Raw genomic sequence first — 56438 nt, 5'->3', positions numbered from 1 at the left:
CAGGGTTTGGACCAGACCAGAAAGCGTCCCAGGAGGCGATAATTTCAGACCAGCTGGAGCCCCCGGTGCCTGGCTTACCCCTCAATGAGCGAGCAGCAAGCGCACCGGGCCCTTTCTGTGGGGCGTAAAGGTTGATCGACCTGGACCCGTCAGGATGGCTCGTGCAGCAGTACCGTGTCAGTGCTGTAGTTTGGCTGAGTAGGCTCGGCCGGAGCGCTGCTCAGTGGCGATGGGCTAGCCGTGCTCTCTTTAACGACGCTTTTGTGGTGTAGGCGGGTCATAGGCTCACGATGTCCCAAGTCCAGCACCAGGCGAGTGGCTTCGGGTTTGGAATAGTGCCCCACAGGGTCATTGATGGCCTTGGCGTAGGCAATTTCTTCCATGTCCAGATCAGCGATGATCAGGCCTTCGGCATCATGGGGCAGGTAAGGTGCCAAGGTACGGCCATCAGGGGCAAAGATCATGGAGCTGCCTCCGCCTACGGTCAGTAGATGGGCGTTGTGCTCACCGACTTCCAGCATGTCTAGCGTCTCTTGGGTGACGACACTGCTGGCAGCAATCGTAAAGCACTGACCCTCCACCGAGTAAATCTGTGAAGCGGCCATATTCACCTTGGCGCTCAACGCATGTGCCTGTTCGCTGTACAGTGAAAAAGAGGGCCAGGCAGCAATGTGGATTGCCTCATGCTGGGAGTAGAGTGCGTATTTGCTCAAGGGGGAGAGGTGCTCCCAGCAGCACAAGGCTCCGACCCGCCCCAGCTCGGTATCGGAGACGATCAGGTCGCGGGCATACCCTTCACCAAAGACCGTGCGCTCTACATGCGTGGGTTTGAGTTTGCGGCGCGACCACAACATCTCGCCCTTGTCATCAATCAGGCACTGCCCCAGATACAGGCTGCCGCCACTACGCTCGCTGTAGCCCAGGGCAATAAAAATACCCAAGGTACGCGCGGCCTGGGCAATGTGATGAAATTCTGCACTGTCCAGACAGAGCGAGTTGGCCTGATAACGGGCACTGTATTTGAGTGACCAGGCCGGTGCGCCCAGCCAGACATGAAAAGGGTAGCCCGGTAGCCAGGTCTCGCCAAACACGATCAGGTCGCATCCCTCATCGCGCGCCTGACGGGCAAGTTCAATGGTCTTGTCCACGCCGGCTGCCAGATCGTAATTGGGAGAGGCGGCCTGTACGGCGGCGGCCCGAACGATTTTCCTTGTCTGCATACATCCTCCATGTCGCGGTATTCGCGATCTTGATCCCCATGCCGTGCACAATACCGCACCCGGCCATTATGATTTGACTCAGTGTAGGGCCGGGAGCGGGTGAGGAATTGACTGACCGACGCAGCAAACTTGACTGGTAGGCGCAGGCTCAGGGAGGTTCGGATGAGCGCTTGAAACGGATAGCGACGGGTGCAAGGAGGCGGTCGCCGCGTCTCTGTTACTTATGGTGCGAAGCTGTATTGCACCGTCAAGCCCAGACCCAGGACCCAGAGGATCAAGGGGATTGGACGCATCAGCAGGCTGGGAATGGTGCGCAGGATAAAGCCGAGCAGACGGGTAAACAGCCAGAGCAGGGAAGGCGATCTATCTGTTTCTTTCATATAAATCATGCCTTGCGCCAGCAAAAAGGACTGCGACAGGTAGGCGGCGTAAAACACCATGCCCAAGCAAAAGGCCAGCCAGTAATACAACATGCTCATAGGATGCAAAAAGAAAGAGGACGGCGCATTATATCGAGCTGTAGAGGCTATGATCTTCTTTTTGGCCGGACCCCGTGCTGGCCAGGTGCAGGCTTTGTACGAGGCAGGTATGCAAAATATTTATTCTATTGATGGTCTGGTGCCCGTCGTTCATCCTACGGCCTTTGTTCATCCTACCGCCGTGTTGATTGGGGACGTGATTATCGGCGAAGGGGTTTATATCGGCCCCCTGGCGAGTTTGCGTGGCGACTTCGGGCGCATCATCATGAAGGCGGGGTCCAACATTCAGGATACCTGTGTGATCCACGGCACGCCCTACCAGGACACCATCGTGCATGAGGACGGTCACGTCGGACATGGTGCGGTGCTGCACGGATGCGTGATTGGACGCAACGTACTGGTGGGCATGAATGCGGTGGTCATGGACGCGGCAGATATTGGCGCGGACAGTATTATTGGCGCCATGGCCTTTGTTAAAAAAGGCATGCAGGTGCCGCCGCGCAGTCTGGTGGCCGGCTCTCCCGCAGTAATCGTCAAAGAGCTGGATCAGAAGGCCATTGATGGGAAATTTTTCGGAACACGCATGTACCAGCGTCTGGCTCAGCGCTCGTTGGCGACCATGCAGCGTGTTGAACCTTTGACCGAAGTAGAGGCCGATCGCCCACGCCTGCGTGAAGACCAGATTTACCCGGTGGATTGCTCCAAGTAGAAGCTTGAGTGGCACTTTGCTTCTCTCAGCCCCAGACGGTATTGCCGATTTATACGCGGGTTTGAATACGCATAGGGCTGTGTATTGGCATCCTGCGAGTCTTGCTTGCTGCCGTGTGTCGGCAGTAATAATGAAAAAACCCTTGGCATGGAGTGATATCCAGAGGCCAAGGGTTTTTTGTGCGTTCAGTCTTCAGGCTGCAAGGTCTGAGCTGCCAAGCAGGACGAGGCAGCCCCGTGCTTGCCGGACTTATTTGCCTGCCGCCGCCAAAGCCTGTTTCCAGGCGTCGAGCACGGTGTTGTATTCAGCCGCCGCTTTCAAGGGATCGATAGTGGCCACTTTGATCTGATCCAGGTTTGGCAACTGGGTCAGTTCGGCCACATTGATGTCGCTACGGGTGGGGCGACGGAAGTTTTCTACCAGTTCGGCTTCCTGTACTTCCTTGGACAGCAAAACGTCTACCAGTTTGCGAGCTGCTTCCTGACCGTTCTTAGGATTCTTGATCACGGCCACGCCTTCCGGGGCAACAAAAGTGCCGTCTTCAGGGTAGATCAGCTCAATCCCTTTCTGGCCACCGGCGACGTAGGCGTAAGCGGCGTATTCCATGGTCACGCCCAGAGGGTATTCACCGTTAGCCACACTTTTGTAGACCTGGCCAGAACTCTTGGACACGATGACGTTGGCAGCCAGTTTGTTCAGGCCTTCCGCGCCGTACAGTTGGTAAATACCGTAAACCTGATCGTAGGCACTACCCGAGGAGGCGGGATCACCGATGATGATCTTGCCTTTCCACTGAGGCTCGAACAAATCAGACCAGGTCTTGGGAGCGGCCAGGCCTTTCAGCTGGCGCTCGTTGGCCATGATGACCATGACGTGGGCATTGGAGCTGGTCCACAGGCTGTCCTTGCCGTGGAAGGCCTGCGCAATAGCCTTGTTCTCGGGTGATTCGTAGGGCTCAAAGTTTTGCTGGAAAGCAGCCATGGTGCCGTAACCAGCGCCCCAGACCACATCGCCCAACGGGTTTTGTGCTTCGGCTTCGATACGCTTCATCAAGGCGCCCGCGCCTGAGGTTACTTGTTGAATGGACAGGTCCGGCGCGGTTTTGCGGGCGATTTCCAGGGCCGTATCAATGGTTTGCACATTGTTGGGCGTATACATCACGGCATTGGCGGCCAGAGCGGTACTGGACAGGGACAGGGCGCCGACACTGAGCGAGAGTGCCAGACCTGTTTTCAGGAAACGTGTAGTCAGCATAATGAGCCTTTTTAGATTAGCGGCTGGAAAACAGATCCAGCTTGAGGAAACGGATAGCCAGATAAATAGGCACCAGAATCACGACCATCAAGATCACGCCATAGGCCGAGGCGCGGGCCAGAAAACCGGCGTCAATCTGGCGGAACATCTGGATGGGCATGGTTTCCATCCCACCGTAATACAGCACGATCGTGGCGGAAATTTCGGCCAGGGAAGTCACCCACATCAGGATGGCCGCCCCCAAAATGGCTGGCTTCATCAAGGGCAACACCACCTTGAAGAAACTCTGAAAAGGACTGACACCCAGGTTGATGGAGGCTTCTTCGATCGAGTCGGGAATGTTGTAGAGCGAGGCCGACGCGGAGCGAATGGAAAAGGGCACCTTGCGCACAAAGTAGGCGCCGGCCATGATGACCCAGGTGCCGGTGAGCACCAGCATGCCGCTGTTGTAGGTCTGGATCAGGGCGATACCGAGCACAGTGCCTGAAATGGCCAGGGGCAGCATCACCATATAGTCCAGCGCCGTCACCACGAACAGTCGCTTTTTCACGATCAAGTAACTGCAGACCGTGGCAAAGCAGGTGCCTGCAACGGTGGCGACACTGGCCAGCATCAGCGAGTTCAGGATGGGCTCCGGTGCGTAGCGCAGGGCGCGCTCCATATTGTCCAGGGTGAAGGTCCCGTATTGCATGACCGGGCCGCTGGCTTTGGTGAACGCGCCAATCAGCACGATAAAGGCCGGAATCAGCGAGAAGGTCACAAAGAGCACGGCGCCGATGGTCAGCAAGATGCCGGCCAGGCCTTGGGCGCGTACAGGACGCGGCGCACGGCCTTGCTGCATCTGGAAGGTCTTGCGCTCCAGAACCCGTTTCTGGATGAACAGCACGGCACCGACCAGAATTACCGAGACGACGGCCAGCACGCCTTGCATGGTGGGGTTGCCACTCATTTCGGACAGAAAGGTGGTGTAGGTCAGCGAGGACAGTACATCGACCTGACCGCCCAGAATCATGGGGATGGAGAAGTTGTCCACGGCCAGTGTGAACACAATCATGGCATTGACCAGCAAGGCAGGCATCAGCACCGGAAAGGTGACGCTAAGCGCGCGCTTGAAGTTGCTGGCCCCCAGGTTCACAGCCGCTTCTTCCAGCGTACCGTCAATAGCCTTGAGCGCCGCCAGCATGCCGATATACACATAGGTGTAATCGTTCAGGATCAGCACGTAAGACATGCCAAACCAGCCGTAGAAGCTGGGCAGGTCGATGCCGATGTTCTCCAGCGCCAGACGCACCACGCCGTTATTGCCCAGCAGCATCAGCCAGGCCTGCGAGACAATGATGTCCGGCAGCACAATGGTGGTCAGCGGCAAAATGGCGACAATGGCTTTGCCGGGAAAGTCGTAGCGCGCCACCACATAGGCCAGTGGAGCGCCCAGCAGCAAGGTGCCGATGGTGGAAATCAGCCCCAGCTTGATGGTGTTGAAAAAGGCCTCGACGTAGCGGGGGTCACTGAAAAAGGTTTCAAAGCCGTGCAGGCTGGGCAGGCCCGTTGCCGGATCAACGACACTTTGATAGAACAAGGAAGCCAGTGGCCAGACGACCCAGAAAACCAGTACCACCAGACAAACCAGGGCAGGCAGGAACCAGGGAGAACGAAGGGCCAGGGGTCTTGCAGCAATAGCCATGAGTATTACGCCTCGACCAGACGACATTCAGGGCTAAAGCTCAGGTTCACCGAGCGGCCTGCCAAAAGATGGGGGTCCAGGGCGGCCGCAACGTCAGCAATGATCTGTTTGCCGTCATTGAGCTTCAGGCTGTAGGCCGTTTTGGTCCCCAGATACTGGCGAGCCACCACCTGGGCGGGGATGCTGCCAGCCAGCGCTTGCGTATGCAGCGTGATGTGTTCGGGACGTACCGCCAGCAAGACCTGGCCTGCTGGGGGCGGATTGTTCACCATGATATGGCCGCCTGCGATGCTGACGGTGGTGTGGTCGGGCTCCTGATGAACGCCCAGGGTGTCGATCAGGTTGGCCGCCCCAATAAAGTCGGCAGCATACGCTGTACGTGGGCTGGAGTACATCAGTTCAGGTGTATCGAGCTGGTCGATCCGACCTTGGCGCAACAAAGCGATGCGGTCCGACATGGACAGGGCTTCTTCCTGGTCATGTGTCACGAAAATAGCCGTGATGTTCGATTCCTGTTGCAGTTCACGAATGACCTGCCGCATCTGAATGCGCAGCTTGGCATCCAGGTTGGACAGGGGCTCGTCCATCAGCAACACCCGGGGTTCGATCACCAGGGCACGGGCCAGGGCCACACGCTGACGTTGACCGCCTGACAGTTCAGCAGGGTAACGCTGGGCCATGCCGCCCAGCTCGACGCGGTCCAGAATGTAGCCGACTTTTTTCTTTATGTCGCTGCTGCTGACTTTACGTACCCGCAAGCCGTAGGCCACGTTGTCAAAGACGCTCTTGTCCGGAAACAGGGCGTAGTCCTGAAATACCATGCCGGTCTCGCGCTTGTGGGCGGGCAGGTAGGTAATATCTTCTTTGTCCAGATACAGACGGCCTTCATCGGGGATGATGAAACCGGCAATCATGCGTAGCAAGGTGGTTTTGCCACAGCCGCTCGGGCCTAATAATGTGAAGAATTCACCGTGCCGGATTTCCAGGCTCAGTTCATTGATGATGGTGTTGCTGCCGTAGCGTTTAACGACGCGATCGATGTGGATGTCTGCCATGGGGATAGATCAGCCTGGGACTGAATAATGCAGGTAAGCCGCGCTGCAAGAAGGCGGTTGCCTAGGCTTTTAAAGGAAGTGGCTCAGGCGCCGCCGGCGATATAAACCGCCCTGGGGCCTTGGCACAAACAATAATTACAAGTTGATGACATGTTTTATACGAAGTTGCTATCTTAGCAGCAGGTCAATGCTTGTAGTTTTAATTATCAGGCAACTAAGTCTTTGGAAATGGCTGGCCTGGCAGGATGTGCGCGATGCGCAGAGAAAAAAATCTGCCGCTCACGCCCTCTGTTGCGATAATCAGGTGGTAGTAATGTGTCTTGCGTTTTTGTCTAAAGCGGTCTAGTGCGGGTGCAGATTTCTTGTGTCAAATAAAGGCCCTTATAGTGAGTTCCAAAAAGAATGACTGTTTTTGACAGCGCGCAGGAGAGGGAGAGGGAAACAAAAGGATAGCGTTCTATCCTGTTTAAGCAGGCGTGTCAGACGCCTGTACTTGCGCATCCGAATTTATAGAGAGTGTTCCGGTGTGGTGTGGAAGCACACATCGGGCCGGTGTGGTTGCTGAGTCGCTTCTGAAAAGAGGCAGACTCACCCAGCCGGGTACTGCACGTCGTCAGAGATCGTAGAAGTTAGTTAATTAACTGGAGATTGAAGATGCGACTGGGTGTACTAAGCCCCCGGGGGACCGGGGAAAAGAGGGTAGCGGCCACGCCCGATACCGTCAGGGCCTACCGCAAGGCGGGCCATGATGTGATTGTCGAGGCGGGTGCTGGACAGGGTATTGCCAGCTCGGATGCAGACTACGAGGCGGCAGGGGCTACGATAGGCGATCCCTATCAGGCCACCGTACTGCTGCTTGTAGGGCCAGCCGATGTGGATCTGGCCCGTCTACGTGCCGAACATGTGCTCGTCGGTATGCTGGACCCCTATGAGAGCCAGGGTCTGGATGGACTGGCTGCTTCTGGTTGCCAGGCATTTGCCCTGGAGCTGATCCCGCGTACGACGCGGGCGCAAAGCATGGACGTTCTGTCCTCGCAGGCCAATATCGCAGGGTATGCCGCAGTGCTTAAAGCGGCCACTTTGTATCCCCGATTCTTTCCCATGATGATGACCGCGGCGGGTACCGTCAAAGCGGCCCGTGTCGTGGTGCTGGGCGCGGGGGTGGCCGGTTTGCAGGCGATTGCGACGGCCCGTCGTCTGGGGGCGGTGGTCGAGGCCTCTGACGTGCGTCCGGCTGCCCGTGAGCAGATTGAGTCGCTAGGTGGCAAGTTCATTGACGTACCTTACGAGACTGACGAAGAGCGGGAAGCGGCGCAAGGCGTAGGCGGCTACGCGCGTCCCATGCCTGCTTCCTGGTTGCAACGACAGGCGGCGGTGGTGGCGGCACGTTGCGCTCAGGCCGACGTCATCATCACCACGGCCTTGATTCCGGGGCGTCCCGCCCCGCGCCTGATTGCCGAGGAGGTGGTGCAGTCCATGCGGGCGGGTTCGGTCATTGTTGACCTGGCTGCGGCACGCGGTGGCAACTGCGCCTTGACCGAAGCCGATCGGATTGTGGAAAAGCATGGCGTGACCCTGGTGGGCGAGACCAACTTTCCGGCTCGCGTTGCCGCGGATGCGTCTGCCTTGTATGCCCGCAATATTCAACAGTTTCTGGGCTTGATGCTCAAGGATCAGTCTGACGAGCTGCATATCCCTGCGGACGACGACATTGTGAATGCCAGCCGGGTGGTTCAGGGTGGTAAACGACTCTTTCCACAGCAGGGAGCCTGAGATCATGGATATTATTTCTCCCCTGGTCATTAATCTGATCATCTTTGTACTGGCCATTTACGTGGGTTACCACGTGGTCTGGACAGTGACGCCCGCTTTGCACACCCCCTTGATGGCGGTGACCAACGCCATCTCGGCCATCATCATTGTGGGCGGTATGCTGGCGGCAGCCCTAACCGAAAGCTCCTGGGCACAGGTGATGGGCATCATCGCCACCGCGCTGGCCTCGGTTAACGTGTTCGGTGGTTTTCTGGTAACCCGCCGCATGTTGGAAATGTTTAAAAAGAAGGGCGCTAAAAATACGCCCAAGGAAGGGCAATCATGATTTCCATGAATACCGTTACCTTGTGCTATTTACTGGCTTCAGTGTGTTTCATTCAGGCCCTGAAAGGCTTGTCGCATCCAGCCAGTTCGCGTCGTGGCAATCTGTTCGGCATGGTGGGGATGGCCTTGGCCATTGCCACCACCGCCGTGCTGATCTACAGCCTGGCTCCTGAAGGCAAAGAGCTTTCTGGCCTGCTGCGGGTTCTGATCGGTCTGGTCATTGGCGGCGTGCTGGGCACCATCATGGCACGCCGTGTCGAGATGACCAAAATGCCGGAGCTGGTGGCCTTCATGCACAGCATGATTGGTCTGGCTGCGGTCGCCATTGCGATTGCCGTGGTGCTGGAGCCGGTGGCCTTCGGGATTGGTTCGGCCGAGGTGGCGCTGCCCATGGGTAACCGTGTGGAGCTGGCCTTGGGCGCGCTGGTCGGTGCCATTACCTTCTCCGGTTCGGTGATTGCATTTGGCAAGCTGTCGGGCAAATACAAATTCCGACTGTTCCAAGGGGCACCCGTCACTTTTAAAGGTCAGCACATGCTGAACCTGCTGCTCGGGCTCCTGGCCCTGCTCTGCGGTGCGATCTTTGTGATGACCCAGGCTTGGTGGGCCTTTGGCGTGCTGCTGGCCTTGTCCTTCCTGCTGGGCGTGATGTTGATCATCCCGATTGGCGGGGCGGACATGCCGGTGGTGGTCTCCATGCTGAACAGCTATTCGGGCTGGGCCGCAGCAGGGATTGGTTTCTCCCTGAACAACTCCATGCTGATCATTGCCGGTTCGCTGGTGGGTTCTTCCGGTGCAATTCTGTCCTACATCATGTGCAAGGCCATGAACCGTGCCTTCTTCAACGTGATACTGGGCGGTTTTGGTGCCAATCCGGAAGCGGCTGCCGGTGGCGCGGATCAGGGCAATCGTTCGGTGAAATCCGGCAGTGCAGAAGATGCCGCTTTCATGATGAGCAATGCCGAGTCCGTGGTGATTGTGCCCGGTTACGGTTTGGCCGTGGCCCGTGCTCAACACGCCTTGAAAGAGTTGTCGGACAAGCTGACCAGCCAGGGTGTGAATGTGCGCTACGCGATTCATCCGGTGGCCGGTCGTATGCCTGGCCATATGAACGTCTTGCTGGCTGAGGCCGAAATGCCTTATGAGCAAGTCTTTGAAATGGACGACATCAATAGCGAGTTTGCGCAGACCGATGTGGTGCTGGTGCTGGGGGCCAATGACGTGGTTAACCCGGCCGCCAAGAACGATCCGGCTTCGCCAATTGCGGGCATGCCGATTCTGGAAGCGTACAAGGCCCGAACCGTGATCGTGAACAAGCGGTCCATGGCCGCCGGTTATGCCGGTCTGGATAACGAGCTGTTCTATATGGACAAGACCATGATGGTGTTTGGCGATGCCAAAAAGACCATCGAAGATATGGTCAAAGCGTTGTAAACCTTTTGGGGTTCTGGCGCTGGCAGTAAAAAAGCGCTCTGGTTCCTTGGGGGGCCAGAGCGCTTTCTGGTTGGGAAGAGCGAATTTAAAACTTGGGGCCGGAGCGCAATTGCTCGCACATTTGTTGGCGCTGCGCTTCGCTGATCGTGGCCATGTCCTTGCTGCCGCGTTCCAGACCTGCATTGAACGCTGCTTCAAAGTCGGCTTCGTTCAGGCCCATCTCTTTCATGGACTGCTGTTGCTTTTCCTTCATTTCTTTCAATTGCGCCTCGGAGTAGTCGCCGCAGACTTTTGCGGCGGCGTGCATGGCACCACCCATTTGGGCAAGCTGGGTCGAGGGAGGCGTGTTTTGCGCGAAGGCCAGGCCGCAGGCCAGAAGCAGGCCGGCGGGCAGTAAACGGAAAGTGCGTGAAGTCATGATGAGTCTCGTTGCCTTGCTGTAAAAAAGCCTGGGCTGACCCGCCCAGGCTTTTGAGTATAGCCAGTCTTAAACCAAGCGGTTTTTAGATCTGCGATAAGCTGTAGTCGGAAACCTTATTGTTTTGAAAATGAATGAACAGCGTGTAGGAATCCGCCGGTGCTGCACCCGTAAGGCTGCTGGCGGCCCCCAGTCCGAAGGCACCCATGGCAGAGGACAGCAAGTCAGCGTTTGCGGTGTTACGGGGAGAGTAGGTCCACATCGATGGTCCGTTTGGGCCTTCTTGAGTGGTATCGGGTTTGCCGTAGAGCTGGCGCACTTGCTCAGAGGTGGTGACGCCTGGTTTCAGGTGTGTTTTTAGGTAGGCGGCAGTGAACTTGTCTTCGCCTCCCGTTCCACCACCCTGTAGGGTCTGGCAGGCAGCAAGTGGAATGGACAGTAAAAGCGCAGCGAGCATGCGACGAGTCATGGGTTTCCTCTTTAGATTAATGAACAGATCTGCTTTGTTTGTTTTTCGGGTCTATTCAAAGATGGGAATAGCCCAAGATGTGCCAACGACAGGCTGCACCGGGATATCGGTTTCAGCAGGTACAAGCCGGACGGCTCAATTTTCTCTGTCGTATGTGACTGCGTGTTGTACGCAGCCCGTGGCATAAGCTCTTGGAATGGTATGTCCCCTCTTTTAATTCGTGTTGGCAATAATAGAGAGGTTTTACCCTAATTTTTTGAAATTAAAAGAATGTTTCAATTGTTACATCTGGTTCGTGGCATTTGTGAAGTTCAGTTTATAAACGCCTGGGCAGGGACTTGAGGATGAGTGTTGTGCTTTTCTGCCTGACAAGGCTGATGGGTGGAAACAATTAACTTTGCCCGCTGCATGCAAATCACAGGAAAAAAGCAGAGAAACCGGGAGAGTCAGGTTGGGTAAAAAAGCGGAAAGACAAACGAAAAAAGCCACTTCCGAAGAAGTGGCTTTTTTCTTTATATGGCGCGGCTGGCAAGATTCGAACTCACGACCCCTTGGTTCGTAGCCAAGTACTCTATCCAACTGAGCTACAGCCGCCAAAGAAATGAAACTATAGCAGACTATTTATCTGCATGGCAAGCCTGTAATACTCTTTTTTTAAAATAAATACGAAAATGGTTCGGCTTGACTGAGCAGCGGGCCAGAGGAAGAGGGGGAGTCCATTACGATTGGTGCCTGAGTTGGCCGCTTGTACTGGTTTTCCTGGAGTCGGATGCGTCCAAAACGTCCCGATGTCATGAAGGGAGCTTGCTTCGGACAGGCGGAAAAGGGCATTGGAGTGTGAAGAATGGCAGGCAGGGCGTGAGTCCGCTTTTCAGTCGAGCAGCTCGCAGCGGCAGAATGCATACGAGGCAAGCGCCAGGACCTGAGAGTAAGGGGCGTGCGCAGTGTGTCATTGATGACAGAAACAAAAAAGCCACAATGAAAATTCATTGTGGCTTTACTTGCCAAGACTGAAGTCTTGAAGACTGTTCTATATAGAACACTCTTGAATATGGCGCGGCTGGCAGGATTCGAACCCACGACCCCTTGGTTCGTAGCCAAGTACTCTATCCAACTGAGCTACAGCCGCTAAAGAAGTAAAACTATAGCACGGCTATTTTTACTTGTCACCACAATATCGAATTTTTTTCGATAAAGTTTCGATGAATAGTCGTTTTTCGGTTGGGCATGTGCTTGGCAAGGGCTGGTTTCAAGGCGATGAGATGGCTGGAGAGGCCAAACGGCTCGCAGTGGCTTCTCGTCGGATCGGCCTGGAGAGGCAACGCAGCTCAACAAAGAGCCAGTCAGCCCTGGGGGAGCTGCGTTAAGAAAGGTTTTGTTCGTGTATCGCGAGTAGTTCGCGCGTCAGGGGGCATTGAGCAGCCTCTTGGGGGAGCGTGCTTTAGCAGGAACAGTGAGCCGTCTATCAGGACTGGTGTGCTCGACTGGGGGCCCTAAGCCATCTCTGGGGGGTGACCCCGTCTACGCGGAACAAGAGCCAGCCAGTCGGGGATGACTTGCCCCCAGGGAAACAAAGTCGCATTATTACGCCATTGTTTTGGAGCTGAATGTCATGGATCTGTCGAAAATTACCTGCACTGAAGATTTCCGCCTGGTGGCTAAACGCCGCGTGCCCAAGATGTTTTATGACTACGCCGACTCTGGCTCTTGGACGCAAGGGACGTATCAGGCTAATGAGCAGGATTTTCACAAGCTGAAATTCAGACAGCGTGTGGCAGTGGATATTGGTCATCGCAGTATAAGGACGACGCTGTTGGGGCAGGACGTGGCCATGCCAGTGGCTATTGCCCCCACAGGCCTGACGGGTATGCAGCATGCCGACGGCGAAATGCTGGCCGCTTTGGCTGCTCGGGACTTTGGTATTCCTTTCACACTGTCCACCATGAGTGTGTGCTCGCTCGAGGATGTGGCTCAGGCGACCCGTAGTCCGTTCTGGTTTCAGCTCTACGTCATGCGTGATCGCAGTTTTATTGAAAACCTGATTGCGCGTGCCAAAGCAGCTCATTGCTCGGCGCTGGTTCTGACTCTGGACTTGCAGGTGCTGGGGCAGCGTCACAAAGATATCAAAAACGGTTTGACGACACCTCCGCGCCTGACGGTGCCCAATCTGCTCAATCTGGCGACCAAACCATATTGGTGTCGCAACATGTTGCGCACCCATCGCCGCAGTTTTGGCAATATTGTCGGCCATGCCAAGGGCGTTTCGGATTTGCGTTCTTTGGCGACCTGGACCGCTGAGCAGTTTGACCCGAGCTTGAGCTGGAAAGATATCGAGTGGATCAAAAATGCCTGGGGCGGCAAACTGATTGTCAAAGGCATTATGGATGCGGACGATGCTCGCCATGCAGTCGACAGCGGCGCCGATGCGCTGATCGTGTCCAATCACGGCGGTCGTCAGCTCGATGGTGCGCCTTCTTCCATTTCCTGCCTGCCGGCTATCAGCAAGGCGGTGGGTGACAAGATCGAGGTGCTCGTCGACGGAGGAGTTCGCAGTGGTCAGGATGTGTTGCGGGCACGGGCCCTGGGCGCCCAGGGAGCGATGATTGGCCGTGCTTTTCTCTACGCTTTGGGAGCGGCCGGTCAGCCCGGCGTGGCTCGCTTGCTCAAATTGATGGCCAATGAACTGGATGTGTCCATGGCTTTTTGCGGGCGCACCGACATTAATCAGGTTGACCGATCTATTTTGCTCAATCCTGATATTTTTGATCGCCCCGGTTACTGAAGACCAATATGCAAGGGGCCTGGCTGGGCAGGTAAATGGCCGCGTCCGTGGGGCCCGTTCAGATCCATCAGTGGGCCAGCGGGCACAATGCCTGTCGGGTTCAAATGGCGGTGACTGCTGTAGTAATGGGTTTTGATGTGATCCAGATTGACGGTATCGGCGATGCCGGGCATCTGGTACAGCTCCAGCATGTAGTTCCACAGATTCGGATAGTCGATCAAACGGCGCAGATTACATTTGAAGTGGCCGACATAGACCGGATCGAAGCGGATCAAGGTAGTGAACAGACGCCAGTCGGCCTCAGTGAGCCGTGTACCAGTCAGATAGCGCTGTTTGGCCAGTCGGGTTTCCAAGCCGTCCAGACTCTGGAACAGCGCATGCACGGCAGTGTTGTAGGCAGACTGTGAGCGGGCAAAGCCGGCTTTGTACACGCCGTTGTTCACCGTGTCGTAGACATGGCTATTGATCTGCTCGATTTGGGTACGCAAGTCGAGCGGAGCCATATCCAGACTGCGTGCCCCCAAGGTATCGAATGCGTTATTGAAAATACGCATGATATCGGAGGACTCATTGTTGATGATCGTGGCCCGATGCTTGTCCCACAGCACGGGAACCGTAATGCGGCCGGTAAAGTTCGGATCAGCCTTGGCGTAGAGCTGGTGCAGGAACTGGGCATCCATGACTGGATCGGCGATCACACCTTCAGCCGGCTCAAACGTCCAGCCTTGATCGTCCATGACAGGATTCACAACTGAGACGGAAATCAGTTTGTGCAGTCCTTTCAGTTCGCGCATGATCAAGGTGCGATGTGCCCAAGGGCAGGCCAGCGACACATACAGGTGATAGCGGTTGGCCTGAGCGGGCTGTGCCGCCTGCCCCTGGGGACCGGGGCCGCCATCGGCCGTAATCCAGTCCCGGAAGGTGGACTGGGCACGCTGAAATGTATCGGACTCAGTACGGCTGACTGGCTCTTTGCTGTGCCATTGCCCTTCAATCATCATGCCCATTCTTGTCCTCCGTTTTAGCCTTTCAGCTTCATGGCAATTTCAGCGATATGACGGCCCTGGAAGCGGGCACCGTCCAGCTCGTTCTGGCTTGGTTGGCGCGATCCGTCGCCACCGGCAATGGTAGAGGCTCCGTAGGGGCTGCCACCGGTTACCTCATCGAGCAGGGTTTGACCCGCAAAGCTGTAGGGCAGGCCCACCACAATCATCCCAAAGTGCATCAGGTTGTGAATAATGGACAGCAGCGTGAGCTCCTGCCCGCCGTGCTGGGTAGCAGTGGACGTAAAGGCGCCACCTACCTTGCCATTGAGGGCGCCGCGTGCCCACAGGCCACCGGCCTGGTCCAGAAAACTGGCCATTTGTGAACTAATACGCCCAAATCGGGTGCCGGTGCCCACAATAATGGCGTCATAGTTTTCCAGGTCGGCAATCGAGGCAACCGGAGCGGCCTGATCCAGCTTGAAATTCGCTTTCTGGGCCACCGCTTCCGGGACCAGTTCGGGGACACGTTTGATATCCACCGTCGCACCAGCGCTTTGCGCACCTTCAGCCACCGCTTGGGCCATTTTCTCAATGTGGCCGTAGGCGGAGTAATAGAGAACCAGGACTTTTGCCATTTGAATGTCTCCAGAAAAGCGATCAACAAGGAATCGGACGGGGCAGCGGCCCCTGGACAAGGCCGGGGGCGAGCATGCTATGACGATGATAGTCGGGCCTGCCCTGCTATGACAAACCGCCAGGCTATTTGTTTTGTGTCAGAGTCTGTCTTGTTGTCTGCTCGGCCGCGCTCAACCTGGCAACAGGGCGTAGGTGGTGGTGGCGTGGGCGGCCAGGCGGTCCTGTTCATCAAACAGCTTGATGTCGCCAAAGACCATGCTCTTGCCTCGTTTCAGAACCTGGGCATGGACCAGGACATCGCCTTGGGCAACCGGGCGCACAAAACTGGTGTTCAGTGAAACGGTGGTCATGGGACGGAATTCGCCCAGGCTTTGGCTGATGGCCAGCACCATCGCGGTATCGGCTGCCGCCATATAAACCTGACCGCACACCACCCCCGCGACATGGGTCAATTGTTCTGAAAAGGGCAGGCGCAGCACTACGCCGTCCTCCTGCACCTTTTCCACGCGCAGCTTCAAGGCTTGCACCCAGGGCGCGAACAGCGTGTTCAGCAGGTGTTGGCTTTGCTCGTGAGTCATGGGGCTTAGCCGCAGTAGACCGACAAAATGTGGTTTTGCTCATCGACCCGGATGTTCAGGCGAGTAGGGTCGTAGTCGGTGGTGTACATACGATCCGGAGCCAGAATGCGGGCTTGCGAGGCACCGGCCTGTTTGACAAGACGTTCAATCTGGCTTTGGCTGGCTGTTTGTCCGGCCGGGCTCAGGGAGTCGGCATCGCACAGCCCCCCCGAGGTGTTGCGCAACGACGAACTTGAACCGCTTTGGGCGCTATTGCCCGTGGCCGTGCAGGCGACCAGAAAAACGGCGGGAAGGACGCTAAGGAGTACGGAGAGTCGCATGAGAAATCCTTTAAAGCAGCTGGGAAGCATTCAGAGCTTGAAGGACTAATAATACCTGTTCTAGACGGGGCGTTTAAGGCCCTTTGTGCTGCGTTTTGCAGCGGTTTTACCCGGTTTGACCGAGACCTGCGGGTGCTGTGCGATGGCGTAGCGCAGCGGGGCCGTGGCCCAGTCGCCTGCATAGTCCACGCCGATGCGCGGGCCGATGTGGATCTGCTCGGGCGCCAGAGCGGGAGCGTCCAGCAGATGCAAGGTGGGGGAGCAGGCATCGGCACCGTTATAGGCCTTGTCGATATCCAGCCCTTTGCACAGCCGTCCCGGCCCGGACAGGGAAGGCCCTTCCAGGGGAGAGGCCCATTGGGCGGCTCGCAGCAGCACCGCCGTGCCGTCTCCTTCCACGCCACTGACGATATTCATGCAGTGATGCAGGCCGTAGATCAGATAAATGTAGGCATAGCCGGCCGGGCCAAACATCAGTCGGGTGCGATCGGTGATACCTCGCCGGCTGTGGGCGGCCTGGTCCTGGGGGCCGAGATAGGCCTCGGTTTCCACAATGGTGGCGCAGCGTTGGCCGCGTTCGTCATTCAGCACTAGTGTTTTGCCTAACAACTCCAGGGCGACGTAACGTGGGTCGCGGGCAAAAAACGCCCGCGGCAGATACAGGGAAGGCTTAGCCATGGCCGGGAATAGACTCCAGCTTGTTCAACCAGAACTGCTGCTTTTCCTTGGGCAAAAAGGAGGCGCGCAGACTATTGGCAGCCAGCGTGCGCAAGTCCGCTTCCTGTAAGCCCAGGGCTTGGGCAGTCTGCATATAGTTATCCAGCAGGTAGCCCCCGAAATAGGCCGGGTCGTCCGAGTTCACGCATACATTCAAGCCGCGATCAAGCAAATGCTTCAGGTTGTGTTGGTCAAGACTATCAAACACCTTGAGCTTGATGTTGGACAGAGGGCAGACCGTCAAGGGAATGGCGTGATCGATCAGGTACTGCATCAAGGCCGGATCATCCTGGCTGCGCACACCATGGTCGATGCGTTCCACGTTCAGAAGCTGCAGCGCATCGCGCACATAGCTGGCCGGGCCTTCCTCGCCGGCATGAGCAACTAGACGAAAGCCCAGTTCACGGCCATGAGCATAGACTTTCTCGAATTTGGCGGGTGGGTTGCCTTTTTCTGAGGAGTCCAGACCAATGGCGACCCACAGATCTGCATACTGTTCGCGCAAGGGCAGGGCCGCTTTCAAGGTCTCAAAGGCGTCCGCCTCGCTGAGGTGACGCAGAAAGCTCAGGATCAGATAGCTGCTGATACCCAGTTCGGATCTGGCTTGGCGTGCCGCCCGCGCAATGCCTGCGAATACGGTTTCCATGGCAACGCCGCGGGCCGTATGTGTCTGCGGGTCAAACATGATTTCGGTGTGGACAATGCCATCGGCCTGGGCGCGTAAAAAGTAGGCCCAGCTCATGTCAAAGAAGTCCTGTTCGTGAATCAGGACACCGGCCCCGGCATAGTACAGATCCAGAAAGGACTGCAGATCAGTGAACTGATAGGCAGCCTGCAGGCTGGCCTGGTCGGGGTAGGGCAAGGTGATCTGGTTGCGCTGGGCCAGCTTGAAGATCAAGTCTGGTTCCAGGGTGCCTTCAATATGAAGGTGCAGTTCGGCCTTGGGAAGTTGGCGGGTAAACTCGCGTAAGGACAAAGCGGGATCGGACACGGGGCGCTCCTGTTAGGCAGACTATGCTCCCCATTATACGAAGGCCAGTGTCCCGGGTCAGGCACCCTGGCCGCGCACGGCGGCAAAAGCCAGACAAAGCCAGGCCAGAATCATCGCAACCCCGCCTATCGGGGTAATGGCCCCCAGCCACTTCACACCGCTCAGCACCAGAATGTACAGGCTTCCACTGAAGATCAGGACGCCGACCAGCATCAGGACGGCGCTGCGAGATTGCCAGGCGGGATGAAGCCGGTTACCCAAGGCGGCGATCAGCAACAGGCCCAGTCCATGCAGCAATTGATACAGGACAGCCGTTTGCCAGGTCGCCAGGGCGGAGGCGTCCACCATGGCGCGCAGGGCGTGGGCACCAAAGGCGCCCAGACCGACGCCTACCGCCATTATCAAGGCCCCCAGGCATAGAATGGTTCGTGATTTCATATTGATCCTTGCTAGTGGCCACCGTCGCGGCGCGTAGGCAGGCCAGTGCTATTATCGAACAAAAAAATTGGCTTTGTCTGCAAGGAGGCAGCATGCAAGAAATAGCTCCGGTCACGCCTGATGTACAGGATATGGTGGTGGCCGCGTATCGCTATCAGTCTGGCCAGCCTGCCATGGCTTTGGATATTCATCATCTGCCTGCCCACGATCCCCTGAAGGATGGCTTTATCTGGATTGGCTTGAAAGATCCCAGCGAGGCGATTTTGCGCGAACTGGGGGTTCAACTGGGCCTGCCGGACAATGCGGTCGAGGAACTGATCGCTCCCCATCGCCGTCCCAAGCTGCTGGAGTTTAGCAATTGTCTGATTGTGGTGGCGGTCACCTTGGGTCTGAAAGATTTGCGTCCCTTGCTGGGCACAACGCAGATTCTGATCGCCCACGGCTTGTTGCTGACGGTGCGGCGAGGTTCCAACAGCAGTTATCTGCAGTTGCGTGCCCGCCTGGAGAGTACCCCTGCCTTGCTGGCACGGGGCAGTGATTTTGTCGCCTCAGAACTGCTGGATCTGATTGTGGATCAGTACCAGACTTCCCTGGAGCAGACTGAGAAGGCGGTCGAGGCGATCGAGCAGCAATTTCTGATTCGCGGCTTCAAGGAAAATGATGTGCGGCGGATTTATCGTTTGCGGCGTGATCTGCTGCGAGTCCATACGGCGGTGTCGCCCCTGGCCGAACTGACGCGCCGCTTGTCACGCATTGAACTTGAGTATGTCGATGCGGAAAGCCGGGCTTATTTTGGCGAGGTGTCGGACCGTATTGCCCGTACGGCCGAGTTCATCAATAGCCAGCGACAAGCGCTGGCTTTTGCCTTTGAAGGCGGTTTGATGATCGGACAGATGCAGCAAACCGACACCACCCGAAAGCTGGCGGCCTGGGCGGCCATTCTGGCTGTACCGACTGCAGTTGCGGGGATTTACGGCATGAACTTCAAGCTCATGCCGGAACTGGAGTGGACACTGGGTTATCCCTATGCCTTGGGTTTGATGGGCAGTGTCTGCGGATTCTTGTACTGGAAATTCAAGAAGGCCAAATGGCTCTAGTCTGAATCAGGGAGCGAGAGGGCCGGTATCAAGGAGGCGTGATGGGTCTGGAGCAGCAGTTACAGAATCAAGTGCCGGATTTGATGGATGATGATCTGTTTGGCGAAGATCCGGCCCTACAGTATTGGCAAGCGATGCTGGCGTCTGAGGAGGCCCGGCAGGCGCTGGCGGAATATGGGCGCACGCTCGGTTGCGCCCATTGGCGCGAGCAGGGTGCCCTGGCCAACCGTCAGCCACCGCAATGGCGTGGCTGGTCCGCCCAGGGCCAGCGCGTGGACCAGGTGGACTTTCATCCTGCCTGGCATCATCTGATGCAACTGGGTATGGAGCAGGGACTGCACATCTGGCCGTCTGAGGCTCGGGCCGGACACCATCTGCAGCGTGCGATGGGTTTTTACATGCAGGGTCAGATCGAGGCGGGTACCTTGTGTCCTTTGACCATGACGCGGGCGGCCGCCCCTTTGTTGCAGACTGAACCGTTTCAGGACTGGGCCGCCAGGTTGCGCCTTAATCATTATGATCCCTCGGCGCAATGGTTCATGCAAAAAAGCAGTGTGCTTGTGGGCATGGGGATGACGGAAATGCAGGGCGGCTCTGATCTGCGCACCTGCATCACCGAGGCGCACCCCGACTCCCAGGCATTTCGTCTGTACGGGCACAAATGGTTTTTTTCCGTGCCACAGGCGGACGGACATCTGGTGCTGGCTCGTGAGCACGAGCAGTTTTCCTGCTTCCTGATGCCGCGCTATACCGAATATGGGCTGAACCGGCGCTATATACGCCGGCTCAAGGACAAGCTGGGCAATCGTTCCAACGCCAGTGCGGAGATTGATCTTGACGGCGCGCTGGCCTGGCGGGTGGGTCAGGCAGGTCGAGGCATTGCCTTGCTGGCGGCAATGGCGGCCCGTACCCGTATTGATTGCGTGTTGGGCAGCGCCGCCCTGATGCGGCAGGCCTTGGTGCAGTCTTTGCATTATTGTCAGCATCGACGCTCTTTTGGCAAAGCATTAATCGATCAGCCCCTGATGCAGGCCGTTTTGCTGGATATGAGTCTGGAAAGCGAAGCTGCCACTCATCTGGCCTTGTTTCTGGTGGACTTGCAGGAGCGGATCGATGACCCAGGGTCGCAGGCGGTACTGCGTGTCCTGGCTCCAGCGGCCAAGTTCTGGGTGTGCCGTCGGGCTATCGCTCTGTGTGCCGAAGCCATGGAAACCTGGGGGGGCAACGGCTATATCGAGGAAGGACCGATGCCGCGCCTGCTACGGGAGGCCCCTGTCAATTCGATTTGGGAAGGCTCTGGTAATGTGATGTGCCTGGATGTGCAGCGCGCCTTGAGTCAGGAGGGCGTAGGGGAGGCCTTGCAGGCCGATTTGCATGTCCGTACGGGGGATGACGCGGAACTGAGGCAGGCGGCCCAGGATTTATTGAATACGGTTTCTCAGGCTGGGGGCCGTGTCTGGGTGCAGAAGTTGGCTGTTTTGTATCAGGCCTGCCTGATGCGGCAGGTGGCCCCCGATGCTGTGGCGGATCTGTTTGTGGCTCATCGAGTACAACAGAACCCTGCAACCGTGTTCGGCCTGGAGGGCGTCGAGCAGGCCTCCTGGTATTTGCAGCGTGCCTGGCCTCGTCGGTAGGGAGCCCGATGCAGGCGGGCCGCCTAGGGACAATGCTCTGGACAGGCGGTGCGCAGTATCTATAATTTGTTGGCTTGGTTTCTGCAATCCGCCTGGAGTGTTGTCCGTATCATGATCGTGTTTCCGCTGTCCGGCTTTTCTTCTTTGACGCGGCGAGCCGCTGTTTGCGCAGGCCTGACCGCCTTGATGACGGCATGGACCGGGCCGGTTCAGGCGCAAGGGTTTGAGCTGACTGGACGAGTGGTGCGCGTGGCCGATGGAGATACACTGACGATTCTGTCCGGCAACAGAAAGCAGGAGCGAGTGCGTCTGGCCAGTATTGATGCGCCCGAGACGACCAAGGACAGCCGTCGTCCTGGCCAGCCTTTTGCCGAGGCCTCGCGGCGTTTTCTGTCGGATCTGGTCTCCGGTCAACATCTGACCTTGTCATGCCATGAACGGGACCGTCACGGTCGTGCCGTTTGTGATGTACCGCTGGCAGGGGGGGAAACGGCTAACCAGAAACTGGTACGGGCGGGAATGGCCATGGCCAATCGTGAAAAAGGCGGCCGTTTTTTGCGTGATCCACGTATCGCAGAGTTGGAGCGTGAAGCCCAGCAGGCCCGTGTCGGCATCTGGTCTGAACCCAATCCTGTTCCGCCATGGAAATGGCGCTATGACTGTTGGCAGCAAGGGCAATGCTAAGTTCTCTGCGTCAGATTGGGCTGGCCGTGATATGCGTCGCCTTGGCGGCCTGCTCCAAGCCGGTCAATAGTCCTTATCACGAAGGCAGTGCAGCCCAGAACACGCTGTACAGTGCGTTTACGACCCGCTCGCCTAATCATCTGGACCCTGCTTTGTCCTATTCCGGGGACGAGACGCCGTTTACCTATTCCATTTACGAGCCCCTGTACGGCTATCACTATCTGGACCGTCCCTACCGCCTGATACCTAAAGTGGCGCAAGCGTTGGTGGAACCGGTCTACCTGGACGCACAGGGTAATCAGCTGCCTGCAGATGCGCCGGGGGAGCAGGTGGCTATCAGCCGTTACGACATTCCCATTAAGAAAGGCATTGCTTTTCAGCCTCATCCGGCGTTTGCGCTGGATGAGCAGGGTGACTATCGCTACTACCCCATGCGGGCTCCGGACCTGAGCGGGGCGTACAGTATTGCTGACTTTGACCATACGGGTTCGCGCGAGCTGACTGCTCACGATTACGTCTATGCCTTCAAGCGTTTGGCCAGCCCGCGGCTGGCCTCGCCCGTTTTGGGCGTGATGGCCGAGCATATCCGGGGCTTTAAGGAGTTTAGCGAGGAGCTGGCCCGTGTCGACAAACAGGAGCCGCGCCCGCAATGGCTGGATTTGCGACCTTATACGCTGTCAGGAGTACGGGCGCTGGACAAACACACGTTGCGCATCGAGGTCAATGGCAAGTATCCGCAGTTCAAATACTGGTTGGCCATGACATTTACGGCCCCGATGGCCTGGGAGGCCGAGCGTTTCTATAGCCAGCCAGGCATGGCGCAGCACAATCTGACGCTGGACAGTTGGCCCGTGGGTACGGGGCCCTTCATGTTGACCGAGTCCTTGACCAATCGTCGTCATGTTCTGAGCCGCAACCCGAATTACCGGGGCGAACCCTACCCTTGTGTCGGTGAGCCGGGCGATCAGGCGGCCGGGCTGTTGGACGATTGCGGCAAGCCCATGCCTTTTCTGGACAAGGTGGTGTTTTCTCTGGAGAAAGAGGGTGTGCCCCTGATGGGCAAGTTTCTGCAGGGCTATTACGACATTCCGCAAGTGGAGCGGGGTGAGTACGGGGTAGCCATGACGGTTGCCGCTCAGGACTCGGTCGAGAAAGCCAATTTGTATCAGGAGCGCGGCCTGCAACTGCGAACGGCCCCCGAAGCACAATTGTTTTACATGGGTTTTAACTGGCACGACCCGGTGGTCGGGCAGGGCGATACGCCGGAGCAGTTCGAGAGAAACCGCAAGCTGCGTCTGGCCATCAGCATTGTGTTCGACTGGGAGCAGTACGTATCGATCTTCATGAATGACCAAGGCCAGGCTGGACATGGCCCCTTGCCGCCTGGGGTGCCGGGCTATCAGCCTTTGCCGCAAGGCGCCAACCCCTATGTCTACACCAAGGATGACGGCGTGGTGAAGCGACGCAGTCTGGATGAGGCGCGCGAGCTGTTGCGGCAGGCCGGTTATCCTGACGGACGCGACAGCCGCACGGGCAAGCCCTTGATTCTGTATTACGACTCCATGGCGGGCATGGGCTCGGACGCCACGGTGGATTGGATGCGCCGCCAGCTGGCTCAGGTGGGCTTGCAGCTGGAGGTACGCGCCACGGATTACAACCGCTTTCAGGACAAGATGAAGCGTGGCGCCGCCCAGATGTTCCTCTGGGGCTGGGTTGCAGATTACCCGGATGCGGAGAATTTCTTTACCTTGCTGTACGGACCTCAGGCCAAGAAGGATTTTGGGGGCGAGAACGCCGCCAATTATCAAAGTGCCGAGTTCGACCGCCTGTATGAACAGATGCGTTTTTTGAATGATGGCCCGGAAAAGGACGCCGTGGTGCAGGAGATGATTCGTCTGGTGCAGCACGACGCCCCCTGGATGTTTGGCTACGTCCCCAATGCGGGTGGCGCCTATCAAAGCTGGGTGCGCAATGCCAAGCCGTCCTTGATGGTGCGCGACAGTCTGCAGTATTACCGTATCGACCCACAACAGCGTGTTGAGCGTATCGATTGGTGGAATCCACCTGTATGGTGGCCCGCCATCCCGCTGGGTGTGCTGCTGGTGGTGCTCGTATGGGCGGTGCGTTCGCAGGCGCGGGCGCGACGCCGCCATGTGGCTTTGCGTCAGGAGAAAGATTGATGTTTTCCTACATCGTGCGGCGCATTCTGTATGGCGTACTGATTCTGATCGGGGTCAACCTGCTGACCTTTGTGCTGTTTTTTGCCGTCAACACGCCCGACGACATGGCGCGTTTATCCATCGGCGGGCAGCGTGTCAGCCAGACGGCCATTGATAACTGGAAAGCTGAGCGCGGCTATGACAAGCCCCTGTTCTATAACGCGCAGGCCCAGGGGGCCCAGGCTTTTACCGACACCATCTTTTATGAGCGATCTGTTCCCTTGCTGCGTCTGGATTTTGGTCTGTCCGATCAGGGGCAGGATATTGCCTATCAGATCAAGCAGCGCATGGGGCCCAGTCTGGCGCTGGCCCTACCCACCTTCTTTCTGGGTTTGTGGGTGTGCATCAGCATTGCCTTGCTGATGGTGTTTTTTCGTGGGTCCCGGCTGGACTTTTCTGCCGTCGTGCTATGCGTGGTGTTGATGTCCATTTCGGGCCTGTTCTACATTATTGCCGGGCAGTGGTTGTTTGCACGCGTATTGCGCTGGGTGCCATTTTCCGGCTGGGTGGATGGATTGGATAACTGGCGCTTTCTGGTCTTGCCGGTGCTGGTGGGCATTTTGTCGCGCGTCGGGGCGGAGTCGCGCTTTTACCGCAGTCTGTTTTTGGAAGAGGCCAGCCGCGATTATGTGCGTACGGCACGTTCCAAGGGTTTGACTGACTCGACGGTTCTGTTTCGTCACGTTTTGCCCAACGCACTGTTGCCTATCCTGACGGGCACGGTCTCTGCCTTGCCCTTGCTGTTCATGGGCAGTCTGATTTCCGAGTCTTTTTTTGGTATTCCGGGTCTGGGCAGCTTCACCATTGATGCCATCAATGCCCAGGACTTCTCCATTGTGCGTGCCATGGTGTTTTTAGGATCGATGCTGTATATCGCCGGTTTGATTCTGGCTGATATCTCCTACACCCTGGTTGACCCCCGCATTCGTTTCAGTTGAGCCCGCCATGCCACAGTTCGTCTTTCTCTGGACCGATACCTTTGTGCTGGCGCTGTTCCTGGCGATGGCAGTCTATACCTGGCGAGTGTTCAAACGCCCGGCTTTGCGGTCGGCCTGGGCCAGTGTGGCCCGTACGCCCTCGGCCATGTGTGCCGCGGTTTTCCTCGTTTTTTTCCTGCTGGTGGGTTTGCTGGACTCGATTCACTATCGGCCACTGTTGCCTGCCGCCCCCGGACAGGAAGTCAGTGCACCTAGCTACGCGCCTGTCGCGCGCTCGGCGCTGGACGATATCCTTAACAAAGCCGGTTTGGCAAAGGTGGAGAAAACCTATTCCGCTCCTTTGGCTCGCTTCCAGCTGACCAAGGAGAGCATGCTGATTGACGGCAAACCCGTGCGGGATTTTCCGCGGCTGGTCAATGCTGGAGTGGGGGTGGACACGCCCGCCGAGCACCGGCGCGATATGCTGCAGCTGGGGGCAACAGGTTTGGCGTGGGGGGCGCTGGGCTGTGTGCTGCTGGCCGTTTTGTTGACCGTATGGGGGCGCAGGCAGTCCATGGCGACGGGTTGGGGCGCTGCCTGGCGTTACTGGTGGCAGGGTCAGGGTCTGGTTAACTGGCGGTTGATCTGGTTCAGCGCCTGTCTGCTGGTCATCGTGCTTTGTCTGGTCTGGAGTCTGAGCACAAACTATTATGTGCTGGGCACGGACCGCACGGGTAATGACATTATCTGGCAAGCCCTGAAAAGTGTGCGCACTGCATTGGTGATTGGTACCCTGACCACCTTTGCCATGTTGCCGCCGGCCATTATTCTGGGCTTGGCGGCCGGTTACTTCCGGGGCTGGGTGGACGATGTCATTCAATATATTTACACCACCTTGACGTCCATACCGGGGGTGCTGTTGATTGCCGCCTGCGTGCTGATGATGCAGGTCTATATCGACACCCATCCCGAGAGCTTTGACACCGTGGCGGCCCGCGCGGATTTGCGTTTGTTCATGCTCTGTCTGATTCTGGGGCTGACAGGCTGGGCCGGTCTTTGCCGCTTGCTGCGTGCCGAGGTGTTGAAACTGCGTGAGCTGGATTATGTTCAGGCGGCCCAGGCGTTCGGTGTCGGTCACTTTCGCATCATGTTCCGCCACCTCTTGCCCAACGTCATGCATATTGTGCTCATTACCTTGATTCTGGAGTTCTCCGGTCTGGTGCTGTATGAGGCCGTGCTGTCCTATCTGGGTATTGGCGTGGACCCCAGCATGCCGTCCTTTGGCCGCATGATTGATGCTGCCCGTAGCGAGTTGTCCCGCGATCCGATTATCTGGTGGGGTCTGGCTGGGGCCTTTGTGATGATGCTGGGGCTGGTTCTGTCCGCGAATATTTTTGCCGATGCGGTGCAAACGGCTTTTGACCCTCGGACCCGTCGTTTCAAGACGTTGCGGGTGCGCCCAGCAGGGGGAGCCAAGGCATGAGTCAGACGGAAAACCTCGCGACCGGGAAGTCTTCTGACGCTCCTGCCGTACTCAGGATTGAAGATCTGGAGCTGCGCGTGCAGTCTGATGCCGGTGTGCAAAGTGTGGTGCGCAATTTGTCGTTGGCCGTTCAGCGGGGCGAAACCTTTGCCTTGGTGGGCGAGTCGGGCTGCGGCAAGAGCATGACTGCCATGGCGATTCTGCGTCTTTTGCCAGAAGCGGCCTGGATGCAGTCCGGGCAAATTGCGCTGGACGGACTGGGGCTGCCGCTTTTGCCCGAGCAACGTATGCAGGATGTACGTGGCAAGCGCGTCAGCGTGATCTTTCAAGAGCCATCCACCAGTTTGAATCCGGTCATGTCCATTGGCCGTCAGATCAGCGAAGTCATCCGACGTCATGCAGTGGTGCCCGCCGGGCAGGAGCGGGCAAGTGCCATCAAGTGGCTGGAGCGCGTCGGCATCCCCGCTGCAGCCCAGCGTTACGACGACTTTCCGTTCCAGTTCTCCGGCGGGCAAAAACAGCGCATCATGATTGCGATTGCCCTGGCGGCAAAACCCGATTTGCTGGTGGCCGATGAGCCGACCACTGCATTGGATGTGACGGTTCAGGCGCAGATTTTGCAGCTGCTGGCGGATATACAGAAAGAGATGGGACTGGCCATCTTGCTGATCACCCACGACTTGCTGCTGGTGAAACAGTATGCCGATTATGTGGCCTTGATGCGGCATGGGCAAATTGTGGAGTCAGGCCTGGCCAGCCAGTTCTTTCTGCGCCCGACTCACCCTTACGCCCGAGAGTTGCTGGGCGCCATCCCCACATTTGAAAAGCGTGGTCGGCCCTTGTCTCGTGCGGCGGCGCCGATTGAAGCCGTCGCTACCCATAAAGGTGACAAAGAGCGGGTCCTGGACATTCAGGACCTGTCCGTGTCGTACAAACAAGCCGGTTCCTGGTGGCGACGCTCGCCTTCCATTCCTGTGGTCAAGGGCCTGAGCCTGCAACTGCACAAGGGTGAGACGCTGGCTCTGGTGGGCGAATCGGGCTGCGGCAAGAGCACTGTGGCGCGTACCTTGATGCGTTTGCTGGATCGGCAGGCCCAGATCAGTGGTCAAGTCTATCTGCAGGAGCAAGACGTCCTGCGAGTGAAAGGCAAGGCGTTGCGACAGTTGCGCTCGCGCTTGCAGATTATCTTTCAGGACCCCTATGGCTCTCTGGACCCACGCATGATGGTGGGCGATATTCTTTTGGAGGGCCTGACTGCTTTGCGTCCCGACCTGGACGCCAAGGCGCGTCGTCAACGCATTGGAACGTTAGTGGATCGGGTAGGTCTGCCCAAGAATGCCCTGGAGCGTTACGCGCATGAGTTTTCCGGCGGCCAACGCCAGCGCATCGCGATTGCGCGGGCCTTGGCGGTGGAGCCCGCAGTTTTGATTTGCGATGAACCGACCTCGGCCCTGGATGTGTCTGTGCAGGCGCAGATTCTGGACTTGATGCGAGAGTTGCAGCTGGAGCTGGGCCTGGCGTACTTGTTCATCACCCATAATTTCGGGGTCGTGGAGTATTTGGCCGACCGCATCGCTATCATGGCCAAAGGACATATTGTGGAACAGGGCAGCGCGCAGCAGGTGTTGTTCCATCCCCAGCAAGCGTTGACTCAGCGCTTATTGGCCGCTGTTCCCCGTTAAGCGATATTCTGTGCGGGATCGGTATCAATCAGTCTGCACTTCTATGTCACAATATGGCGGTCTGTCCGCCCATTGATACACACATCATGAGTTTGAAGGTTTTTGATCTTGAGTGCGAACACGGCCATGTGTTCGAGGGTTGGTTTAGCTCACGCGAAAGTTACGATGAGCAGCTCGGTCGTGGCCTGCTGTGCTGTCCCGTCTGTGACAGCCACGAGGTCAAACGTAAGCTGTCGGCTCCTCGTATCAATGTCGGGGCCCAGGAAAGCGCCAGTGCGCCGGTTCCCGCACCCTTGCCGTCGGCCATGCCCACTGAAGAGCAAATGCGGGCGATTCAGGGCCAGATCTTGCAGGAATTGCGCTCGGTAATCCGCAAGTCGGACAATGTGGGCACCCAGTTTGCGCGGGAGGCGCGCCGCATGCATGAGGGCGATATCGAGCCGCGTGCCATACGCGGTCAGGCCACGGTGCAGGAATACCAGGACTTGGCTGATGATGGCATTATTGCCATGCCGATTCCGGACTTTCTGGACGATGATCGTCTGCAGTAAAGAAGGACGACATCGTTTTCAAACGGCGGTGCAGGGTGCTGCGATGCAGACCCAAGGCGCGTGCCGCCTTCGATATATTTCCCTGATGCTGTTTTAAGGCCTGCTGAACGGCGGCGTACTCCTGCTCTCGTAGCGTTTTTGGTGTGGGAGCCGCAGACTGGGCAGTGGCTCTGCTTCTGCTGCGGTCGGCTGTTACGGCAAATGCCGGTTCCTGGGGGGCGGGCGATTCCGCATTCAGGCACGGCAAAGCAGGCAGGTCTTGTATCCGCCAGACACGCCCCGGATAGTCTTGCACCATGATTTGCAGCAGCACCGATCGCAACTGGCGATAATTGCCCGGCCAATCGTAGTCCTGCAGCTTTTTCAAGGCATCGGGGTGCAGTTGCGGTGCCACTTGACCGTGTGACAGGGCGACCAGCTCCCTGGAAATATAGTCGCCCAGGTCGGGACGCTCTTTCAGGCTGGGGACGGTGCAAATGTAATCCTGCAGCCGGAAATACAGGTCCGCGCGAAAACGCCCCTCGCGCACCAGTTTTTCCAGGGGCTGGTGACTGGCACTGATCAACTGGAAGTCCAAACGGTGAGTACGCTCCGATCCCAAGGCTTGCACTTCACGTTCTTGCAACACACGTAGCAAACGACTTTGCAAACCCACAGGCATATCGCCAATTTCATCCAGAAACAGCACCCCGCCATGCGCCTGACGCAGTTTACCGGCGTAGCCCTGACGGCGGGCGCCGGTAAACGCCCCGGCCTCATAGCCAAATAGTTCGGCCTCAATCAGGGTTTCGGGCAGGGCAGCACAGTTGATCGCCACAAAAGGGCCGCCGCGTGAGGGATGGCGACGGTGCAGCTCACGGGCCATCCGCTCTTTACCGGAACCGCTGGGGCCGCTCAGCAGGATGGACAAACCCATTTGCATGGCTCGCAAGGCAGGCGCCAACGCCTGCTCCTGTTGCGGGGACAGGGGCTGGGTTTCCGCTGTTTCAGCCTGAGTCGGGACGGGGCGGGCTGGCGGAGCGGGTTTGGTGGTAGAGCTCAGATGCAGGGTGAGCGCCTCGCTGGTGTTTTTCGCTCGTTCCAGCACGGACTGCAGATCCTGCCCCGGCAGTTCCTGCCAGTGCTGACGCAACATACGGGCGGCAAGCTCATCAGCGGCCACAATAATGTCGTCCTCCAGAACCAGCCGTCCGCTAAACGCGCTATTGAGCAGTCCGGGGTCGGTATGCAGATGTAGCAGACGACGGGCAGGTGAGCAAAGTGACTCCAGCATCTGCCGGTTGATCTGGCGGGCGTAGAGCTGGGCCAGATCCAGCGCATAGTGATGCTCCAGCTCCGCCGGCCCGGAGATATCGAGCACGCCGATAATCTGCCCGTAAGGATCGTAGATCGGCGCAGCATGGCAACTCAAAATCCGGTTGTCAGGCAGATAGTGCTGGCTGCCGTGAATCTTGATGGGTTGTGCGCAAAACAAAGCGGTGCCAATGGCATTGGTGCCCCGATGATTTTCTGCCCAGCTGACCCCAGCCCGCAAGGCAACCTGTTCGGCCCGTCGCAGGAAGTTCGGGTCACCGGCTTGCTGCAGCACGGTGCCTTGCGCATCACACAGCAAGACCAGACTGCGGTGTGGGCGTACCAGTGCGGCCAGATCCTGTACGGCGGCGGCAGAGTGATGCAACAGGTGATGCTGCTGTTCCAGCAACTGTCGCAATGCGCCTTGGCTCATGTCCCGCGGTTCTGCGCTTAACTCGGACTGCATGGTCTGACAGCGCTCCCAGGACTGTCGCCACATGGTTTCGTTGGTCTGCGGGCAAAACGTGTGTCGAAAAGTCATGAAGGTGCTCCGAGGGGGGTGTTGCAGTCTGCGACAGTGTTCGCGTTTTGCGACAGTCGGTGTCGCAGCCTGCGACTGGAGGTCGTTCCATTATGGAGGGGGGCAGGCCCAGGAGCGAGTCGGGACAATCGCTAATTAGCTTGGCACGCTATTTGCTTTAGTAAAAACAAGACAAAGGAGAACCTTGCCTTTTTCTACGGTGCGCCTTCGGTGACACCACACTAACTAATAAAGGAGACATCATGAATCTGTCCGATCTCAAATCCATGGGCCTGGATCTGGAATTCCCGTTCAAATCCCGCTATGACAACTACATCGGTGGCCGTTGGGTACCGCCTGTCGAGGGCGAATATTTCGATAATGTCTCGCCCGTGACCGGGCAGGTCTTTTGCCAGGTGGCCCGTTCCGGTGCGGCGGACATCGAACTGGCGCTGGATGCCGCTCACAAGGTGCGCCATCAGTGGGCGAACACGGCGCCTGCCGAGCGCTCTGCCGTTCTGCTGCGCATTGCCGACCGTATCGAGCAAAACCTGGAGCGTCTGGCGGTGGCAGAAACCATCGACAATGGCAAACCCATTCGTGAAACCCGCGCTGCTGACTTGCCCCTGGCCGTCGATCACTTCCGTTACTTTGCCGGTTGCCTGCGTGCCCAGGAAGGCAGCATCTCGGACGTGGACAGCACCACGGTCGCCTATCACTTCCACGAGCCAATCGGTGTGGTCGGGCAGATCATCCCCTGGAACTTCCCCTTGCTGATGGCGGCCTGGAAGTTGGCGCCCGCCTTGGCGGCTGGTTGTCCCATCGTGCTCAAGCCTGCCGAGCAAACACCTGCTTCCATCTTGTTGCTGATGGAAATCATCGGTGACCTTCTGCCTGCCGGCGTGCTCAACGTGGTCACCGGCTACGGTAAAGAAGCAGGCCATGCCTTGGCCAACTCCAAGCGCATCGCCAAAATCGCCTTCACCGGCTCCACACCCGTTGGCCGAGAAATCCTGCACGCTGCTGCCGATCGCCTGATTCCCGCTACGGTCGAGCTTGGCGGCAAGAGCCCCAACATCTTCTTTGAAGATGTGATGCAAAGCGATGATGCTTTCCTGGATAAGGCTCTGGAAGGCTTGAGCATGTTTGCCTTGAACCAGGGCGAGATTTGCACCTGCCCATCGCGTATTCTGATTCAGGAATCCATTTATGAGCGATTCATTGAGCGCGCTGTAGAACGCGTCAAACGCATTCAGGCAGGCAATCCGTTGCATGCTGGAACGATGGTCGGCGCCCAGGTGTCGGAGAAGCAAATGGAGCGCATCCTCGGTTACATTGATCTGGGCCGCGAAGAGGGCGCGCAACGCCTGATCGGCGGGGAACGCAATCGTTTGGGTCAGGGCCTGGACGACGGTTTTTATATCAGCCCCACCATGCTGCTGGGCAAAAACAGCATGCGTACCTTCCAGGAAGAAATCTTCGGACCGGTGGCCGCTGTGACCACCTTCAAGGACGAGGAAGAAGCCATCGCCATTGCCAATGACACCGAGTTTGGTCTGGGAGCGGGCGTCTGGAGCCGCGACGGCTCACGTGCCTATCGTGTAGGCCGTGGCATTGAGGCGGGTCGCGTGTGGACCAACTGCTATCACCTGTATCCGGCCCATGCGGCTTTTGGTGGCTACAAACAATCCGGCATTGGTCGAGAAACGCACAAGATGGCCCTCAACAACTACCAGCAAACCAAGTGCCTGCTGGTCAGCTACAGCCCGAACGCCCTGGGTTTCTTCTGATTTATTGATCTATTCGTAGTGTGTCCAAACCTCCCCCCATGCAATATGGGGGGATGCCCTTCTTGCGCGCTTTTGATGTGTCTGCACTGAAAGCGGCAAGGGATTTCTTCGTTCATCCATAAGGAATACGCACAATGACCGTTTCGGAATTCTTTATCCCCTCGCACAATATTCTGGGTCCTGGTGCCCTGGATCAAGCCATGCCGATTGTCGGGAAGATGGGCTTTAAAAAGGCGCTGATTATCACTGACGCCGATCTGGCCAAGCTAGGCATGGCCAAGATGGTGGCGGACAAGCTGATTGCACAAGGTATCCATACTGCGATCTTTGATCAGGTACAGCCCAATCCTACGGTCGCTAATGTCAATGCGGGCCTGGAGGCCTTGAAGGTGCAGGGCGCTGACCTGATCGTCTCCCTGGGGGGCGGTTCTTCGCACGACTGTGCTAAAGGTGTGGCGCTGGTCGCCAGCAATGGCGGCAAGATTGCCGACTACGAAGGCGTCGATAAATCTGCCAAGCCGCAACTACCACTGCTGGCTATCAATACGACCGCCGGCACGGCGTCGGAAATGACACGCTTTACCATCATCACCGACGAAACCCGTCACGTAAAAATGGCGATCATCGACCGCCACATCACTCCCTTCCTGTCAGTGAACGACTCAGACCTGATGGAGGGCATGCCGGCATCGCTGACCGCTGCCACCGGCATGGATGCCTTGACCCACGCCGTCGAAGCCTATGTCTCCACCATCGCCACCCCGATTACGGACGCCTGCGCGGTGAAGGTGGTCGAGCTGGTTGCCAAGTATCTACCTGTTGCCGTGCGTGAACCCCATAACAAGAAAGCCCGCGAACAAATGGCGTACGCGCAGTTCCTGGCAGGGATGGCATTCAATAACGCCTCACTGGGCTATGTGCATGCCATGGCGCACCAGCTAGGCGGTTTCTACGACCTGCCGCATGGTGTCTGTAATGCCCTGTTGTTGCCGCATGTGCAGGCTTTCAATATGCAGGTGGCCGGAGAGCGCCTCAATGAAATCGGCAAGCTGCTGTCGGATAACAATGCAGATCTGAAAGGGCTGGATGTCATCGCCGCGATTAAAAAACTGGCGGATATGGTGGGGATTCCGAAGTCGTTGGAAGAGCTGGGTGTGAAGCGGGAAGATTTCCCGGTTCTGGCAGATAACGCGCTCAAGGATGTGTGTGGTGCGACTAACCCGATTCAGACGGACAAGAAGACCATTATGGGAATTTTTGAGGAGGCGTTTGGGAAGCGATAAGAGCGGGTCGTGCAGGAGTGGCCAGAGTGCTGCTTCTGCTATGGATCGGACGCCAAATCGTCTCGAGCACCCATGGTGACAGACAGGAAAAAGGGGCTGTAAAAACAGCCCCTTTTTTTGCGCGTACCGCACTGGGCGGCACGACGACTTTCTTACATCACGCGGCTGCGGTATTCGCCAGTGCGGGTGTCGATTTCGATCTTGTCACCGATGTTGCAGAACAAAGGCACGCTGATTTCGGTGCCTGTGTTGATCTTGGCGGGTTTCAGCACTTTACCGGAGGTATCGCCTTTCACGGCAGGTTCGGTGTAGGTGATTTCGCGCACGATGATGGTGGGCAGCTCAACCGAGATGGCACGACCTTCGTAGAAAACGGCCTCAACGGACATGTTTTCTTCCAGGTAGTCCAGGGCGTCGCCCATGCTTTCGGCTTCGATTTCGTACTGGTTGTACTCTTCGTCCATGAAGACGTACATGGGGTCAGCGAAGTAAGAGTACGTGCATTCGCGCTTTTCCAGCTGAACAACTTCAAATTTTTCGTCGGCTTTGTGCACGGCTTCGCTGTTCGAGCCGGTCAGCAAGTTCTTGAACTTCAGTTTGACAACGGCGGAGTTGCGACCGGATTTGTTGTATTCCGTTTTCTGAACGACCAGAGGGTCGCCATTGACCATAGCGACGTTACCAACGCGCAGTTCTTGTGCGGTTTTCATTAAAAAAACTCCGAATGGGACAGGCTCCGCCAAACGCAGTGTCAGGGAGCTTTTAAGAGGTAATCGGTTATTTTAGCGTTTTCGGGCGACTTGGGTGTAAAAACTCAGCAAACTGCTGGCCAAATCGGCTTGTTCAGCCAGTTTTGCACTATATGCGCGGGCTTCTTGGTGCCATAGACGCAACACCTCAGGCTCCAGGCAGCGGCTCAAGGCAGCGGCAGCACCGGGCTGATCTGCGCTGCTCCAGGCCAGATGCAGGGCTTGAACCGGTTCGGGTAGATTGCCGGTATCCAGCCAGGCTTGAAGCTTGTCCAGATGGGCCTGTTCTTCCTGCACGTAGGGCTGCCACAGCATGGGCTGACCGGCCCAGATGGCGCGCACCAGCGAGTCCTCGCCGCGTACGATATTCAGTGCGCTGCGCCAGAGCAAGGCATCAAAGTCGGCCTGGTTCACAGCAGGGATACGCTGTACCAGCAAGTTGCCTTGCTCCAGATCCGGGATGCGTTGGGCAACCGACTCGGGCACCAGCAGCAAGGTTTTCTGCTGTCGCGTGGATAGCACCTCGGGCAGGGCCAGCACGGGTGCATCGGGATAGCAGAACAGGAACATTTGCTGCATCTCGCCCTGGAGCAAGGCTTGAATGTGTTCCTGCGCCACGCCCAGACGGTTCAGCATGGCCTGGTAGGCGGCATCGTCTTGTTGAAAGGCATCGCGGCGGGCCAGAAGATCGCTTTCACGCAGCAGGCCCCCTGTTTGCGGGACAAATCCGGGGAAAAAGAAATACTTGTTGGCCCCGTTTGCTTGCGGGGAGGGCAGACCGTGACAGCCTTGCACCCAGGGTTCTGCGCTCAGGTAATCCAGATTGATCCATAGATGGCTGTCTGCCGTCAGTTGCCTTGTCATGGCGTCGGGCGGCTCGCAGGCAAAGGCTTCGATCACAAAGGGATGTGGCGCAGGGTAGTCCTGGCGCGCATCGTGCCAGTGTTCTATATCTACACCTTGCAGCTGCTGGCTTTGCAGACCGCTTTGGATTTCGGACTGAATGCGGCTGAAGCTGTGCAGATCATCCACCCACAGGCGCAGCTGAGCGACATCGGGGCTGGCAGCCAGCTGACGGGCCAGCCGCCAGCACACGCCTATATCCCCCAGATTGTCGATAACACGGCAAAACAGGTCTATGGATACAGGCTGAGAAACAGGAGCAGTGTTCAATTTAGTGCAGCTGTACGGGGTCCAGGTCGATTTCGTCCGGCAGTTCCGGGTGTTGCATCTCGCCATTGATATCCGGGAAGAAGGGGGCGTTGCAATCGTCGCAGGTCTCGGTGGAGTGCAGGCCGGGCAAACGCTGGATCTGGACCAGGCCCAAGGTGCTCAGCAGCGCTGCAATCACATCCGGAATATCGATGTGGTCCTCGTTGTGGAACGAGGAATCCGCCTCTTCCTGGCTTAGAACAGGCCAGATACAACCATAAATGACGGTGGGCGAGGAAAGGGTGCTAAAGCCTACCCGGTATTCTTCGACCTGTTCATCCCCGCAGGCCACGATCACCGCGCGTAAATGATCGGGCGAGAGCTTGACTGCGGTTTGCAGCCAGGTCACCCCCGCTTTGAGCGCCAAGGGGCGAATTTCCCGATCAGATTCGCGGTTATTGACGTAGTAGGCATTAGGGGCCAGAAACTGCAGCTGGCAGCCTGTAAACAAAGGAGTGACGATAGCCGAGTAACGCTCCACCCATTGCTCGACATAACGCAGATGGTCCGCGTGCAGATTGTCGCTGGCTTGTTGCCAACGAAACAGGGGCTGGCCGACCGGGGCCATGACAACGCCAATCAGAAAGCGGGCATCTGCGAGCAGGCTGCTGGCTTCTTCGGGCTTGTTCAGCGGCGGCAGTTCCTGACTGCGACCCAAGGCTTGCGCGGTCAGGCTGCGAGTCCAGGTGTAAGCCTGCTGGTACGTCTGGGGCATCTCGTCGTAGTTGACCAGATTGGGCAGCAGTGCACACAGCGTGCCTTCAGCCAGAACGGTTGCGCGCAGGGCATCTTCCAGCTCCTTGTGCTGCTGGGGCTTGAGCACGCCCTGGGGCAACTGATAACGCGTCCAGGCAGTGAGGGGGGCCGAGAACAGCAGCGCATCGTAGCGCACGCCCTCATGTTCGATTTGCTGGCATTCCGCGTGGGATTCGGCCAGTTCCATCAGAATTTCGTAATGCTGGTGTTGCTGCTGGCTGCCCAGCAGTTCCAGCGTTTGTTCCACGGCCGTATTGCGTCGTCCGCTATAGAGCTTGTCCAGCAATTGAGCGGTCAGCCCTTGCCAGTAGCGGTCTTCGATCTGCGAGCCGGAACGGACCAGCGCGTCCGTGTAAGTGAGCAGACGCTGGATTTCTTTGGGTTGTTGGGCGAGCAGTTTGGAGTTGAGTTGCGACATGGACATACAAAGCCGATAGAGGGACAGGCTAGTTTACCCTTTGCCACGACTGGGGTGTGCGAATGAGGGAAGCCCCTAGGGGGCCGGATCAAAAGGACAAACAAAAACGCCCTCACCGCATGGGCGGCGAGGGCGTTTTCAGGCAAAAGCCAGGACTTACAGACCTACGGAGTCGGCAATTTCCTTGAACTCTTCGATCTGGTCGAAGTTCATGTAGCGATAGATGTCCTTGCTATTGGCTTGCAGCACACCCATATCGGCCAGATACTCTTCGCGGGTGGGGATGCGACCCAGACGCGAGCAGATCGCCGCCAACTCAGCCGAACCCAGGAACACGTTGGTGTTCTTGCCCAGACGGTTGGGGAAGTTACGGGTGCTGGTGGACATGACGGTGGCGCCCTCACGAACCTGAGCCTGGTTACCCATGCACAGCGAGCAGCCTGGCATTTCCATACGCGCACCGGCTACACCCAGAACGCCGTAGTGGCCTTCTTCGGTCAGCTGTTGCTGGTCCATCTTGGTCGGAGGAGCGACCCACAGACGGGTTGGAATGTCGCGCTTGCCTTCCAGCAGCTTGGAGGCGGCACGGAAGTGGCCGATGTTGGTCATGCAGCTACCGATAAACACTTCGTCGATCACGGTGCCGGACACGTCGGACAGGGTTTTCACATCGTCAGGGTCGTTCGGGCAGGCCACGATAGGCTCGTGGATTTCAGCCAGGTCGATATCGATGACGGCGGCGTATTCTGCGTCTGCATCGGGTTCGAGCAGTTCTGGATTGGCCAACCAGGCTTCCATGGCCTTGATGCGACGCGAGATGGTGCGCTCGTCTTCGTAGCCATTGGCAATCATCCACTTGAGCAGCGTGATGTTGCTGTTCAGGTATTCGATGATGGGTTCCTTGTTCAGACGCACGGTACATGCGGCGGCAGAACGCTCAGCCGAAGCGTCGGACAGCTCGAAAGCCTGTTCGATCTTCAGGTTGGGCAGGCCTTCGATTTCCAGGATGCGGCCGGAGAAGATGTTCTTCTTGCCGGCTTTTTCCACGGTCAGCAAACCTTGCTTGATGGCGTACAGAGGAATGGCGTTAACCAGGTCACGCAGCGTGACGCCGGGCTGCATTTCGCCCTTGAAGCGCACCAGAACGGATTCTGGCATGTCCAGAGGCATCACACCGGTAGCAGCAGCAAAGGCCACCAAACCGGAACCGGCCGGGAAGCTGATGCCAATCGGGAAACGGGTGTGCGAGTCGCCACCGGTACCGACGGTATCGGGCAACAACATGCGGTTCAGCCAGGAGTGGATGATACCGTCGCCTGGGCGCAGGGAAACACCGCCGCGTGTGCTGATGAAAGCAGGCAGCTCGTGGTGAGTCTTGACGTCAACAGGTTTGGGGTAAGCGGCGGTGTGGCAGAAGGACTGCATCACCAGATCGGACGAGAAGCCCAGGCAAGCCAGGTCTTTGAGTTCGTCGCGCGTCATTGGGCCAGTGGTGTCCTGGCTACCAACGGTGGTCATGCGTGGTTCGCAGTACGTACCGGGACGCACGCCTTGGCCTTCGGGCAGACCGCAAGCACGGCCAACCATCTTCTGGGCCAGGGAGAAGCCTTTGCCGGAATCGGCAGGGCTTTGTGGCAGGCGGAACAGGGTGGTCGGAGGCAGGCCCAGTGCTTCGCGAGCACGGGTGGTCAGGCCACGGCCGATAATCAGTGGGATACGGCCGCCGGCGCGCACTTCGTCAAACAGCACGTCGGACTTGACCTGGAACTCAGCGATCAGCTCGCCGTTCTTGAAGGCCTTGCCTTCGTAGGGGCGCAGTTCGATAACGTCGCCCATTTCCATTTTGGACACGTCCAGTTCGATTGGCAACGCGCCGGCATCTTCCATGGTGTTGTAGAAGATGGGGGCAATTTTGCTGCCCAGGCACACGCCACCGAAACGCTTGTTGGGAACGAAGGGGATGTCTTGGCCGGTGAACCACAGCACGGAGTTGGTGGCCGACTTGCGCGAAGAACCGGTACCCACCACGTCACCCACGTAGGCAACCAGATGGCCTTTTTCTTTCAGGGATTCGATGAAGCTGACAGGACCTTTCTTGCCGGGCTCTTCGGGTTCGATACCGGGGCGCGGATTTTTCAGCATGGCCAGCGCGTGCAGCGGAATGTCCGGGCGGCTCCAGGCGTCGGGGGCGGGCGACAGATCGTCCGTGTTGGTCTCGCCAGTGACCTTGAAAACGGTAACGGTCAGGCTTTCGGGAACTTCAGGACGGCTGGTGAACCATTCGCCGTCAGCCCAGCTTTGCAGGACTTCCTTGGCAAATACATTGCCTTTCTCGGCTTTTTCCTGGACGTCATGGAACGAGTCGAACATCAACAGGGTGTTTTTCAGGCCGTTGGCGGCAATCTGGCCCAGCTCGGGGCTGTCCAGCAATTCGATCAGCGGGCTGATGTTGTAGCCACCCAGCATGGTTCCCAGCAGCTCTGTAGCGCGCTCGCGGCTGATCAAAGCACAGGTTTCTGTGCCCAGCGCGATGGCGGCCAGGTAGGAGGCCTTCACTTTGGCCGCATCGTCCACACCGGCGGGGACGCGGTGCGTCAGCAGGTCGACCAGAAATGCTTCCTCACCGGCAGGTGGGTTCTTGATGAGCTCGATCAGCTCGGCGGTCTGCTGAGCCGACAAAGGCAGCGGGGGAATGCCCAGAGCAGCGCGCTCGGCAACATGTTCGCGGTAAGAGTCCAGCATAGTGCGGGTGCCTATCGGTAAATGGTTGATATGAAAATGCAATAAATCGCGTCTCGCCTCAATTGTAATTTGAAGCGCGCAGTGAAGCAATGGTCTTATATCTTATATAAGACTTACTGAAAGCTGAACGTTCTGGGGTTCAGGCCAGCAGATCGGCGTATTCGGGGTGACGGCGCATATAGACCACCGCGTAACTGCATACGGGCCGCACTTTCCACTGTTGGTTTTTTGCCGTTTCCAGTGCAAAGCGAGTCAGTTGCCCGGCAATGCCACGGCCTTCCAGCTCGGGTGGCACACGCGTGTGGGTGATGCTCATGACTGCATCGGCCAGTTCGTATTCGATGACGCTGCGGCGGTTTTCAATGTCGCAGTAAAACAGACGTGCTTGTGGGTCGTGATGGATGGTGGCCGTCATGGCAGGCTCCCTCAGGTAGGGTTGGAGTGCAGGGCGATCAGAACCCAAACGGCCAGCATGCAGATCATGCCCAGAAAGCAGCCGCCCCACAGTCCCATCAGGGGCCATTTGATGCCCATGGGAACATCGTCGGGTTGTACGTGCTGGAGCAGGCGATTGGCATTGCCAAACAGCGAGCCTTGGCGTTTGGGGAAATTCAGGCGCAAAAAATAATCCAGCAGCACACCGGCTTTGAGGGGCAGCGTCAGCTTTTCCCAGGGGTACTGATCCAGATAAGGGTGACGCAACACCTGATGGCTGCGACGCAGATTGAAAAGAAGCAAATAAGCGCCGGAAACCAGGCTGGTCAGGGCACAGGCAATCATCAGGGTGCCGGCCAGTGGCAAGGCATAGCGTACAAAATCAGAGAGCATTGAAGTTACCAGCAAGACGGCCCCGCCTGCGTGATGCAGCGGGGCCGAGAGTGAAGAACCCCGGCCAGAGGGCCGGAGCATCTCCGTCACTATATGGAGGCGCCCCTGGCGCCATTTCCACCTTGCCTCGCTCGGGCTCACCGGAAACGGTGAGGCTTGCGCGTTGGCTTGTGGTCAAGATCACAGGCGAATAATAGCCCAGGATCTATGACTTATGGGCGCTCATCCAGGGGTACGAAGCGCTGATTCTCAGGGCCAATGTAGTTGGCGGTAGGACGGATGATTTTGTTGTCCACGCGCTGCTCGATGATGTGAGCGGCCCAGCCTGCGGTACGCGCAATCACAAACAAGGGCGTGAACATGGCGGTGGGCACGCCCATGGTGTGGTAAGACACGGCCGAGAACCAGTCCAGGTTGGGGAACATTTTTTTCACTTCCCACATCACGCTTTCCAGACGCTCGGCAATTTCATACATGCGAGTGTTGCCATCGGCCTGGGCCAGCTCCTTGGCCACCGATTTGATAACTTCATTGCGGGGGTCGGAAATGGTGTAGACGGGGTGGCCAAAGCCAATAATGACTTCCTTGTTCTCCACGCGCTTGCGGATGTCTTCTTCGGCCTGGTCGGCCGTCTCGTAGCGCTTCTGGATTTCAAAAGCCACTTCGTTGGCACCGCCGTGCTTGGGGCCGCGCAGGGCGCCAATGGCGCCGGAGATCGCGGAATAAAAGTCCGAGCCTGTACCGGCAATGACGCGGCTCGTGAAAGTGGAGGCGTTGAATTCGTGTTCGGCGTACAGGTTCAGCGACACGTGCATGGCTTTTTCCCACTCGGCCGAAGGCTTTTCGCCATGCAGCAGGTGCAGGAAGTGCGCGCCGATGCTGTCATCGTCGGTCTGCACGTCGATCATCTCGCCATTGTGGCTGTAGTGATACCAGTACAGCAGGGCAGAGCCCAGGCAGGCCAGCAGGCGGTCCGCGATGTCGCGGGCGTCGGGCAGGTTGTGGTCGTCCTTTTCAGGCAGCACACAACCCAGCACCGATACGGCCGTGCGCATCACGTCCATGGGGTGGCTGTGGGCGGGCAGGGTTTCCAGTGCGCTTTGCAGGGCCAGGGGCAGGCCGCGCAGACGCTTGAGTTTTTGCTTGTAGGCGCGCAATTCATTGCGGTTAGGCAGCTTGCCGTGAATCAGCAAGTAAGCCACTTCCTCAAATTCGCAAGCCTGGGCCAGGTCCAGGATGTCGTAGCCGCGGTAGTGCAGGTCATTGCCGCTGCGACCGACCGTGCACAAGGCGGTATTACCTGCGACAACGCCAGACAAGGCAACAGATTTCTTGGGCTTGAAGCCAGTGCTAGGGGTGTTCTCGGTACTGCTCATAAAGGTCTCCTGGTTGCTGGGCAGCCCGCGCGAGGCTGGCTGCCAAATGGGGTTTTGACCCGCGCGAGGCCCGGTTTGGCGGGGCTGGCGGGAGCCTGTGATGGCTCAGGACTTCTTGTTTTTCTGGAACAGCTTGTCGAGGCTTTGCTCGTAAGCATGGTAGCCGATACGATCGTACAGTTCCTCGCGAGTCTGCATCAAATCGATGACATTTTTTTGATGCCCGTCACGGCGGATCGCCTGATAGACGGTTTCGGCTGCTTTGTTCATGGCGCGGAATGCGGACAGTGGATAGAGAACCATGGCGACATTGACCGAGGCCAGTTCCTGCACGGTAAACAGTGGGGTTTGTCCAAATTCTGTGATATTGGCCAACACGGGCACATTCAGGGTGTCGGTAAAACGCCGATAGGTGTCCAGATCGTAGCAGGCCTCGGCAAAAATGCCGTCAGCACCAGCCTCCACGCAGGCCTGGGCGCGCTCCAGGGCGGCATCCACGCCCTCCACCGCAATCGCGTCCGTGCGGGCCATGATGAAAAAATCCGGGTCGGTGCGAGCATCCACAGCGGCTTTCACGCGGTCAGCCATTTCCTCCGTGCTGACAATTTCCTTGCCGGGGCGGTGACCGCAACGCTTGGCACCTACCTGATCCTCAATGTGGCAGGCAGCCGCGCCAAACTTGATCAGGCTTTTGATGGTGCGAGCGATGTTGAAGGCCGAGGCGCCAAAGCCGGTGTCAATGTCCACCATCAGGGGCAGATCGCACACATCGGTAATACGACGAATGTCGGTCAGGACATCGTCCAGGGTATTGATACCCAGGTCAGGCAGACCCAGGGACCCGGCAGCCACACCGCCGCCCGACAGATAAATGGCACGGTAATTGGCTCGTTGTGCCAACAAGGCGTGATTGGCGTTGATGGCGCCAATGATTTGCAAAGGCTGCTCGTCGCGCAGGGCCTGGCGGAAACGGGCGCCTGCCGATGTCAGTGGGTTTTGGCTCATTTGGGGCTCCAGATCACAAGATAAAAAAATGTCGTCAGCGTGATGCTGCGATGGGTTGATTTCAATAAAGCAAATGCTGTGCCAAGTTCAGGTATGGGGGCGAGGAAACGCCTGAAGCCAGACTAGGCGGGGATTTCTGCCATGGTTTGCACGCGTCAGTTCTTTTCGTGAATACTGCCTTTCACTGTTTTGTGTTTCAATGTTGAAACGTAATTTGAAACAATGTCGCATTGTTGATGCCTGGATGAAACCACATGCCTTATCCGTCTTCCCTTCCTGCTCGTCTGCGTCTGGTGGCGTTCGGTTTGCACGGACTGCGGTCTCTCTTGGAAGAGCTGGTGCCGCAGTTCCGCGCCCAGGCTGAAATTCTGATCGTGGACAAGGCTTATGGCGAGGCCGTGGAAACCGTGCAGGTTTTGCGACAAACAGGTGAAATCGACGTTCTGGTGTCCGCCGGTTCCAACGGCAGTTATTTGCGTGAGCATCTGGACCTGCCCGTGGTGCTGGTACATCCCGGTGGTTTCGACATTATGGGCAGTCTGGCCTCGGCACAGGCCGAGCGCAAAGCCGTGGTGACCTATGGCGAAATACCGCTTGAGTTGATGGAGTTTGTGCAGCGTTTTGATCTGCCCGTGGAGCTACGCAGCTATCGCAGCGAGGCCGATGCACGTAGCTGTGTTCAGGATTTGAAAGAGCTGGGTGTGGAGTGGGTGCTGGCACCCGGGCTGGTCGTGGATCTGGCGCGTGAGAACCAGATGGAAGGCGTGCTCCTGTATTCACAAGGAGCAGTGCGACAGGCTTTGGAGTCCGCTATCGAACTAGCCCGTGTTGCTCGCGCTGAAGCGGCTCGTCGGGATCGCTTGAATACGATTTTGGCGCAGTTGCGTGACGGTGTGGTGTCAGTCGATAGGGATGAGCGTATTGAAACCGTGAACCCGGCCATGGAAGCCTGGTTGGGTCAGCCTGCTCAGGCCATGATCGGGCGCCGCCTGGGGGCCTTGTATCCCGAGCTGGATCTGGCCGGCACACTGCGCAGTGTGGAAGTAGAGCTTGATACGGTGCAGCAGGTGGGAGGGCGCACGGCGATTGTGACCCGTATGCCGATTCTCGAGCAGGGGCGCCTGAGTGGGGCTGTGTTGATTTGTCAGGACCCGGCAGCCATTCAGCGGCTGGATCGCAGTTTGCGCTCACGTAGCCAGCAGACCGCGTCGCGGCATGCCCGTTATCAACTGGCCGACTTGATAGGGCAGAGTTCGGCCATGCGCACATTACGTGCTCAGGCCCAGGCTTGTGCACAAAGCACGGCCACGACCTTGATCATTGGCGAAAGCGGGACGGGCAAGGAGCTGCTGGCTCAGGGCATACACAGCGCCAGCGCCCGGCGTGGTCAACCGTTTGTGGCAGTCAACTGTGCCGCTTTTCCCGACAGCCTGCTGGAGAGCGAGCTGTTCGGTTATGTGGAAGGGGCATTTACGGGCTCGAGCCGGGGCGGCAAAGTGGGCCTGGTGGAAGCGGCTCATACCGGTACCTTGTTTCTGGATGAGATCGGGGAAATGCCTTTGCCTTTGCAAACTCGCTTGTTGCGTGTGTTGCAGGAGAAGGAAGTCTTGCGTATCGGGGCGATTGAGCCCACGCCGGTCGATGTGCGTGTGATTGCCGCGACGCATCGCGATTTGGCGGCGCAGGTGAAAGAAGGAGTGTTCCGCCAGGATTTGTTTTATCGCCTGAATATTCTGGTGCTGCGCTTGCCGCCTTTGCGGCTGCGCACCGACGATCTGCCGGAGCTGGTGGAGCATCTTTTGGGGAAAGTAGCCCAGCGTTTAGGCGGCGCGCTTACGTTGCAGCCAACGTGGCTGACGCAATTGTTGAAGCGGGGCCCTGATTACGCCTGGCCCGGTAATATCCGTGAGCTGGAAAACTTGATTGAGCGGCTGATGGTGCTGGGCTCTGTCCAGGGGGAGCAGGCGGTACAGCTGGAGGAAATCGCTCCGGAATTGCAGGCGACCGCCACAGAGAAGGCGGTGCCCGCGCTGCGTGAGCGGCAAGAGCGCAATGAACAGGAGCATGTGGCCCAGGTGCTGCAAGCATGCGGCGGTAATCGTGCTCTGGCTGCCCAGCAACTGGGGATCAGTCGCAGCACCTTGTGGCGTAAATTGCGCAAGAAGTGAGGCAGTGGCTGCCCGCCTGCTCAAGCCAGCCCGTGGGGGAAGGGGCTGTTGGTGGTCAGGGCTGCTCCTGATATTGAGCGAGTTTGCTCAACGCCATCAGTAATAGGCAGACCAGGATGCAGGCCAGCAGGTTATAGCTCATGCCTGCTACAAAGGCCGCCACATATTGTTCGGTCTGGGAGGAGGCAAGACCACCTGCGTTTCGGCCCGCAGTAAAGAGCAGGCCAACCACGGCCACCCCTAGCGCTGCCCCAACTTGCTGGATGCTGGAAATCACCCCGGATGCCATGCCTGCCTGAGCCGCTTTGACAAAACCCAGAACCAGATTCAGCAAAGGAGTCATGATCAGGCCTTGGCTGGCGCCCAGAAAAATCAGGACGGGAATCAGGTGAGTGGGTTCCATCCGGGCTCCTGTCCAGGCGACCTGAGCGATCAGCCAGGCAAAGGACAGCGTATAGCCAAGGGCACCGGCTGTAATCGCACGGGTGCCATAACGGGCGACCAGGCGTGGTGCACCCAGAGACGCAGTCACAAAGCCTGCGCTGGCGGGCGCGAAAATACTGCCCGCCTGAAACGGACTCAGACCCAGGCCGCTTTGCAACAAAAGGGCAAAGCAGAGAAAGAACGAGCTGGCCGTGGAATACACCAGCAGGACCAGTAAAGCGCCTAAGGCAAAGCGTGGCTGGGCCAGCAGTTGCATATCCACCAGGGGCGACTGCCCCGCCTGTCGGCGTTTTTCCTGCTGTTTGTAGAAAGCCAGAAGCAAAAGTCCGGAGGCCGCCAGGGCGGCCAGGCTGGATGGGGGCCAGCCGTGCTCTGAGCTTTGGATAAGGGGGATCAGCAGCAGGCTCAGGGCAAGACTGATGAGAACCACGCCCGTGCTGTCCAGCCCCTGGCCCTGGGGCGCACGGGTTTCGGGAATGTAGCGAGCCGCCCCAATCGCCAGCAGACCCACAGGCAGGTTGATCAGAAAGATGCTGCGCCAGCCCAGATCAAACAGGTTGAAATGAACCAGCCATCCTCCCAGCACCTGTCCCGCAATCGCGGCCAGACCCAATGTCATTCCCAACAGACCAAAGGCGCGACGGCTGTTATCACCGTCAAAGTTGACCCGGATGGACGCGTAGACCTGGGGAAAAAGTAGAGCAGCGGCCAGACCCTGCAGCACCCTGGCCAGGATCAGCAAGAAAGCGCTGGGTGCCAGCCCGCATAGTGCCGAGGCTAATGTGAAACCGGCCATGCCAATCTGAAAGAGCCTGCGCCGACCCCATAAATCGCCCAGCCGCCCGCCAGTGATCAGCAGCACCCCAAAGACCAGTTCATAGCCCGCCACAATAAAACCGATCTGACTAAAGCTTGCTCCCAGCCTGCTTTGCATGTCCGGGATAGCCACATTGACCACGAACAGATCAAAAATGGTTACAAAACCAGCTAGAAGTAAAACGGACAAGCCTAGCCAGGGCGGTGTGTCGGGCGTCGGCGGGGGTGGGGTTTGGCAATAAGAGTTCGAGTTCATGATGCTTGTCTGAATTGAAAACCCGTGTATTCTTGAACTCTTTTTAAACAATTACAATTTAACTGTTTATGCTATTACTTAAAGCAATGGGGTGCTGATTGATGAGGACGCTGGAGCGAACACGCCCGGAGCTGTCTGCCTTTTTGCGCGCATGCCGTGAACGTCTTTTGCCGGAGGAGGTGGGCTTGCCCAGTGGCGGACGGCGCCGCACTCCGGGCTTGCGGCGCGAGGAGGTGGCGGCTTTGGCGGGAGTGGGGCTGACCTGGTACACCTGGTTGGAGCAAGGGCGTGATATTGGCGTATCGGCCAGCTTTCTGGACAATTTGGCCCGTGTTCTGAAACTGGATGCGGCCGAACGCAGACACTTGTTCTTGCTGGCGCATGAGCGCCTGCCTGCCGAGCCAGGAATTACCTGGTGTGTCTTGCCGCCCTTGGTGCGACGCTTGATGCACGACTTGCCGCATCCGGCTTTTGTCTTGAATTTACGCTGGGATGTTCTGGGCTTTAATGCCTTGGCGGATGATCTGCTGGGCTTGGGGGCGTATCCAGATGGGCAGCGCAATCTTCTGTGGCAGATGTTTACGAATCCCGCTTTGCACACCCGCTTTGTCCCTTGGGAATCGCAGGCGCTGGAGATGTTGACCAGTTTTCGTCGCGACTTTGCTCGGGCCACAGACGGAACGGATATTCATGAACTGGCCAATGAGCTCAAACGCGTATCACCGGAGTTCAAGCAGTGGTGGGAGCAACATGATGTGCATTCACCTTGCGGCGCGTTACGCACCGTGCTTGTAGATGGGGAGTTGCGCGAGTTTGAGCAGACCTCGCTCATCATTGATGAGAGTCGTCATTTGCGTATGGTGGTGTATGTGCCGTCTGTGCAGGAAGATTCAGACGACGGGAGCGGCCAGCCTAGGGTTGGATAGGCTTGTGCCGTGTTCCAGCGCACTGGTTCCAGGCGCGAAGTATCGAGCAGCAGGCATCAGTGATAAGGCGACAGGCAAAAAAAATCCCCGCCGATACGGGCGGGGATTGCAGACACTGGCGGTTTAATTAACCCAGCAGGTCTTTCACACCGTCACGTTCTTCCAGCAGTTCGTTCAAGGTGTGGTCCATGCGCTCACGCGAGAAGGCGTCAATTTCCAGGCCTTCCACACGTTTGTACTCGCCGTTTTCGGTGGTGACGGGCACGCCGTAAACGATGCCTTCAGGAATGCCGTAGGAGCCGTCCGAAGGAACGCCCATGGTGACCCATTTGCCGTTCGAGCCCAATACCCAGTCACGCACGTGGTCGATGGCGGCATTGGCAGCCGAAGCCGCCGAGGACAGACCACGGGCTTCGATGATGGCGGCGCCACGTTTGCCCACGGTGGGGATGAAGGTGTCGCGGTTCCAGGCCTGATCGTTGATGATGGCGTCGATCTTCTCACCGTTCACCGTCGCGAAACGGGTGTCAGGGTACATCGTGGGCGAGTGGTTGCCCCAGACGATCAGGTTCTCGATGTCAGCAACGGGCTTGCCGGACTTGGCGGCCAGTTGCGACAGGGCGCGGTTGTGGTCCAGGCGCAGCATGGCGGTGAAGTTCTTGGCTGGCAGATCAGGAGCCGATTTCATGGCGATGTAGGCGTTGGTGTTGGCAGGGTTGCCCACCACCAGAACCTTGACGTCGCGGCTGGCAACTTTGTTCAGGGCGCGACCTTGTGCGGTGAAGATCTGGGCATTGAAGGCCAGCAGGTCTTTACGCTCCATGCCGGGGCCACGTGGACGGGCGCCGACCAGCAGGGCGATATCAACATCTTTGAATGCGCTTTCAGGGTCGCTGTGGGCGGACATGCCTTGCAGCAGGGGGAACGCGCAGTCGTCCAGTTCCATCATGACGCCCTTCAGGGCCTTTTGGGCTTTCTCGTCGGGTAGCTCCAGCAACTGCAGGATCACAGGCTGGTCTTTGCCCAGCATTTCGCCAGAAGCGATGCGAAACAGCAGGGCGTAGCCAATCTGGCCAGCAGCGCCGGTAACGGCGACGCGCATTGCGGGTTTGGACATGAGAGTATGACTCCGTTTTTGGGTTTGAAGACGGTGACGAAAAACACAGTTTAAATCTTTTGCGAGCCGGCGGCCGGCTTGGGAAACGGTTTTTCGCAAGAGGAATAGTCTCTTTTTTCACTGCGCAGACTAGACCAAAACGATAAGGACGTCAAACGTCTTATATCTTATATAAGACATAAGAGCGTTAGACATTCGAGGCCGGTCATGCGAAAATTAGCGCACTGTCTATTTTATGAACAAATGCGTGTTCCCCGCTGTATTTATCGCGCATTTTTTATGAGCCCCATGTCTGAGAACGTGCCGCCGCTACGCACCCAGGAAATCGAAAAATCCGCTCCTAGCGCGGCCTATAGCCCTCTGTATCAACAGATCAAGGCTTTGCTGCTGCAGGGGCTGGATCGTGGCGAGTGGAAGCCTGGCGAGGCCATTCCCAGTGAGCTGGAACTGGCCGCACGTTTTCAGGTCAGCCAGGGGACGGTGCGCAAGGCTATCGATGAGCTGGCCGCCGACAATCTTCTGATCCGCCGTCAAGGAAAAGGCACGTTTGTAGCCACCCACCACGAGGCGCGGGTGCGTTTTCGGTTTTTGCGTCTGGCCCCCGATGACGGCAAGCCGGTCGCCTCACAAAGTCGAATCATTGATGTTCGTCGCATGAAGGCTCCCACGGATGTCGCGGTGCTGCTCGATTTGCGCACGTCCGACATGGTGGTGAACTTGCGCCGGGTCCTCTCCTTTGATCAGGTTCCCACCATTTATGACGATATCTGGTTGCCCGGCTCGGTGTTCAAGGGCCTGACCCTGGACGCCGTCGAGCAGAACAAGGGCCCGATGTATGCCTGGTTCGAGAGCAAGTTTGGCGTGAGCATGGTGCGTGCCGATGAAAAGATTGGCGCGGTCAGCGCCACCGAAGAGGCTGCCTCGGTTCTGCAGGTGGCCGCCGGCTCCCCGCTTTTGTATGTAGAGCGTGTGTCCTACACCTATGGTGACCGACCGATGGAGTTGCGCCGAGGTTTATACCTGACTGAGCGCTTCCATTACCGAAACACACTCAGCTAGTACGGCGGCATACGGTATTTGATACTGCATCGTCGTGTCAAATAGGTGAAAATACCAAGGTTAAAAATTTTATGACTTTTTTTTATCTACTTCGAGGCCATCATGTCTGATACCGCACCCAAGCAGCGTCCGCAGTATCGCAATATCAGCGTGCCGCAGATATTGAGCTACCGCTTGCCCCTGGCCGCAAAATCGTCGATTTTGCATCGTGTCAGCGGCGCATTGCTGTTTCTTTGCCTGCCGCTCGTTCTATTGCCACTGTTCTCTTTGAGCGTGAGCTCTCCAGAGTCCTTCGAGACCATGCGCAGCTATGTCGACAACCCTGTCTGTAAGCTGATTCTTCTGGTGCTGATCTGGGGCTATCTGCACCACTTCTGTGCCGGCATCCGCTATCTGGCACTGGACCTGCACCTGGGTAATGACAAAGAGTCCGCCAAGAAATCGGCCGGCATGGTGTTTGGGGTCAGCCTGGCGCTGACTGTTGTGTTTGGTTTGAAACTGTTTGGGGTGTGGTAATGGCTAATCGTGAGCGCATTGGCGCAAACCGCCTGGTAGTGGGTGCCCACTACGGTACCTTGGACTTTCTGGCACAGCGGGTGACTGCAGTCATCATGGCCATCTACACCTTGGTCATCATTGGCGGCATCCTGTTTAGCAGTGAACTGAATTTCGAGACCTGGCGCGGCCTGTTCTCGTTCACGGTCGGCTCCCTGCCTCTGGGTCAGTTGCTGGCAACCCTGTTTTTCCTGTCGTTGTCCTGGCACGCCTGGATCGGTGTGCGTGACATCTGGATGGACTACGTCAAGCCCGCTGGCCTGCGCTTGTTCCTGCAAGTGTTGACCTTGCTGTGGCTGGTGGCCAGTGTCGTCTTTTTTGCAAAAATTATCTGGAGTCTCTAAACCGTGGCTTCCATCACAAAATCTTTGCCCCGCCGTCAGTTTGACGTAGTGGTGGTCGGTGCCGGTGGCGCCGGTATGCGTTGTTCCCTGCAATTGGCTCAGGCCGGCTTGTCCGTGGCTGTGCTCAGCAAGGTGTTCCCAACCCGCTCCCACACGGTGGCCGCCCAAGGTGGCGTCAGTGCCTCCCTGGGTAACATGAGCGAGGACCATTGGTACTGGCACATGTACGACACCGTCAAGGGTTCGGACTGGCTGGGTGACCAGGACGCCATCGAATTCATGTGCCGTGAAGCGCCGCACGCAGTGTACGAGCTCGAGCACTTTGGCATGCCTTTTGACCGCAACCAGGACGGTACGATTTACCAGCGTCCATTTGGTGGTCACACCGCCAACTTTGGTGAAAAACCTGTCCAGCGCGCCTGTGCGGCAGCTGACCGTACCGGTCACGCCATGTTGCACACGCTGTACCAGCGTAACGTTGCTGCCCGCACCCAGTTCTTCGTGGAGTGGATGGCACTGGATCTGCTGCGTAACGAAGCGGGCGACGTCCTGGGCGTGACTGCCCTGGAAATGGAAACCGGCGAAATCTACGTTCTGGAAGGCAAGCGTGTGGTGCTGGCTACCGGCGGTGCTGGCCGTATCTGGGCTGCGTCCACCAACGCCTTCATCAACACGGGCGACGGTCTGGGTATGGCCGCTCGTGCAGGTCTGCCTTTGCAGGACATGGAGTTCTGGCAATTCCACCCCACTGGCGTGGCCGGTGCCGGCGTGCTGATTACCGAGGGCGTGCGCGGTGAAGGCGGTATCCTGTTGAACAAGGACGGCGAGCGCTTCATGGAGCGTTACGCTCCTACCCTGAAAGATCTGGCCCCTCGTGACTTCGTGTCCCGTTCCATGGACCAGGAAATCAAGGAAGGTCGCGGTTGTGGCGACGGCAGCTACGTGGTGCTGAAGCTGGATCACCTGGGTGCCGACGTCATCAAGAAACGTCTGCCCTCGATTCGCGAGATCGCCATCAAGTTCGGTAACGTCGACCCGATCAAGGACCCGATCCCCGTGGTTCCCACCATCCACTACCAGATGGGCGGTATCCCCACGAACTACTACGGTCAGGTGGTGACGCAAACCCCGACCGGCGAGAGCAAGATCGTCAACGGTCTGTACGCGATCGGTGAGTGTGCGGCCACGTCCGTACACGGTGCCAACCGTCTGGGTACAAACTCGCTGCTGGACCTGATCGTGTTCGGTCGCGCTGCCGGCAACCACATTGTGGACTCGCACCCCGAGAAAGATCACGCTCACCAGGAAATCAACGAGTCCTCCATCGAGTTCTCGCTGGACCGCGTCAATCGTCTGGAGTCCCGTACCTCGGGCGAAAAGGCTCAGGATGTGGGCAACAAGATTCGCGTGGCCATGCAGGCTCACTGTGGCGTGTTCCGTACCCTGGATCTGCTGCACAAGGGCGTCGACCAGATCGAATCCCTGGTTCCCGAAGTCAAGGATATTTACTTCAAAGACAAGTCCAAAGTCTTCAATACCGCCCGTATTGAGGCGCTGGAAGTGGCCAACATGATCGAAGTGGCTCGTGCCACGACCAAGTCGGCCGCCAATCGTACGGAAAGTCGCGGCGCTCATGCCCTGAACGACCACCCGGAGCGTGACGACGAGAACTGGCTGCGTCACACCTTGTGGTTCTCGGAAGGCAGCCGTCTGGAGTACAAGCCTGTCCAGATGAAACCGCTGACAGCCGAAACGATTCCGCCCAAGGCCCGGACTTTCTAAGCAGGATACTGACATGAGCCAAAAACGTAAGGTCAAATTTGAAATCTACCGCTACGATCCTGACAAGGACGAGCGTCCCTACATGCAAAAGATCGAAGTCGAGTTGGAACCTACCGACAAGATGCTGCTCGATGCGATCTTGCGCATTAAGAACGATATGGACGACAGCCTGGCGTTGCGTCGTTCCTGCCGCGAAGGTGTGTGCGGTTCCGATGCCATGAACATCAATGGCAAGAACGGTCTGGCCTGCACGACCAATATGCGCGACCTGAAAGAACCTGTGGTCCTGCGCCCATTGCCAGGTCTGCCGGTTATCCGTGACCTGATCGTGGACATGACCCACTTCTTCGATCAGTACCATTCGGTCAAGCCCTTCCTGATCAACGATGCGCCTCCTCCTGAGAAAGAGCGTCTGCAAACGCCTGAAGCTCGTGAGGAACTCGATGGTCTGTACGAGTGCATTCTGTGTGCCTGCTGCTCGACCTCTTGCCCCTCGTTCTGGTGGAACCCCGACAAGTTCGTCGGTCCTGCCGGTTTGTTGCAAGCCTATCGTTTCATTGCCGACTCGCGTGACGAGGCTACTGGCGAGCGTCTGGATAATCTGGAAGATCCTTACCGCTTGTTCCGTTGCCACACGATCATGAACTGTACGGATGTCTGTCCAAAAGGACTGAATCCCTCGCATGCCATCGGCAAGATCAAAGAAATGCTGGTGCGTCGCAGTATCTAAAAAGGTGGGTATGTACCGATGAGAACATTGACGGAATTGGAGCGTGCGCGTCTGCGTTGGCGTGCGCGCCGGGGCTTGCTTGAAAACGACTTGATGATCACCCGTTTTCTGGATCAATACGAAAACGAGCTGACTGATCAGGACGTCTCGGCCCTGACCCGTTTGTTCGAAATGGACGATACAGTTTTGCTGGATGTCCTTCTGGCTCGCTCCGAGCCGGAAGGGCAATACGCCACCCCGGACATTCAGCGACTAGTAGACATTATGCGAAAGCTATAACCATTGAGGAAAAAAGTGATGGAATTGTCAGAAAAAAAAGCCACGCTATCCTTCTCCGACGGTAGCCCTTCGGTTGAGTTCCCTGTACACAAGGGCACCGTAGGTCCGGACGTGATCGATATCCGTAAGCTCTACGGTCAGACAGGTATGTTTACCTATGACCCCGGCTTTATGGCGACGGCGGCGTGCGAATCGGGCATCACCTACATCGACGGCGACAAGGGCCAGTTGATGTACCGTGGTTACCCTATCGACCAGTTGGCACAAAAGTGCGATTTCATGGATGTGTGCTACCTGATCCTGAACGGCGAGCTGCCTAACGCCGAGCAGAAACAGGAGTTCGACTCCCTGGTGACGAACCACACCATGGTTCAGGAACAGATGCAGCACTTCCTGCGCGGCTTCCGTCCGGACGCTCACCCCATGGCAATACTGACTGGCCTGGTCGGTGCCTTGTCGGCGTTCTACCATGATTCCACGGACATCACGAATCCTCATCACCGCCATGTGTCGGCTATTCGCTTGATCGCCAAGCTGCCAACGCTGGTTGCGATGGCGTACAAGTATTCTTTGGGACAGCCATTCATCTATCCCAAGAATGATTTGTCCTACACCGGCAACTTCTTGCGCATGATGTTCGCCACCCCTTGCGAAGACTACAAGGTCAACGAAGTGGTTGAGCGCGCTTTGGATCGCATCTTCATCCTGCATGCAGATCACGAGCAGAACGCCTCGACTTCCACCGTTCGTCTGTGCGGCTCGTCGGGTACCAATCCTTTCGCTGCGATCGCTGCGGGCGTTGCCTGCTTGTGGGGTCCTGCTCACGGTGGTGCAAACGAAGCGTGCCTGAACATGCTGGAAGAGTTGCAAGCCAACGGCGGCATCGACAAGGTTGGCGAGTTCATGGAGAAGGTCAAGGACAAGAACTCGGGCGTGCGCCTGATGGGTTTTGGTCACCGTGTCTACAAGAACTACGATCCACGCGCCAAGCTGATGCAGGAAACCTGCAAGGAAGTTCTGGAAGCCCTGGGCCTGGAGAACGATCCTCTGTTCAAACTGGCCATGGAACTGGAGCGCATCGCTCTGGAAGATCCTTACTTTGTCGAGCGCAAACTGTACCCCAACGTGGACTTCTACTCGGGTATCGTTCAGCGTGCTATTGGCATTCCAACCTCCCTGTTTACCGCTATCTTCGCCCTGGCTCGTACCGTAGGCTGGATTGCGCAGTGGAACGAAATGCTGTCCGATCCTGATTACAAGATCGGCCGTCCACGTCAGTTGTATGTGGGCCCAACCCAGCGCGATGTACCTGCTCAGCGTTAATTCTTGCGGGACCGGGTACCTGGGGCTTGCCCCGGGTGTAGATCTGGCCCGCAGCGCTATTGGGCAGTGACCATAGCGAGAACGCTAAGTGCACCACATGGTGCACTTTTTTTTTGCTTTTTTCCTTTGTAAACAGTCCGATTTCAGACGCGCGAGTGGGTACGGGTGCGTGAGTCAGCTGTACTCACGGTGGAGAGAGAGGGTTACTAAAGCGAAAGATGCGTTGCTCACGTGCTTTGTTTTCTTCTGACAGCCGGACTTTTGCCTGGACGTGATCAAGGTGATGGCCAATCAGCTCGCGTGCCCGGTCTGCGTCCCCGTTCAGAATCGCCTTCATCACTCCCTCATGCTGTTCAGTCAGAATCTCGACTTCACGGGCATTGTCGAACTCGAACATGGCCCGTCGGTTCTCTTTCACTGTCGAGAACACCAGCTGGAATAAACCGTTCATCAGTTGCAGCAGTACGACATTATGCGAGGCCATGGCAATGGCCAGATGAAATTGCGCGTCGGCGCGCGCCGAGAGATCTGCATCCTGATTCTGCTGGTGACGGACCATGACCTGAAAACAGTGCTCAATGCGCTTTTTGTCCGCCTCTGTCGCCCGGTGCGCTGCATGCCAGGCCGTGCTGGCCTCCAGGGCGCGGCGCGCCTCCAGGACATCGTAGCGGTACAGCGGGTCTTCATGGATCAACTCTTCCAGGGGCGCAATGCTTTGGGCCGGCCAGTTCATCAGATCGCTATCCTGAACGTAGGTACCGCCGCCGCGGCGGGTCACCAGCAGGCCTTCAGAGCACAGGGAGCGCAAGGCTTCCCGTATGGGCACGCGCGAGACCTCCAGTTGCTCGGCCAATTGACGCTCGGAGGGGATGCGGTCCCCCGGCTGCAAATGTTTCTCCTGAATCAGCTGACGAATTTTCTCTGCAACCTGGTCTGACAGGCGCGAGCGGGATTGCTTGGTCATGGGAGAGGCTTTCTCGGATATTGGTATTACCACTTTATTTGATTTCACAGGATTTTGGTGAGGGTAGGGGCCAAACTAGTCAGGGTTTGTGCTGGTAATACAAAGGTGGTAATACCGCTATGATGCTCAAAAATACAAAACGGGAAGCGGCCTTTCTGCCCGAAGATCTGTTTCATGCTGGTCTTTTGTCCTTTAACAGAAGTGCTTCCTGCGTACATGTAGTCACACAAAGGAGAATCCGGGATGAGTCTTTTATACACCTTGTTGGCCCTGACGCCATTGCTGGTCGTCTTTCTATTGATGGTGGTGATGGGACGATCAGCCAAGTTGTCGATGGGGGCCGCTTATCTGGTGACGGTTCTACTTGCCTTGTTTGTCTGGGGTAGCCAGACCGCGGTGATTGCAGCCGCTACCGTCAACGGGATTGTGACCGCCTTGACCTTGCTGTTCATTGTATTTGGAGCTGTTCTGCTTTTGAATACGCTCAAGGTGGGCGGTGCCTTGAAAGCGATTCGGCAGGGCTTTATGGATGTGTCGCCCGACCGTCGCATTCAGGTCATTATTGTGGCCTGGCTGTTTGGCTCCCTGATCGAAGGCTCCTCTGGGTTTGGCACGCCATCCGCGGTAGGGGCGCCCTTACTGCTGGCGCTGGGCTTTCCGGCCATGGCTGCCGTCATGTCCGTACTCATCATTCAGTCCACGCCGGTGTCCTTTGGCGCAGTCGGCACGCCTATGCTGGTCGGTGTGCGTTCGGGCATTGATAACAAAGCTGACGTGGCCGCTGCCATTGCGCCCATGCAGCCGATGGAGTATTTGCAGCAGATTGTCGAGAATGTGGCTCTGATCCATGCTCTGACCGGTTTTGTGATTCCCTTGTTGCTCTGCGGTCTGCTGACCCGTTTCTTTGGTGAGCGCCGCTCCTTTGCCGAAGGGCTGGGTGCATGGAAGTTTGCTCTGTTTGCGGGTCTGGCCTTCACGGTTCCTTATTATTTGATTGCCGTCATTCTGGGGCCCGAGTTTCCGTCGATGTTGGGCGCGATGGTGGGGCTGGTGCTGAGCGTGACAGCAGCGCGGAAAGGATGGTTTGCGCCACGTAAGACATTTGATTTTCCCGATCGCAGTCAATGGCCTTCTCATTGGCTGGGCACGGTTGCCATGGACAATACGGA

Annotated in this window: 52 protein-coding genes and 2 tRNA genes (1 of these 54 only partly in view); 25 read left to right on the top strand and 29 right to left on the bottom strand. The window is 57.5% G+C overall.

Going from position 1 to position 56438, the window contains the following annotated elements:
• Window positions 1-149: 149 nt before the first annotated feature.
• Entirely contained in the window at window positions 150-1220 is a 1071-nt protein-coding gene (locus tag V6936_RS08775; RefSeq protein ID WP_131071383.1) for a nitrilase, read from the bottom strand.
• Window positions 1221-1441: 221 nt separating this feature from the next.
• Entirely contained in the window at window positions 1442-1699 is a 258-nt protein-coding gene (locus V6936_RS08770) for a hypothetical protein (protein WP_059318758.1), read from the bottom strand.
• Between the two features lie 109 nt (window positions 1700-1808).
• On the opposite strand from V6936_RS08770, the gene V6936_RS08765 reads away from it, so the two are divergent.
• Window positions 1809-2408, top strand: a complete 600-nt coding sequence (locus V6936_RS08765; RefSeq protein ID WP_131071385.1) for a phenylacetic acid degradation protein PaaY — start codon at window positions 1809-1811, stop codon at window positions 2406-2408.
• Window positions 2409-2657: 249 nt separating this feature from the next.
• On the opposite strand, the gene V6936_RS08760 is transcribed toward V6936_RS08765, so the two are convergent.
• Genes V6936_RS08760 through V6936_RS08750 form a run of 3 tightly spaced genes read right to left on the bottom strand, consistent with a single transcriptional unit; the run spans window position 2658 to window position 6401 of the window.
• Complete coding sequence (locus tag V6936_RS08760) at window positions 2658-3662, bottom strand: extracellular solute-binding protein (RefSeq protein ID WP_336579736.1); 1005 nt, start codon at window positions 3660-3662, stop codon at window positions 2658-2660.
• Between the two features lie 16 nt (window positions 3663-3678).
• Window positions 3679-5346 (bottom strand): ABC transporter permease subunit, encoded by a 1668-nt coding sequence (locus V6936_RS08755; RefSeq protein ID WP_081050105.1) that lies wholly within the window; start codon window positions 5344-5346, stop codon window positions 3679-3681.
• Window positions 5347-5351: 5 nt separating this feature from the next.
• On the bottom strand, window positions 5352-6401 hold the full coding sequence (locus tag V6936_RS08750; RefSeq protein ID WP_003802617.1) for an ABC transporter ATP-binding protein: 1050 nt from the start codon (window positions 6399-6401) through the stop codon (window positions 5352-5354).
• Window positions 6402-7055: 654 nt separating this feature from the next.
• On the opposite strand from V6936_RS08750, the gene V6936_RS08745 reads away from it, so the two are divergent.
• From V6936_RS08745 to V6936_RS08735, 3 genes are read left to right on the top strand one after another with little or no spacing between them, the layout of a single operon-like run.
• A complete protein-coding gene (locus V6936_RS08745) occupies window positions 7056-8174 on the top strand; it encodes an NAD(P) transhydrogenase subunit alpha (RefSeq protein ID WP_003802615.1) in 1119 nt (372 codons plus the stop codon).
• A 4-nt stretch (window positions 8175-8178) separates the two neighbouring features.
• Window positions 8179-8499 carry an NAD(P) transhydrogenase subunit alpha gene (locus tag V6936_RS08740; protein ID WP_336579735.1) on the top strand — a complete coding sequence of 107 codons (321 nt, stop codon included), beginning with the start codon at window positions 8179-8181 and terminating at the stop codon, window positions 8497-8499.
• Entirely contained in the window at window positions 8496-9932 is a 1437-nt protein-coding gene (locus tag V6936_RS08735) for an NAD(P)(+) transhydrogenase (Re/Si-specific) subunit beta (RefSeq protein WP_003802611.1), read from the top strand. The genes V6936_RS08740 and V6936_RS08735 overlap by 4 nt, the downstream gene beginning before the upstream one ends.
• 85 nt (window positions 9933-10017) lie before the next feature.
• Here the strand turns inward: V6936_RS08735 and V6936_RS08730 are convergent, their stop codons facing one another.
• The 4 genes from V6936_RS08730 to V6936_RS08715 form a co-directional block, all read right to left on the bottom strand.
• Window positions 10018-10350: a hypothetical protein gene (locus tag V6936_RS08730; RefSeq protein ID WP_003802608.1), complete on the bottom strand. Its 333-nt coding sequence runs from the start codon at window positions 10348-10350 to the stop codon at window positions 10018-10020.
• An 85-nt stretch (window positions 10351-10435) separates the two neighbouring features.
• Window positions 10436-10819: a hypothetical protein gene (locus V6936_RS08725; RefSeq protein ID WP_003802606.1), complete on the bottom strand. Its 384-nt coding sequence runs from the start codon at window positions 10817-10819 to the stop codon at window positions 10436-10438.
• Between the two features lie 517 nt (window positions 10820-11336).
• Window positions 11337-11413, bottom strand: a tRNA-Arg gene (locus V6936_RS08720).
• A gap of 458 nt (window positions 11414-11871) precedes the next feature.
• Window positions 11872-11948 (bottom strand) — tRNA-Arg (locus V6936_RS08715).
• 483 nt (window positions 11949-12431) lie between these two features.
• Between V6936_RS08715 and V6936_RS08710 the strand changes: the two genes are divergently transcribed.
• Window positions 12432-13601, top strand: coding sequence for an alpha-hydroxy acid oxidase (locus V6936_RS08710; RefSeq protein WP_003802604.1), 1170 nt, complete (start codon window positions 12432-12434; stop codon window positions 13599-13601).
• Here V6936_RS08710 and V6936_RS08705 read toward each other — a convergent pair.
• The 7 genes from V6936_RS08705 to V6936_RS08675 form a co-directional block, all read right to left on the bottom strand.
• Window positions 13595-14608 (bottom strand): glutathione S-transferase family protein, encoded by a 1014-nt coding sequence (locus V6936_RS08705; protein ID WP_336579734.1) that lies wholly within the window; start codon window positions 14606-14608, stop codon window positions 13595-13597. The genes V6936_RS08710 and V6936_RS08705 overlap by 7 nt on opposite strands.
• 14 nt (window positions 14609-14622) lie before the next feature.
• Entirely contained in the window at window positions 14623-15222 is a 600-nt protein-coding gene (gene wrbA / locus V6936_RS08700; protein WP_003802600.1) for an NAD(P)H:quinone oxidoreductase, read from the bottom strand.
• Window positions 15223-15393: 171 nt separating this feature from the next.
• Window positions 15394-15801, bottom strand: a complete 408-nt coding sequence (locus tag V6936_RS08695; RefSeq protein ID WP_003802598.1) for a PaaI family thioesterase — start codon at window positions 15799-15801, stop codon at window positions 15394-15396.
• 5 nt (window positions 15802-15806) lie between these two features.
• On the bottom strand, window positions 15807-16121 hold the full coding sequence (locus V6936_RS08690) for an I78 family peptidase inhibitor (protein ID WP_336579733.1): 315 nt from the start codon (window positions 16119-16121) through the stop codon (window positions 15807-15809).
• Window positions 16122-16181: 60 nt separating this feature from the next.
• The gene (locus tag V6936_RS08685; protein WP_003802594.1) at window positions 16182-16799 is read right to left on the bottom strand and encodes a DNA-3-methyladenine glycosylase; all 618 of its coding nucleotides are present in this window, start codon (window positions 16797-16799) and stop codon (window positions 16182-16184) included.
• Complete coding sequence (locus V6936_RS08680; RefSeq protein ID WP_131071387.1) at window positions 16792-17829, bottom strand: adenosine deaminase; 1038 nt, start codon at window positions 17827-17829, stop codon at window positions 16792-16794. The genes V6936_RS08685 and V6936_RS08680 overlap by 8 nt, the downstream gene beginning before the upstream one ends.
• A 57-nt stretch (window positions 17830-17886) precedes the next feature.
• Entirely contained in the window at window positions 17887-18267 is a 381-nt protein-coding gene (locus V6936_RS08675; RefSeq protein WP_059318762.1) for a DUF423 domain-containing protein, read from the bottom strand.
• 92 nt (window positions 18268-18359) lie between these two features.
• Here V6936_RS08675 and V6936_RS08670 point away from each other — a divergent pair, with 92 nt between their 5' ends.
• The 8 genes from V6936_RS08670 (at window position 18360) to V6936_RS08635 (ending at window position 28534) form a co-directional block, all read left to right on the top strand.
• Window positions 18360-19364 (top strand): magnesium and cobalt transport protein CorA, encoded by a 1005-nt coding sequence (locus tag V6936_RS08670; protein WP_059318763.1) that lies wholly within the window; start codon window positions 18360-18362, stop codon window positions 19362-19364.
• Between the two features lie 41 nt (window positions 19365-19405).
• Window positions 19406-20998, top strand: a complete 1593-nt coding sequence (locus tag V6936_RS08665) for an acyl-CoA dehydrogenase family protein (RefSeq protein WP_336579732.1) — start codon at window positions 19406-19408, stop codon at window positions 20996-20998.
• A gap of 48 nt (window positions 20999-21046) precedes the next feature.
• A complete protein-coding gene (locus V6936_RS08660) occupies window positions 21047-21682 on the top strand; it encodes a thermonuclease family protein (protein ID WP_003802584.1) in 636 nt (211 codons plus the stop codon).
• Window positions 21676-23862, top strand: coding sequence for an ABC transporter substrate-binding protein (locus V6936_RS08655; RefSeq protein ID WP_336579731.1), 2187 nt, complete (start codon window positions 21676-21678; stop codon window positions 23860-23862). Before V6936_RS08660 ends, V6936_RS08655 begins: the two co-directional genes overlap by 7 nt.
• Window positions 23862-24839: an ABC transporter permease gene (locus V6936_RS08650; protein ID WP_003802581.1), complete on the top strand. Its 978-nt coding sequence runs from the start codon at window positions 23862-23864 to the stop codon at window positions 24837-24839. Before V6936_RS08655 ends, V6936_RS08650 begins: the two co-directional genes overlap by 1 nt.
• Window positions 24840-24846: 7 nt before the next feature.
• Complete coding sequence (locus V6936_RS08645; protein ID WP_003802579.1) at window positions 24847-26301, top strand: ABC transporter permease; 1455 nt, start codon at window positions 24847-24849, stop codon at window positions 26299-26301.
• On the top strand, window positions 26298-27983 hold the full coding sequence (locus V6936_RS08640; RefSeq protein ID WP_336579729.1) for an ABC transporter ATP-binding protein: 1686 nt from the start codon (window positions 26298-26300) through the stop codon (window positions 27981-27983). The genes V6936_RS08645 and V6936_RS08640 overlap by 4 nt, the downstream gene beginning before the upstream one ends.
• An 86-nt stretch (window positions 27984-28069) precedes the next feature.
• Entirely contained in the window at window positions 28070-28534 is a 465-nt protein-coding gene (locus V6936_RS08635; RefSeq protein WP_039943557.1) for a DUF1178 family protein, read from the top strand.
• On the opposite strand, the gene V6936_RS08630 is transcribed toward V6936_RS08635, so the two are convergent.
• A complete protein-coding gene (locus V6936_RS08630) occupies window positions 28485-30368 on the bottom strand; it encodes a sigma-54-dependent Fis family transcriptional regulator (protein ID WP_336579727.1) in 1884 nt (627 codons plus the stop codon). The genes V6936_RS08635 and V6936_RS08630 overlap by 50 nt on opposite strands.
• A 242-nt stretch (window positions 30369-30610) precedes the next feature.
• On the opposite strand from V6936_RS08630, the gene exaC reads away from it, so the two are divergent.
• Together exaC and V6936_RS08620 are read left to right on the top strand one after the other, a co-directional pair.
• Entirely contained in the window at window positions 30611-32137 is a 1527-nt protein-coding gene (gene exaC / locus V6936_RS08625) for an acetaldehyde dehydrogenase ExaC (protein ID WP_059318770.1), read from the top strand.
• 134 nt (window positions 32138-32271) lie between these two features.
• Window positions 32272-33420, top strand: a complete 1149-nt coding sequence (locus V6936_RS08620) for an iron-containing alcohol dehydrogenase (RefSeq protein WP_003802565.1) — start codon at window positions 32272-32274, stop codon at window positions 33418-33420.
• A gap of 152 nt (window positions 33421-33572) precedes the next feature.
• Here the strand turns inward: V6936_RS08620 and efp are convergent, their stop codons facing one another.
• The 8 genes from efp to prpB form a co-directional block, all read right to left on the bottom strand.
• Complete coding sequence (gene efp, locus V6936_RS08615; RefSeq protein ID WP_003802564.1) at window positions 33573-34130, bottom strand: elongation factor P; 558 nt, start codon at window positions 34128-34130, stop codon at window positions 33573-33575.
• Window positions 34131-34202: 72 nt separating this feature from the next.
• Window positions 34203-35342, bottom strand: coding sequence for an elongation factor P maturation arginine rhamnosyltransferase EarP (gene earP, locus V6936_RS08610; protein WP_165477539.1), 1140 nt, complete (start codon window positions 35340-35342; stop codon window positions 34203-34205).
• A 1-nt stretch (window position 35343) separates the two neighbouring features.
• On the bottom strand, window positions 35344-36555 hold the full coding sequence (locus V6936_RS08605) for a DUF2863 family protein (protein ID WP_230406266.1): 1212 nt from the start codon (window positions 36553-36555) through the stop codon (window positions 35344-35346).
• 156 nt (window positions 36556-36711) lie between these two features.
• Window positions 36712-39297 carry a bifunctional aconitate hydratase 2/2-methylisocitrate dehydratase gene (gene acnB / locus V6936_RS08600; protein ID WP_003802555.1) on the bottom strand — a complete coding sequence of 862 codons (2586 nt, stop codon included), beginning with the start codon at window positions 39295-39297 and terminating at the stop codon, window positions 36712-36714.
• Between the two features lie 139 nt (window positions 39298-39436).
• Complete coding sequence (locus V6936_RS08595; protein ID WP_059318773.1) at window positions 39437-39712, bottom strand: GNAT family N-acetyltransferase; 276 nt, start codon at window positions 39710-39712, stop codon at window positions 39437-39439.
• Window positions 39713-39723: 11 nt separating this feature from the next.
• Window positions 39724-40125, bottom strand: coding sequence for a hypothetical protein (locus tag V6936_RS08590; RefSeq protein ID WP_131071393.1), 402 nt, complete (start codon window positions 40123-40125; stop codon window positions 39724-39726).
• A 212-nt stretch (window positions 40126-40337) separates the two neighbouring features.
• Window positions 40338-41501 carry a bifunctional 2-methylcitrate synthase/citrate synthase gene (gene prpC / locus V6936_RS08585; RefSeq protein WP_003802550.1) on the bottom strand — a complete coding sequence of 388 codons (1164 nt, stop codon included), beginning with the start codon at window positions 41499-41501 and terminating at the stop codon, window positions 40338-40340.
• A gap of 105 nt (window positions 41502-41606) precedes the next feature.
• Complete coding sequence (gene prpB, locus V6936_RS08580) at window positions 41607-42506, bottom strand: methylisocitrate lyase (RefSeq protein WP_003802547.1); 900 nt, start codon at window positions 42504-42506, stop codon at window positions 41607-41609.
• A 254-nt stretch (window positions 42507-42760) separates the two neighbouring features.
• Here prpB and prpR point away from each other — a divergent pair, with 254 nt between their 5' ends.
• Window positions 42761-44674: a propionate catabolism operon regulatory protein PrpR gene (gene prpR, locus V6936_RS08575; protein ID WP_003802545.1), complete on the top strand. Its 1914-nt coding sequence runs from the start codon at window positions 42761-42763 to the stop codon at window positions 44672-44674.
• Between the two features lie 55 nt (window positions 44675-44729).
• Here prpR and V6936_RS08570 read toward each other — a convergent pair whose 3' ends face one another.
• Window positions 44730-46190 carry an MFS transporter gene (locus tag V6936_RS08570; protein WP_336579726.1) on the bottom strand — a complete coding sequence of 487 codons (1461 nt, stop codon included), beginning with the start codon at window positions 46188-46190 and terminating at the stop codon, window positions 44730-44732.
• 101 nt (window positions 46191-46291) lie between these two features.
• Between V6936_RS08570 and V6936_RS08565 the strand changes: the two genes are divergently transcribed.
• A complete protein-coding gene (locus tag V6936_RS08565; RefSeq protein WP_003802542.1) occupies window positions 46292-47116 on the top strand; it encodes a helix-turn-helix transcriptional regulator in 825 nt (274 codons plus the stop codon).
• Window positions 47117-47243: 127 nt separating this feature from the next.
• Here V6936_RS08565 and V6936_RS08560 read toward each other — a convergent pair whose 3' ends face one another.
• Window positions 47244-48233 (bottom strand): malate dehydrogenase, encoded by a 990-nt coding sequence (locus V6936_RS08560; protein ID WP_003802540.1) that lies wholly within the window; start codon window positions 48231-48233, stop codon window positions 47244-47246.
• 279 nt (window positions 48234-48512) lie between these two features.
• On the opposite strand from V6936_RS08560, the gene V6936_RS08555 reads away from it, so the two are divergent.
• The 7 genes from V6936_RS08555 (at window position 48513) to gltA (ending at window position 54305) form a co-directional block, all read left to right on the top strand.
• Window positions 48513-49292 carry a GntR family transcriptional regulator gene (locus V6936_RS08555; protein WP_003802538.1) on the top strand — a complete coding sequence of 260 codons (780 nt, stop codon included), beginning with the start codon at window positions 48513-48515 and terminating at the stop codon, window positions 49290-49292.
• A 102-nt stretch (window positions 49293-49394) separates the two neighbouring features.
• Window positions 49395-49808 (top strand): succinate dehydrogenase, cytochrome b556 subunit, encoded by a 414-nt coding sequence (sdhC, locus tag V6936_RS08550; protein ID WP_003802537.1) that lies wholly within the window; start codon window positions 49395-49397, stop codon window positions 49806-49808.
• Complete coding sequence (gene sdhD / locus V6936_RS08545) at window positions 49808-50191, top strand: succinate dehydrogenase, hydrophobic membrane anchor protein (RefSeq protein WP_003802535.1); 384 nt, start codon at window positions 49808-49810, stop codon at window positions 50189-50191. The genes sdhC and sdhD overlap by 1 nt, the downstream gene beginning before the upstream one ends.
• Window positions 50192-50194: 3 nt before the next feature.
• Complete coding sequence (gene sdhA, locus V6936_RS08540) at window positions 50195-51973, top strand: succinate dehydrogenase flavoprotein subunit (RefSeq protein ID WP_003802531.1); 1779 nt, start codon at window positions 50195-50197, stop codon at window positions 51971-51973.
• A 13-nt stretch (window positions 51974-51986) separates the two neighbouring features.
• A complete protein-coding gene (locus V6936_RS08535) occupies window positions 51987-52703 on the top strand; it encodes a succinate dehydrogenase iron-sulfur subunit (RefSeq protein ID WP_003802530.1) in 717 nt (238 codons plus the stop codon).
• 18 nt (window positions 52704-52721) lie between these two features.
• A complete protein-coding gene (locus V6936_RS08530; RefSeq protein ID WP_003802528.1) occupies window positions 52722-52982 on the top strand; it encodes an FAD assembly factor SdhE in 261 nt (86 codons plus the stop codon).
• Between the two features lie 18 nt (window positions 52983-53000).
• Window positions 53001-54305, top strand: a complete 1305-nt coding sequence (gene gltA / locus V6936_RS08525; RefSeq protein WP_039943520.1) for a citrate synthase — start codon at window positions 53001-53003, stop codon at window positions 54303-54305.
• Between the two features lie 184 nt (window positions 54306-54489).
• On the opposite strand, the gene lldR is transcribed toward gltA, so the two are convergent.
• Window positions 54490-55269 (bottom strand): transcriptional regulator LldR, encoded by a 780-nt coding sequence (gene lldR / locus V6936_RS08520; protein WP_059318777.1) that lies wholly within the window; start codon window positions 55267-55269, stop codon window positions 54490-54492.
• 44 nt (window positions 55270-55313) lie between these two features.
• Window positions 55314-55445: a hypothetical protein gene (locus tag V6936_RS08515; protein WP_272942517.1), complete on the bottom strand. Its 132-nt coding sequence runs from the start codon at window positions 55443-55445 to the stop codon at window positions 55314-55316.
• A gap of 67 nt (window positions 55446-55512) precedes the next feature.
• Here V6936_RS08515 and V6936_RS08510 point away from each other — a divergent pair, with 67 nt between their 5' ends.
• Window positions 55513-56438, top strand: the 5' portion of a protein-coding gene (locus V6936_RS08510; protein ID WP_336579725.1) for an L-lactate permease. The gene runs 838 nt beyond the window's last position; 926 of the gene's 1764 nt are visible here — the first part of the coding sequence; it begins with the start codon at window positions 55513-55515; the stop codon falls past the right edge of the window.

The sequence above is a fragment of the Alcaligenes sp. CHO6 genome (assembly GCF_037120595.1).
GTDB classification, from domain to species: Bacteria; Pseudomonadota; Gammaproteobacteria; order Burkholderiales; family Burkholderiaceae_B; genus Alcaligenes; species Alcaligenes ammonioxydans.
Note: the sequence above shows the minus strand (reverse complement) of the source record. Positions and strands in the feature narration are given on the sequence as shown.

Excerpts from the sequence above, each read along its gene's own strand:
- V6936_RS08555 (WP_003802538.1), top strand. The coding sequence starts at position 48,513 with ATGAGCCCCATGTCTGAGAACGTGCCGCCGCTACGCACCCAGGAAATC.
- prpB (WP_003802547.1), bottom strand. The coding sequence starts at position 42,506 with ATGAGCCAAAACCCACTGACATCGGCAGGCGCCCGTTTCCGCCAGGCC.
- V6936_RS08730 (WP_003802608.1), bottom strand. The coding sequence starts at position 10,350 with ATGACTTCACGCACTTTCCGTTTACTGCCCGCCGGCCTGCTTCTGGCC.
- V6936_RS08675 (WP_059318762.1), bottom strand. The coding sequence starts at position 18,267 with ATGAAATCACGAACCATTCTATGCCTGGGGGCCTTGATAATGGCGGTA.
- V6936_RS08635 (WP_039943557.1), top strand. The coding sequence starts at position 28,070 with ATGAGTTTGAAGGTTTTTGATCTTGAGTGCGAACACGGCCATGTGTTC.
- V6936_RS08770 (WP_059318758.1), bottom strand. The coding sequence starts at position 1,699 with ATGAGCATGTTGTATTACTGGCTGGCCTTTTGCTTGGGCATGGTGTTT.
- acnB (WP_003802555.1), bottom strand. The coding sequence starts at position 39,297 with ATGCTGGACTCTTACCGCGAACATGTTGCCGAGCGCGCTGCTCTGGGC.
- V6936_RS08530 (WP_003802528.1), top strand. The coding sequence starts at position 52,722 with ATGAGAACATTGACGGAATTGGAGCGTGCGCGTCTGCGTTGGCGTGCG.
- V6936_RS08570 (WP_336579726.1), bottom strand. The coding sequence starts at position 46,190 with ATGAACTCGAACTCTTATTGCCAAACCCCACCCCCGCCGACGCCCGAC.
- V6936_RS08595 (WP_059318773.1), bottom strand. The coding sequence starts at position 39,712 with ATGACGGCCACCATCCATCACGACCCACAAGCACGTCTGTTTTACTGC.
- V6936_RS08725 (WP_003802606.1), bottom strand. The coding sequence starts at position 10,819 with ATGACTCGTCGCATGCTCGCTGCGCTTTTACTGTCCATTCCACTTGCT.
- V6936_RS08765 (WP_131071385.1), top strand. The coding sequence starts at position 1,809 with ATGCAAAATATTTATTCTATTGATGGTCTGGTGCCCGTCGTTCATCCT.
- V6936_RS08740 (WP_336579735.1), top strand. The coding sequence starts at position 8,179 with ATGGATATTATTTCTCCCCTGGTCATTAATCTGATCATCTTTGTACTG.
- V6936_RS08760 (WP_336579736.1), bottom strand. The coding sequence starts at position 3,662 with ATGCTGACTACACGTTTCCTGAAAACAGGTCTGGCACTCTCGCTCAGT.
- V6936_RS08620 (WP_003802565.1), top strand. The coding sequence starts at position 32,272 with ATGACCGTTTCGGAATTCTTTATCCCCTCGCACAATATTCTGGGTCCT.
- V6936_RS08670 (WP_059318763.1), top strand. The coding sequence starts at position 18,360 with ATGCAAGAAATAGCTCCGGTCACGCCTGATGTACAGGATATGGTGGTG.
- V6936_RS08650 (WP_003802581.1), top strand. The coding sequence starts at position 23,862 with ATGTTTTCCTACATCGTGCGGCGCATTCTGTATGGCGTACTGATTCTG.
- V6936_RS08590 (WP_131071393.1), bottom strand. The coding sequence starts at position 40,125 with ATGCTCTCTGATTTTGTACGCTATGCCTTGCCACTGGCCGGCACCCTG.
- V6936_RS08605 (WP_230406266.1), bottom strand. The coding sequence starts at position 36,555 with ATGTCGCAACTCAACTCCAAACTGCTCGCCCAACAACCCAAAGAAATC.
- sdhC (WP_003802537.1), top strand. The coding sequence starts at position 49,395 with ATGTCTGATACCGCACCCAAGCAGCGTCCGCAGTATCGCAATATCAGC.
- gltA (WP_039943520.1), top strand. The coding sequence starts at position 53,001 with ATGGAATTGTCAGAAAAAAAAGCCACGCTATCCTTCTCCGACGGTAGC.
- sdhD (WP_003802535.1), top strand. The coding sequence starts at position 49,808 with ATGGCTAATCGTGAGCGCATTGGCGCAAACCGCCTGGTAGTGGGTGCC.
- V6936_RS08685 (WP_003802594.1), bottom strand. The coding sequence starts at position 16,799 with ATGGCTAAGCCTTCCCTGTATCTGCCGCGGGCGTTTTTTGCCCGCGAC.
- V6936_RS08695 (WP_003802598.1), bottom strand. The coding sequence starts at position 15,801 with ATGACTCACGAGCAAAGCCAACACCTGCTGAACACGCTGTTCGCGCCC.
- lldR (WP_059318777.1), bottom strand. The coding sequence starts at position 55,269 with ATGACCAAGCAATCCCGCTCGCGCCTGTCAGACCAGGTTGCAGAGAAA.
- V6936_RS08565 (WP_003802542.1), top strand. The coding sequence starts at position 46,292 with ATGAGGACGCTGGAGCGAACACGCCCGGAGCTGTCTGCCTTTTTGCGC.
- V6936_RS08745 (WP_003802615.1), top strand. The coding sequence starts at position 7,056 with ATGCGACTGGGTGTACTAAGCCCCCGGGGGACCGGGGAAAAGAGGGTA.
- V6936_RS08665 (WP_336579732.1), top strand. The coding sequence starts at position 19,406 with ATGGGTCTGGAGCAGCAGTTACAGAATCAAGTGCCGGATTTGATGGAT.
- V6936_RS08775 (WP_131071383.1), bottom strand. The coding sequence starts at position 1,220 with ATGCAGACAAGGAAAATCGTTCGGGCCGCCGCCGTACAGGCCGCCTCT.
- V6936_RS08535 (WP_003802530.1), top strand. The coding sequence starts at position 51,987 with ATGAGCCAAAAACGTAAGGTCAAATTTGAAATCTACCGCTACGATCCT.
- V6936_RS08705 (WP_336579734.1), bottom strand. The coding sequence starts at position 14,608 with ATGGGCATGATGATTGAAGGGCAATGGCACAGCAAAGAGCCAGTCAGC.
- V6936_RS08640 (WP_336579729.1), top strand. The coding sequence starts at position 26,298 with ATGAGTCAGACGGAAAACCTCGCGACCGGGAAGTCTTCTGACGCTCCT.
- prpC (WP_003802550.1), bottom strand. The coding sequence starts at position 41,501 with ATGAGCAGTACCGAGAACACCCCTAGCACTGGCTTCAAGCCCAAGAAA.
- V6936_RS08755 (WP_081050105.1), bottom strand. The coding sequence starts at position 5,346 with ATGGCTATTGCTGCAAGACCCCTGGCCCTTCGTTCTCCCTGGTTCCTG.
- V6936_RS08655 (WP_336579731.1), top strand. The coding sequence starts at position 21,676 with ATGCTAAGTTCTCTGCGTCAGATTGGGCTGGCCGTGATATGCGTCGCC.
- V6936_RS08710 (WP_003802604.1), top strand. The coding sequence starts at position 12,432 with ATGGATCTGTCGAAAATTACCTGCACTGAAGATTTCCGCCTGGTGGCT.
- exaC (WP_059318770.1), top strand. The coding sequence starts at position 30,611 with ATGAATCTGTCCGATCTCAAATCCATGGGCCTGGATCTGGAATTCCCG.
- V6936_RS08750 (WP_003802617.1), bottom strand. The coding sequence starts at position 6,401 with ATGGCAGACATCCACATCGATCGCGTCGTTAAACGCTACGGCAGCAAC.
- wrbA (WP_003802600.1), bottom strand. The coding sequence starts at position 15,222 with ATGGCAAAAGTCCTGGTTCTCTATTACTCCGCCTACGGCCACATTGAG.
- V6936_RS08560 (WP_003802540.1), bottom strand. The coding sequence starts at position 48,233 with ATGTCCAAACCCGCAATGCGCGTCGCCGTTACCGGCGCTGCTGGCCAG.
- V6936_RS08630 (WP_336579727.1), bottom strand. The coding sequence starts at position 30,368 with ATGACTTTTCGACACACGTTTTGCCCGCAGACCAACGAAACCATGTGG.
- V6936_RS08645 (WP_003802579.1), top strand. The coding sequence starts at position 24,847 with ATGCCACAGTTCGTCTTTCTCTGGACCGATACCTTTGTGCTGGCGCTG.
- V6936_RS08515 (WP_272942517.1), bottom strand. The coding sequence starts at position 55,445 with ATGAAACAGATCTTCGGGCAGAAAGGCCGCTTCCCGTTTTGTATTTTT.
- V6936_RS08735 (WP_003802611.1), top strand. The coding sequence starts at position 8,496 with ATGATTTCCATGAATACCGTTACCTTGTGCTATTTACTGGCTTCAGTG.
- efp (WP_003802564.1), bottom strand. The coding sequence starts at position 34,130 with ATGAAAACCGCACAAGAACTGCGCGTTGGTAACGTCGCTATGGTCAAT.
- prpR (WP_003802545.1), top strand. The coding sequence starts at position 42,761 with ATGCCTTATCCGTCTTCCCTTCCTGCTCGTCTGCGTCTGGTGGCGTTC.
- V6936_RS08690 (WP_336579733.1), bottom strand. The coding sequence starts at position 16,121 with ATGCGACTCTCCGTACTCCTTAGCGTCCTTCCCGCCGTTTTTCTGGTC.